Origin of the sequence: Variovorax sp. YR266 (assembly GCF_900107295.1) — a bacterium.
Lineage (GTDB): Bacteria > Pseudomonadota > Gammaproteobacteria > Burkholderiales > Burkholderiaceae_C > Variovorax.
The window spans coordinates 391,087-444,547 of the sequence record NZ_FNPM01000005.1 but is presented as its reverse complement, the minus strand read 5'-3'; the positions used below and the strand labels follow the sequence as shown (position 1 = coordinate 444,547).

Sequence of the window (53,461 nt, the reverse complement as noted above, 5' to 3'; positions counted from 1 at the left end):
CCAGGCCAGCGCGATGATGCCCTTGCTCGGGAACTTGGTCAGGATGTCCTGCCCGATGGGGCCGTCCATGACTTTGCGCGCATGGTCGTAGTCGCGAAACAGGAACGGAATGTCGACGATCTTGACCTCGGGCACGAAGTTGCCCACCGGACCGGTCGAGGTGTTGACCAGGTCCTGCGTGCCGAGCTGGATGGCCTCGATCTGCTCGCGCTCGCCGCCGAGTGCCGAGTTGGCGAAGTGCTGGCACTTGTAGCGGCCTTGGGTGCCTTTCTCGATTTCTTCGCAGAACACCGTGGAGCCCACGCCATAGTGCGACTCCTTGGAGGTCGCGTAGCCGATCTTCAGAACGGTCGGTTGCTGCGCGAAGGCGGAAGTGCCCAGGGCAAGCGAAAGGCAGGCGGCGGCGATGTGGCCGAGTTTCATGATGTCTCCGGGGGTTGGGGTCAGGTGCGCGTCAGGCGCAACGGACTATGCAACACCCGGGAGCTTTACCGCGTCGGGATTTTCACGGACGTACTCGCGAATGACGGCCTCGAAGTTTTCGTCGGACGTGAGCCCCAGCGCCCTCGCGCGCACGGTATCGATGTGGCCCGGCCAGGTCTTCACGATTCGCTGGATCGTCGGGTCGGGTGTGCGGTCCAGCAGGGCGGTGGCGGCCTTGCCGGCCACGCGCTCCAGCGCCGCGGCCATTTCGCCGACCGTGGTGGCGAGAGAGGGCAGGTTGAGCGCGGTGCGCGGGCCCCACTGCGCATCGCTGGCCTCGGCGGCGCGGATGATGCCTTCGATGGTGCGCGCCGGTGACGCAATGGCGACAGGCGTTGCGTCGGGCACGGGGCAGGCGGCGGGCAACCCGGCCAGCGGCTCGCGGATCATGCCGCTGAAGAAGCCCGAGGCCGCGCCGTTGGGCTTGCCCGGGCGCACGCTCACCGTCATGAGCCGCACGCTGCGCCCGCGCACGAAGCCCTTGCGCGTGAAATCGGCCACCAGCTGTTCACCAATGAATTTCTGGATGCCGTAGCTGGTCTGCGGCGTGGGCAGCGTGTGGTCTTCGATCACCTTCGGCAGCGGCTGCTCGGGCGAATCGCCGAACACTGCGAGCGAACTGGCGAACACCAGCATGGGTTTCGTGCCGAGCGTGCGTACTTTTTCGAGCAAGGCATGCGTGGCCGCGAAGTTGCTGCGCATGCCGAGGTCGAAGTCGGCTTCGCATTCACCGCTCACCGCGGCGGCCAGGTGGAAGATGGCATCGGCTTCGCGCCAGACAGTGGCATCTGCGTCAGCGGCAAGCTGTGCGTTCAGGTCGCCCGTCACGGTGGTGATGCGCGCATCGGCCGCGAGGTCGGTGGGAGCGCCCGCGCGGTCGACCAGCGTGATGCGTTCGATGGGCTGGGCCGGTGCGCCGGCCAGCGAAAGCTTGCCTTGCTTCAACAGCGTGCGTGCGAGGCGCGCGCCCAGAAAACCGGCGCCGCCGGTGATGACGATCTGCATGGGTTTTGTCTCCTGTGAGCCGCAAGAATAAGCGAGGCTCACCAGAGCTTGGCGCAGGCGCCGCTCAACACCACGTCGGCGCTGGGGGCCGCGGGCGAGGCGCTGCGCTCGCGCGTCACGACGAGGCGCGAGACCTTCGACAGAAGTTTCTCGGAGGTGTCGGGCAGCGTCAGCGTGCCAGCGCCGCTCGCGGGCACCGCGCCGATGGCGAAGGGCGCTGCATCGGCGGGCAAGGCCCACAGCACGAGCCGTTCACCGCCCGAAACGGGCAGCGCCGTCGCACCCAGCACCTTCAGTGTGACCGTGCGGCCATGCCGCAGCGAGCTGACCAGCAATCGGCCCCGGCCCTCGGTGTCGGTGAGCACGCCTACATAGCTTTGCGGCAGCCGCTCGCCCGTGCGCATCGCGAGTTGGTCGCTCGTGATGAAGGTGCCGGGCACGGCAAGGAACAACGCACTCGCGGCGACGACGCCCGCCACGAGCCCGCCGAAGCTGAAGCCTGCGGGCCGCAGCCAGCTGGTCCAGCGAGAAGGCCGTGCCTGTCGTGCTTGCTGTGCTTGGGCGGGTTGGGTGCGTGCGGCGATCGCGCGCCAGAGATCGGCCGAAGGCTTGCGCTGCGGCACCGACAGGGCCAACTGCCCGAGCCGCTGCTCCCATTGCGCCACCACGTCGCGCACGTCCGCGCGATCGCGCATCAGCCGCTCGAAGCGCCGCCGTGCGCCGCCCTCGAGCGTGCCCAATGCGTAGGCCGATGCCAGTGCATCGAGCAGGCGGGCGTCGGTGTATCTCATGGCGCCACCCCCTGCGCGCTCAGGCAGGCGCGCAGCTTATCGAGCCCGCGCCGTATCCATGCCTTGACCGTGCCGAGCGGCGCATTCATCTGTGCAGCCACCTCGGTGTGCGACAGGCCCTGGTAGTAGGCCAGCGCCAGGCTCTGGCGGAAGCTGCCGTCGAGCGCAGACATGCAGCCATCGATGCGAAGCGCATGCATGGCCTGGTCGAGCAGCTGCGCAGCGCCGGGGGCCGGGTCGGCTGTCGTGTCAGTTCCGGTTTCCGGCTCGCCGTCCGGACCCGTGGCCAGCGGTTGTTCGTGGGTTTTGCGCCGCTTGCGCGCGCGCAGTGCGTCCAGCGCCTTGTTGCGCACGATCGCGATCAGCCAGGTGATGGGCTGGATCTCTTGCCCGTCGACGCTGGAGCGATAGCCGCCCGCGTTTTTCCAGATGCTCACATAGGCCTCTTGCAGCACGTCTTCGGCCGCCTGTTCATTGCCTAACATACGAACCGCGACGCCGAACAGATGCAGGTGCGTGCGTTCGTAGATCTGGGCAAAGCACGCGTGGTCGCCACGGGCCGCGCCGGCGATCAGGTCTTGCAGGCTCATCAGAATATTTCTATTCATGCGGGCGAGTATTGCATCCGTTCCTGCGTGCGTGTCGTTTCTGGAGAAGGGCCGGATGATCCGGTCCGCACTCGTTCGTTTATCTTTTCTTCCTGAACCGGGAAATGCCATGACATTGAAATCGACGCGAATTCTTCCCTCGTGCGCTGCCCTGCTGGGCGCCGCCTTGCTTGCTGCTTGCGCATCGCCAGCCACCGAACTGCCGGCCGCCATCAGGGCATCCGATGGCGAACGCGCCGCCTTCACCTGGCACGCAGTGGGCGTGCAGATCTACGAATGCAAGGCCGGCGACAAGGGCGCGCTGGCCTGGCAGTTCGTGGCGCCCGAGGCGGAGCTTTACGGCCCCGGCGGCGCCAAGGCCGGCACGCACGGCGCGGGGCCCAACTGGACCGCGCTGGACGGCAGCAAGACGCTGGGCACGGTGAAGGCCCGCGCCAACGGCCAGCGTGAGGCCGACATTCCGTGGCTGCTGCTGTCCGCCAAGTCGGCCGGCGGTCCCGGAAAACTGGCCGATGTCACCGGCGTGCAGCGCATCAATACCCTTGGCGGCAATGCGCCGGCAAAGGGGTGCGAGGCGCAGGCCGATGCGGGCAAGCGCATCCGGCAGGACTACAGCGCGGACTACGTCTTCCTGGTCGCCAGGTAGCCGCATGAAGCGGGCCGGCCGGCCCGCCTCAAGCTCAGCTCTTCTTGGCGCCACCGGCCTTGAAGTTCTCGACGGAAGCCTTCAGGTCCTTGTACTCCGGGCAAGCCATGTTGCAGGCCTGGCCCAGCGCGGCAAGGCGCTGCTCGGCCTTGGGCAGATCGCCCATCGAGATGTACAGCTCGCCCGAATATTCGAGCGCACCGACGTGCTTCGGATCGATCTTCAGCGCGGCGTCGTAGTACTTCTCCGAGGCGGCCCACTTGCCGGCGCCGGACTTGCGTAGGGTGTAGCCCATGAGGTTGTTCCAGTCGGCATTGCCGGTGTCGTTGACGCGTTCGAGTTCGCTGATGGCTGCAGTCCACTTGCTGTCGGCGATCAGCGCGCGGGCGGCGGACAACTTGTTGGCAGGCGCGGCCTTGGCGGGTGGTGCGGGGGCGGGGGCTGGGTCGGCGGCGAGCGCGTGGCCGGCGGTGACGGTCAGAGCGGCGGCGATGGCGATGCGGTGGAGCAGGGTGTTCATGGCGAAAGATCCTCTTCGATGAGTTGAATGGGTTGGCGGACTGCGACGTGCATCGCCATCCTGATTCCATTTACGCCACGGGTTTCCGAACGGACGCATCGCCGCGAAAAAACGGACGAGAGGTTCCTGTCGTGCTCCTGCCTCGTAAAAGTTCGCGCTTAAAGTACCCGCTGGAGCGGAGGACCAACCATGAACAGCAGATTTGAAGTGCCAGATGTGGGGCCCGGTGCGCACCAAGCCAATCCTTACGCGCCGCCCGAGGCCCCAGTGGATCGGGCACCGCCACAGCGGCCTGAAGTAAGGAAGCCGATCGCGGCCTGGCTTCTGCAACTTCTTGCGGTGGTTGTCGGTGGGCTGTCGGCGCTCGGTATCTGGCGTCTCATGGCCTACCTGGTGCAGAACCCGCAGATTGAAGCGGGCGGCATGCTGTTGTTCTTCGACTTCGCATGGCGCTTGGGACTCGTCGCGAGCGCCGTTGGCGCACTGATCGGCACGCAACGGCGCACCGCCTATGGACGGTGGCTGGGCTTGCTGTTGCTCGCTGCGGCGGTCGTGTTGCTTGCATATCTGAAGCTCGGCCTGCCTTTCATGTCGACGCGCAACTCGTATTGGCGCCTCGCTCCTTCGAGCACAAGCGTGGACAACTCGGCGGAGGCAGCGGGCATCGTGCTGCTGTTCGGCCTCATGGCGTGGTGGGTGTACGCCTTCGGCTTCTCGGCCAAGGCCCGCAAGTTCTTCCGGGTCACGCCCCGTGTGGAGTCCACTGGTCCCCGCTAAAGGTCGGGGCCAGCAGCACCCGGTGGCCTTCGCATGCACCCCCGAACGCAAACAGCACCGAAACGAAAAAGCCCTCCGAAGAGGGCTTTGCCACACAAGCGCAGAGCGCCTTACATCCCCACGTAGTTCGGCCCGCCACCGCCCTCAGGCGTAACCCACACGATGTTCTGCGTCGGATCCTTGATGTCGCAGGTCTTGCAGTGCACGCAGTTCTGCGCGTTGATCTGCAGGCGCTGCTTGCCGTCTTCCGTGCCGACGAACTCGTACACGCCGGCTGGGCAGTAGCGGCTCTCGGGGCCCGCGAACTTGGCGAGATTGACGTTGACGGGCACCGTCGCGTCCTTCAGCGTCAGGTGGGCCGGCTGCTGCTCTTCATGGTTCGTGTTGCTGATGAACACGCTGGAGAGACGGTCGAAGGTGAGCTTGCCGTCGGGCTTCGGATAGACGATGGGCTTGCACTCCGCCGCGGGCTTCAGGTACTGGTGGTCGGGCTTGTTGCGGTGCAGCGTCCATGGAATATGGCCCTTGAGCAGCCATTGCTCGATGCCGTTCATGAAAGTTGCAATGCCCAGGCCCTTCTTGAACCAGGCCTTGAAGTTGCGCGCCTTGTTCAGCTCGGCGTGCAGCCAGCTCTTCTCGAAGGCAGCCGGGTAGGCCGTGAGCTCGTCGTGCTGGCGGCCGGCTGTGACCGCGTCGAAGGCGGCCTCAGCGCACAGCATGCCGGTCTTGATGGCGGCGTGGCTGCCCTTGATGCGGCTCACGTTGAGGTAGCCGGCCTCGCAGCCGACCAGTGCGCCGCCCGGGAACACCGTCTTGGGCAGCGACATCAGGCCGCCGGCCGTGATGGCGCGCGCGCCGTAGCCGATGCGCTTGGCCGGCTTGATGCCCTTGGCCTCGTCGCCTTCGAGGTACCAGCGGATGTTGGGGTGCAGCTTCCAGCGCTGCATTTCCTCGAACGGGCTCAGGTAGGGGTTGCTGTAGTCCAGTCCCGTGATGAAGCCCATGGTGACCTTGTTGTCCTCCATGTGATAGAGGAAGGCGCCGCCGTAGGTGTTGTTGTCCATCGGCCAGCCGGCGGTGTGCAGCACGAAGCCGGGCTGGTGGCGCTTGGGGTCGATTTCCCAGACTTCCTTCACGCCGAGGCCGTAGGTCTGCGGGTCTTTGCCCGCGTCGAGCTTGTACTTTGCAATCAGCTGGCGGCCCAGGTGGCCGCGCGCGCCTTCGGCGAACACGGTGTACTTGCCCAGCAGCTCCATGCCGAGCTGGAAGTTCTCGGTCGGTTCGCCGTCCTTGCCGACACCCATGTTGCCGGTGGCCACGCCGCGCACCGAACCGTCTTCGTTGTAGAGCACTTCAGCGGCCGGAAAGCCCGGGAAGATCTCGACGCCGAGATTTTCGGCCTGCTGCGCCAGCCACTTGGTGAAGGCGCCCAGGCTGATGATGTAGTTGCCGTGGTTCTGGAAGCAGGCCGGCAGGAAGAGGTTGGGAGTGCGCAGGCTCGACTTCTCGCCCAGGAACACCATCGCATCGTCTGTCACCGGCTGGTTCAGCGGGGCGCCGAGTTCCTTCCAGTCGGGCAGCAGTTCGTTGAGCGCGCGCGGGTCCATGATGGCGCCCGAGAGGATGTGCGCGCCGGGCTCCGAGCCCTTTTCGAGCACCACGACCGAGATCTCTTTTTCGTGTTGCGCGGCGAGTTGCTTGAGCCGGATCGCGGTCGAGAGGCCGGCCGGGCCGCCACCGACCACGACCACGTCGTATTCCATGGCTTCGCGAGGGCCGAACTGGGCGAGGATTTCGTCGTGGGTCATGTGGGTTGGGTCGATAATGATTTTTCGAGGCGCGGGGCTTCCCGGGTTGCGGGGCATTTTATGCGGCGTCCACGGGCGGTCCGTGTCACTCGTGGGCGGGGCGCTTGGGCGTCACCTGCGCGACTCCACAGGATTCAGTTCATGGCTTACAGCATCGATCTTTCCGGCCGCGTGGCCTTCGTCACCGGCGCCTCCAGCGGGCTCGGCGCCCAGTTCGCGAAAACCCTGGCTCGTGCGGGCGCCGCGGTGGTGCTGGCCAGCCGCCGCGTCGAGAAGCTCAAGGAGCTGCGCGCACGCATCGAAGGCGAGGGCGGCGACGCCCACGTGGTCGAGCTCGACGTGACCGACATCGGCAGCATCAAGGCGGCGGTCGCGCGTGCCGAGACCGAGGTGGGCGCCATCGACATCCTGGTCAACAACTCGGGCGTGAGCACCACACAGCGCCTGCAGGATGTGACTCCCGACGACTACGACTACATCTTCGACACCAACGTGAAGGGCTCCTTCTTCGTGGCGCAAGAGGTCGGCAAGCGCATGCTGGCGCGCGCCCAGGGCACGGCGCCTGGCACCTACATCGGTGGGCGCATCATCAACATTGCGTCGGCGGCGGCGCTCAAGGTCATGCCGCAGATCGGCACGTACTGCATGAGCAAGATCGCCGTGGTGCAGATGACCAAGGCCATGGCGCTCGAATGGGGTCGCTTCGGCATCAACGTGAACGCGCTGTGCCCGGGCTACATCACGACCGAGCTCAACGAGGAACACTGGAGCACCGAAGGCGGCGCCAAGCTGGTCAACATGCTGCCGCGCAAGCGCGTGGGCAAGCCCGAAGACCTGGACGGCCTGATCGTGCTGCTGGCCAGCGGCCAGAGCCACTTCGTGAACGGCGCCGTCATCGCGGCCGACGACGGGTTCTCGCTCTGAGTCCGCGGGCTTGGGTCGGCATTGCGGCCGGGCTGGCCGCGGGTGCGCTCTGGGGCTTGACCTTCGTGGCACCGCGCATGGTGGGCCATTTCGGCATGGTGGACATCACGGCCTCGCGCTTCGCGGTGTTCGGAGCGGTCTCGGCGCTTGCCGTGTTTGCGCGGCCTGCCGCCGTGCGCTGGCCGAACGGGCGGCAGGCGCTCGCGGCGCTGGGGCTCAGCGTGCTGGGCTTTACCGGCTACTACCTGCTGCTGGCCTTCGGCATCGAGGCGGCGGGCACCGAGGTACCCAGCCTCATCATCGGCACGATCCCTGTCTGGATGATGCTGCTGGGCCGGCCCGTCGGCCTGCGGATGCGCGCGCTGCTGCCGGGGCTGCTGCTCACGGGCGCGGGCATCGCGCTGATGATCTATGGCGCATGGTCCGCGCAGCACGGCGCAGGCAGTGGCGGTGCCCGCTTCGGCTGGGGCATCGCGCTGGCGCTGGCCGCAATGGCAAGCTGGACGGTGTACGGCCTGCTCAATGCCGCCTGGCTGCAGCGCCACACCGAGCTCAACGCAACCGACTGGGCCAACTGGCTCGGCGTGGCGACCGGCCTGGGCGCCTTGCTGCTGTGGGGCGTTGCGGGCAGCGACGTGGCGACGCTGCAGGCGCAGCCCGACGGCATGCTGTTCGTGTGGATCGCGCTGGCGAGCGGCTTCGGCTCGTCGTGGCTGGCCACTATCCTCTGGAACGTCGCGAGCCAGCGCCTGTCCGCCAGCCTGTGCGGCCAGCTGATCGTCAGCGAGACGCTGTTCGCGCTGTTCTATTCCTTCGTCTGGGACGGCCGCTGGCCGCAGGCCGCCGAGTGGGCGGCGGCGCTGCTGTTCGTGCTGGGCATCCTCGCATCCATCAAGGCGCACCGATGAGAATCGAAATCCCTGAAAAGAAAAAGCTCGTGTATGAAACGTCGATCCCGATCCGATGGGGCGACATGGATGCAATGGGCCATCTGAACAACGGCACCTACTTTCGCTACCTCGAAACCGCGCGCATCGACTGGATGCACTCCATCGGCTTCGAGCCCGAGCCTGGCGGCGAGGGCATGGTGATCGTCAACGCCTTCTGCAATTTCTACCGGCAGATCGAATACCCGGGCAACGTGCTGCTCAAGATGTACGTGAGCGACCCCGGCCGCACTACCTTCGAGAGCTGGGGCACCATGGCCCGCGAGGAAGAGCCCGACGTGATCTGCGCGGCCGGCGGCGCGACCACCATCTGGGTCGACTTCCCGAAGCAGAAGGCGCTGGCGCTGCCCGATTGGCTGCGCGCGCTGGTGAGCGAGTGAACGGCGGTCCGATGAAGCGGAAGCTCCTGGCGTTAACGCTCCTGGCATTGCTTGTCACCGGCAGCCGCGCCCAGATAGGCCTACCCGGCAAGAACGAATGCGCAGCCAATGCGCCGTACGCGAGCGCCGAGGCGCTGAAGAAGGCAGGGCTTGAACTCCCCGCATTCAAGCGCTATTGCTACACCGACAAGTCGGGCAGCTACGTCTTGCTGCTCGGCGAGAAGCAGGACGAGCCATACGCCGGGGAACTGCTGTCCTCGGCCATCCAGGCCTCGCTCTACAAGGTGGGCGGCGACAACACTTTGACCCGTGAATGGTCGATCCGCGACTTCGCCAACAAGGACGAGGCCGGCGTCAACTTTCGCTCGAAGCTCATCGAACTCGCGGACATCGACGGCGACGGGCTGGTCGACCCGATCCTCGTGTATCGCTTCTTCAACCCCGTTGACGCCGATCACATCGACAACGACGACTACGTGGGGCGCATCAAGATCGTCGCTTTCCATCTGGGCCGCAAGGCGACGATCCACGCCATCACCGGTCATCTGGACGGCGATCGCAAGACCACCGCCAATGACAACTACTTTGCGTTGCCCAAGCCGGTGCAGCGGCATCTCGTGAAGAAGATGAAGGCGATGTACGACGCCGGGCAGTTCGGCTTCGACAACTCCTATGGCTTTGTGCCGAAGAAGGAAGCTGCCCGGCGCTGAAGAGGCTCAGGCCGGCCGCAGCACGATGCGCGCCTCGAAGCCGTGCGCCGCGCCCAGGGGCGGTGACGAGAGTTCGAGCTTCGCGCCGTGCTTCTCGACGATGGTGCCCACGATCGAAATGCCCAGGCCATAGCCCGCGCGGTCGGAGCTGTGGCGCACGTGGCGCTCGCGCAGGGTTTCGAGCTGCGCGGGGGTAACGCCGTGGCCGGTGTCGCGCACGGCCAGGGTGCAAGGCGACATCACCTCGATGACGACGCGGCCGCCGCCGTAGCGCAGCGCGTTCTCCACCAGGTTGCGCAGGGCAATTGCGAGAGCATCGACGTCGCCGAGGGCCAGTGGCACGACGCTGTCGGGTACCTTGAGCATGAGCCGCTCGGCATTCTGCGGGTCTTGCCAGAACTCCTGCGCCACGGTGCCGGCAAGCTGCACCAGGTCGACCCGCGTGCGCGCGAGCGAGGCGCCCGATTCCGCGCGCGACAGCTGCAGCAGCTTTTCGGTGCGATGGCTGAGGGTGCGCAGCGCATCGAGCGCGGCCTGCACGTCGTTGCGCTGCAGGTCGTGCTCCAGCGCGGTCTGCAGCCGCAGGCGGGCGGCGGCGAGCGGCGTGCGCAGCTCGTGCGCGGCATTGGCCGCCAGGGCGCGCTCCACGTCGAGCGAGTGAGACAGCCGCTCCAGCAGCCTGTTGACGTGATCGCCGACGGTGCGCAGCTCCTTGGGCAACCCGCCGGGCAGGGCGATCGGGCTCAGGTCGGCGCCGCTGCGCTTCTCGATCTCGCCGGCCAGATCCTGCAGCACCCGCAGCTCGGTGCGCGCCACGTTGCGCAACACCAGCGCGAGCAGCGGCAGCACTGCGCCGAGCGGAATGATCAGGCCGAAGAGCGTGCGGTTGAGGGCGTGGCGGCGTTCGTCGAGCGGGTCTGCCACCTGGAAGAACAGGCCCAGCGTCGGGTGTCGCACGGTGTAGATGCGCCAGGTCGGGTTGTTCGCGAAGCCGGCGGCCAGCGGCACGTCGAAGGTGTCCGCGGGCGCCTCGGCGGAGCGCAGCATCACATGCTCGTGCAGATCGACGATCTGGTAGATCACCGCGTCTTCCGAGAACAGCTGCTTGGGCGCGATCAGCGGTTCGCGCGGCGGCTCCTGGCCCGGGTGCTGCAGCTTTTCCAGTTCCTGCACCGCCATCGCGAACATGCGGTGCGAGACCTCGACCAGTTCGTTGTCGAAGTTGTGGTTGATCTCGCGGTCCACATACCAGACCACGGCGAACACGCACAACAGCCACACGCCGCCGACCCAGATGATCAGGGTGCGGGTCAGCCGGCCGGCGAGCGAGTCGCGGCCGGCCGCGAAGCTGGAGGCACTCATTCGTCGTCGTCCGCGGAGAACGACAGCCGGTAGCCGAGGCCGCGCAGTGTCTGGATGTGGCTGCGTCCGAGCTTGCGCCGCAGGCGGCTGATGAAGACCTCTAGCGTGTTGCTGTCGGCCTCGTCGCCGAAGCCGTACAGCGCATCGGCGAGGTTCTCGCGCGTGTGGATGCGCTCGGGCCGCGTGGCCATGACGCGCAGCAGCGCCCATTCCTTCTGCGTCAGCGTGATCGGCGAGCCGTCCTTGCGCACCATGTCGTGCGCCAGGTCGATCTCGAGCGTGCCGAGGTGTAGCACCGGCGAACTGCTGGAGCTGCGGCGCCGCTCGACCGCACGCAGGCGTGCAAGCAGTTCGGCAGGGTCGTAGGGCTTGATGAGGTAGTCGTCGGCGCCGGCGTCCAGGCCGCGGATGCGGTCTGTTACCTGGTCGCGGGCCGTCAGCACGATGACGATGGGGCGCTCGGGCAGGGCGCGGATCTGCGGCAGCAGCGAGAGGCCGTCTCCGTCGCCCAGGTGCAGGTCGAGCAGCACGGCTGCGTACTGCACCGAGAGCAGGGCGCCGCGCGCGTCGGCCAGGCTGGGCGCCACGTCGACCACGAAAGCCTTGGCCAACAGATAGCTGCAGACGGCATCTGCCAATGCACTGTCATCTTCGACCAGCAATATGCGCACGCATGTCTTTCCAAGAAAAATTGCAGTCTAGCGTCACCGAGTTGCACCGGGCCTTTCAGTCAGGTTCGGTTCATCTTGCTTCAGGCTCGGTTCATTCCGCAAACGTAGGCTCGCGACTGTTTTTCAGTCCTGCCTTCGTCCATGACTCGTTTTCCCAATTTTCGTCTGGGGGTTCTGACCCTTATCGCACTGGTTGCACTGATGGCGTGGGACGCGACGGGCGGGGATCTGATGCTGGCGCGCATGGCAGGGTCCCACATCGGGTTTCCCCTGCGCGACAGCCCCTTCATGGTTCATGTGATGCATGAGGGCGCCCGCGACCTCAGCTGGGTGCTCGTGATCACGCTGTTCGCCGCGATCCGCTGGCCCTTCGGCCTGCTGCGCCGCCTGAGCACCGGTAGCCGCGTGCAGTTGGCCCTGACCGTGCTGCTCTCGGTGATTGCGGTCAGCGTGCTCAAGCACGCCAGCCACACCAGTTGCCCTTGGGATCTGCAGGAGTTCGGCGGCATGGCGCGCTACGTGTCGCACTGGTCGTGGGGCGTCGACGACGGCGGGCCAGGCGGGTGCTTCCCGGCCGGCCATGCTTCGGCGGCCTTTGCCTACGTGGGCGGGTATTTCGTGCTGCGCCGGGTGTCGTCCCGCGCTGCAGCAATCTGGCTAGGGGTGGCGATGGTTGCAGGGCTCGTGCTGGGTGTGTCGCAGCAGCTGCGCGGCGCCCACTACATGAGCCACACGCTCTGGACGGCCTGGGTCTGCTGGGTTGTGGGCTTTGCCATCGAGGTGGCGGTAACGCGCTTCGGTTCGCGCGCATTGAGGCCGGCGGTGCCCGCACATGCAGGACCTTGATTTCGCGCTGTTCAGGCTGATCAACGCGGGCATGTCGGTACCGGCATGGAGCCTGGGCTTCGCAGAGTTCTCCTCCAACCTGCTGCCTGCTCTGTTGACGCTCGCCATCGGGGTCTGCGCATTGTTCAGCCGGCGCTGGCGCTATGCGCTGTTCACGGTGCTGATGAGCGTGCTGGCCGTGTGGCTGATCGTGAACATGATCCGTGCGGTGGCGCCGATTCCCCGGCCTGCGTTCTATGGCCTGGGCATCCAGTGGGTGCCGCAGGGCGTGCGGCCCGGTTTCCCGAGCCTGCATGCGGCCGGCACCTTTGCCGCGGCCTTTGCGCTCTGGTGCCTGCCTTCTCGCTGGCCCATGCTGGCGGCGCTGCTGGTGGCCGCCGTGGTGGCGTGGAGCCGGGTGTACCTGGGCCTGCATTTCCCCTCCGACATCGTGGCGGCGGCGATGCTGGGTGCGCTGGTGTCGATCGTGGTGGAACGCGGCGTGAGCCGGCCGCTGAGCCTGGCCGTTTCCAGCGGTGCTTTCGTGACGCGGCAGCGGGCGAGGATGAGGATGCTGAGGATGCGCAGGGCCAGCCTGAACACTGACTGAATAGTCAGTTCAGGCTCCCTTCAGGCGGCTTCGTTACATTCGCCGCATGTCTGTTTCGCGAATCGCTCCCGCCCCATTGCAGCGGGTGGGTACTTCTGACTCCAAAACGCCACACTCGCCTGCCTCCGGCAGCCCGTGGGTGCGCTTCAATCTCTGGCTGGAGCGGCCGCGTTCGGCCGCCGTGGTCGTCCTGTGGCTCAGCCTCTACCTCGTCCTGACCACCAACTGGCCGCTGTGGAACGAGTTGGCCCGCATCGGTGGTGCGCCGAGCACCTACATGTCGACCATCGTGGTCATGAGCCTGCTCACGCTGTGCGGCTCGGCGGCCATGTTGTCGCTTACCGCCTGGTCGCGCTGGATGAAGCCGCTGTGGCTCGCCGTGGTCGTGCTGGCCGCGGTGGTGCAGCACTACATGCTCGAGTACCGCGTGGTGATGGACCCGACCATGATCGCCAACGCGCTGCAGACCGACCCGAACGAGGCGCGCGACCTGCTGAGCTGGCGCATGGCCTTCAACGTGGGGGTGGTGGTGCTGCCCGCGGCCTGGTTGCTCTGGCGGGTGCGCGTCGCGCCGATGGGCATTCTGTCGAAGCTATGGCGCAACGTGGCGCTGCTGCTGCTGTCGGTGGTCGTGGCGCTCGGCGCGGCGGTGTCCATGAACCGCGAGCTGGCGCCGCTGATGCGCAACAACGTTCATCTGCGCTACATGATGAACCCCATCGCAACCCTCTATTCCACGGGTTCGCTGCTCATCAAGCCGCTGTTCAAGCGCAGCGGCAAGCTGATTCCGATCACCGCCGGCACGGCGCTGGGCGCGAGCTATGCGGCCCAGACCAAGCCGCCGCTGTTCGTGGTGGTGGTGGGCGAGACGGCCCGCGCCGACCACTTCGCCCTCAACGGCTATGCGCGCGACACCACGCCCGAGCTGGCCAAGCGCGGCGTGCTGAGCTACCGCGACGTGCATTCCTGCGGCACCAATACGCTGGCCTCGGTACCGTGCATGTTCTCGCCGCTGGGCAAGCAGGGCTACGAATCGCGCAAGGACGACTACGAGAACCTGGTCGACGTGCTGCAGGCCGCCGGGCTGGCCGTGTTCTGGCTCGACAACCAGGCTGGCTGCAAGGACGTCTGCACCCGCGTGCCGAATGCCTCGGCCTTCGACGGCCTCGACGCAGCAACGAAGAAGGCTCTGTGCGACGGCGACGAATGCCTCGACGACGTGATGCTCAAGGGCCTGGACGAGCGCATCGCCGCATTGCCGGCCGAGCGCCGCGCCAAGGGCATCGTGCTGGTGATGCACCAGATGGGCAGCCACGGCCCGGCCTACTACAAGCGCTCGGCGGCCGATGTGAAGCGCTTCCTGCCCGAGTGCAAGACCAATGCGCTGGCCGAGTGCGGCCACGCCGAGTTGATGAACGTGTACGACAACTCGATCGTGCAGACCGATCGCTTCCTCGGCCAGACCATCGACTGGCTCAAGGCGCAATCGAAGCAGTACGACCCGGCCATGTTGTACGTGAGCGACCACGGCGAATCGCTCGGCGAATACGGCCTGTTCCTGCACGGTGTGCCCTACAGCTTCGCGCCCGAGGCGCAGAAGCACGTGCCCATGGTCACGTGGTTCAGCGAAGGCATGAGCGAGCGGCGCAAGCTCTCGCGCTCGTGCATGGAGGCGGGGCTCGATGCGCCGCTCACGCACGACAACCTGTACCACACGGTGCTCGGCGTGATGGACGTGACCACGCCCACCTACAAGCCGGCACTGGACGCGCTCGCGTCCTGCCGCAACAAGGCCTGAACGGGTTCGGCTACTTCTTCTCGCGGGGCAGCCGCCCCATGAGGAAGAACTCGATGTTCGGCTGCATGCCGCTGAAGCTGGCCAGGCGGTTGCTCAGGCCGAAGAAGGCGGTGATGGCCGCGATGTCCCAGATGTCCTCGTCGTCGAAGCCGTGGGCGTGCAGCGGCGGAAAGTCGCTGTCGTCGATCTCGTGCGAGCGGTCGCAGACCTTCATCGCAAAGTCGAGCATCGCGCGCTGGCGCGGCGTAATGTCGGCCTTGCGGTAGTTCACTGCCACCTGGTCGGCCACCAGCGGCTTCTTCTCGTAGATGCGCAGCAGCGCGCCGTGCGCCACCACGCAGTACAGGCACTGGTTGGCCGCGCTGGTGGTGGTGACGATCATCTCGCGGTCGCCCTTGGTGAGCGAGCCTTCTTCCTTGAGCATGAGCGCGTCGTGATACGCGAAGAACGCGCGCCACTCGGCGGGGCGGCGCGCCAGGCCGAGGAACACATTGGGCACGAAGCCGGCCTTTTCCTGCACGGCGAGGATCGCGGTGCGGATGTCCTCGGGCAGGTCTTTCAGTTCGGCAAGGGGGTAGCGGGCCGTTGTCATGTTGTCTCCTGGTGTTCGATGCCAGGATCATAGGCAACCGCCCGCGGTGCGCCGCGTTTACTTCAGCGCCTTGCCCTGTGCTGCACCCAGCGGCGTGTGCAGCTGCGAGGGTACCCAGGCGCCCGTATTGTCGTCGCGCCCCTGCAGCAGGTAGCGCGTGTCGGCCTTGCCGTAGTTCTGCACTGCCATGGCCGAGAACTTGCCGATGTCGGTCTTCGGGTCGCGCAGGCGATTGACGATCAGCACCTTCTTCGTGTCTGCAAAGTCGGCCATCATGTTCTGGTCGCCTTCGCTGTCGCCGGCCACGAAGCTCGGGCCGTAGCCGTACTTGCTGACCAGGAAGCGCTGGATGTTCTTCGTCTTGCCCGGGCCCTGCGTCTGGTCGTAGCCGCGGCGGAACTCGGGCTGGATCACGCCGCTGGCATCGCGCTCCAGCTCCATCGCGAGCACGCGCTCGGGCGGATTGTTGTAGCCGAAGGCGGGGTTCGACGAGATCTCCTTGATCACATCGACGAACGATGCCGAGCACACCCACACGTCGAAGCCCGCGTTGCGGAAGGCGGCGTACAGCTCCTGCATTTCGGGCTGCAGGCGCAGGCCGTTCTTCCAGCTCACCGAGACCACGCCCGCGCGGCCCGGCAGCGCGGTGGGCGAAGTCCACTTGACCTTGGCGACCGGCTCCTTCAGCTGCCATGCCACCGTGTCGGCCGTGAGCTTGCGCACCTGCGCCTCGGTCATGCCGGCAAAGAGGTACGTGACCCACGGGTAGGCCGTGTCGTGATCGAAGGTGTCGCCGATGGCTTCGTACAGGTAGCGCACCTTGGTGGTGAATGCCCCGTAATGCGGGCTCAGTGCCACCACGGCCAGCGACTGGTCGCCTTTCAGGCCCTTGTAGTTCTGGTAAAGCCAGGTGTAGCTCGCGACGATGTCGGGCACCACGCGGTCGATGTTCACCGGTTGGCCGGCCGCGTTGTTGTACGCGGGCAGGAAGTCTTTCTTCGGGATGTTCTTGCGCAGCGCCACTTCGAGCTGCGCGGGCGTGGCACCGAAGACGAGGTTCTCGAGCTGGTAGATGAGCGAGGCCTCTTCGATGTCGAGGAAGACGCTGGTGTTGTCCCAGTCGAACACCACGTACGGCCGCTTCGCGGCGTTGTAGCCCGGGCTGCCCTTGCCGAGGCTGGCGATCAGGCCCTCGATCTGCGCGCGGTTGAAGGCGTCCCAGTGGCCGGGCGAAAGGGCCGGCCCCGCGGAGGACGACAGGCTGGCGCAGCCGGCCGCAGCCATCGCTGCGGCAATTGGCGAGAGAAGAAGGAGGCGACGTTGCATTGCTTTTTTCCTGTTTGAGTGCATGCGTTGGACAAAAAAAGACGATGACGAGCGTACGAAGCGCTCGTGACAGTTCTGGCGTTGCCGCTTGTGGGTTGTGCTCAGCGCGCGAGCGATGGCGCCTGGCGCTGTTCGAGCACCGCGAGATCGCTCTCGTCCTTGAGCCCGATGCCGGTCAGCCCCCTGCGCAGGGACTCTCGCATCAGCCATGCCAGCTTGAACGCGGCCACTTCGTAGGGCAGGCCTTCGGGGCGCACGTTCGAGATGCAGTTGCGCTCGGCGTCGTGCCGGCCGCGCTTTGGCGAATGGGTAAGGTAGATGCCGAGGCTGTCGGGCGAGCTGAGGCCCGGGCGCTCGCCGATCAGCATGACCGAGAGCGCCGCGCCGAACAGTTCGCCCACCTCGTCGGCCAGCGCCACGCGCGCCTGCGTGGCGATGACCACGGGGGCAAAGCTCGTGTCGGGCGGCAGGTGCGATCGCAATGCCGCGAGCAGTGGCACCGTATGACGGGCTGCCGCGAGCGAGGAGAGCCCGTCGCCGACCACCACGCAGACATCGCAGCCGTAGCGCCGGTCGCCGAGCAGGCGCGTGGCGGCGTCTTCATCGAGCTGGCGCCCGAGGTCGGGCCTGCGCAGGTATTCGGTACGGTCCGCGGCGCGGCTGCGTGCGCGTGCGACTTCCCAGCGCTGCGCGGTCAAGGCGGCTTCGAGCGCATCGACGTCGAGCGCAGCATGGATCGCGTCGCGCGCCATCGCGTGCGCCCATCCGAAGCGCAGTGTCTCGTCGGTCGGCATGCCGGCGCCGGCGCGGCCCAGTGCCAGCCGCGCGGGCGTGGCCGAGCGCCATTGCGCCCAGGGGTTGGGGGTGACCGGTGAATCGCTCATGACGCGAGTGCGGACAGTCCGCTCATGTCGGCCAGCAGCCGGTTGGAAGAGGGCGGTGCCAGCTGGCCGGCCGCATTGGTGATCTGCATGCGCTGCAGCCACGCTTCGAACTCCGGCGCACGCTTCAGGCCCAGTGTTTCGCGCAGGAACAGTGCGTCGTGGAAGGAGGTGCTCTGGTAGTTGAGCATCACGTCGTCCGCGCCCGGGATGCCCATGATGAAGTTGATGCCCGCCGTGCCCAGCAGCACGAGCAGCGTGTCCATGTCGTCCTGGTCGGCCTCGGCGTGGTTGGTGTAGCAGATGTCGCAGCCGATGGGCAGGCCCAGCAGCTTGCCGCAGAAGTGGTCCTCGAGCCCGGCGCGGATGATCTGCTTGCCGTCGTACAGATACTCCGGCCCGATGAAGCCGACGACAGTGTTGATGAGAAAGGGCTTGTAGCGCCGCGCCAGCGCATAGGCGCGCGCCTCGCAGGTCTGCTGGTCGACGCCGAAGTTGGCGTTGGCCGAGAGCGCGCTGCCCTGGCCGGTCTCGAAGTACATGACGTTGTCGCCAATGGTGCCGCGCTTGAGCGACAGCGCCGCTGCATAGGCCTCGTCGAGCAGCTCGGGCGTCACGCCGAAGGAGAGGTTCGCCTTCTCGGTGCCCGCGATCGACTGGAACACCAGGTCCACCGGTGCGCCGGCTTCGGCCAGCTTGAGCGTGTTGGTCACGTGCGTGAGCACGCAGCTCTGCGTGGGAATCTCGAAGCGCTGGATCACCTCGTCGAGCATGCGCAGCAACTGGCCAAGCACCGGCATGCTGTCGGAGGCCGGGTTGAGGCCGATCACCGCATCGCCCGCGCCGTAGAGCAGGCCGTCGAGCGTGGAGGCGGCCACGCCGCGCAGGTCGTCGGTCGGGTGGTTGGGCTGCAAGCGCACGGCCAGGTGGCCGGGCAGGCCGACGGTGTCGCGAAAGCGCGTGACCACGCTGCACTTCTTCGCGACCGACACCAGGTCCTGGTTGCGCATGATCTTGGACACGGCCGCCACCATCTCGGGCGTGAGGCCCGGCGCAAGCGCGGTGAGCGTGGCGGTGGTGGCAGCCTCGGACAGCAGCCAGTTGCGGAAGTCGCCGACAGTGAGGTGCGACACCGGCGCGAAGGCCTGCGCGTCGTGGCTGTCGATGATGAGGCGCGTGATGTTGTCGCTCTCGTACGGAATCAGCGCTTCAGAGAGGAACTGCTTGAGCGGCGTGTCGGCCAGCACGTGGCGCGCGGCCATGCGCTGCTGCGCGGTGGCCGCGCCGATGCCCGCGAGGTAGTCGCCCGAGCGCGCGGGGCTTGCGAAGGCCATGACCTGCCGCAAGTCTTCGAAGGCGAAGACCTGGTCGGCGATGGTGGTGCGATACAGCATCGTTCTTCAGGTGTCAGGCGGAGGTCGTTGAAGAAGACAGCATCTCGTCGGGCGCGGCCGCTTTGCGCTGCGCCGATGTCAGCAGGAAGTAGCCGTACGCCGCGGCCATCAGCACGATGAACAGCAGCGTGAGCATGCCGTTGAACCACACCATCGCACCCAGGCACACCACGCCGAGCCCGAGCGCGATGGCCGGGAACACCGGGTAGAAGGGCGCGCGGTAGGTGCGCAGCAGGTTCGGCTCGGTGCGGCGCAGCTTGAACAGCGCGGCCATCGAGATCAGGTACATCACGATGGCGCCGAGCACCGCCATGGTCACGATGTTGGCAGTGAGCGTCTGGCCGCCGAACTGCACCCATTCATCGCTGAAGATGGCAATGACGCCGATCACGCCGCCGGCCAGCAGTGCGCGGTGCGGCGTGTCGAAGCGCGGGCTCAGGCCGGCGAAGTAGCGCGGCAGGTACCCGGCGCGCGCCAGCGCGAAGATCTGGCGCGAGTAGCCCATGATGATTCCGTGGAACGAAGCGATCAGCCCGAAGAGGCCGATCCACACCAGCATGTGCAGCCAGCCACTGTTATCGCCCACCACCGCCTTCATGGCCTGTGGCAGCGGGTCGTTGATGTTGGCGAGCTTGCGCCAGTCGCCCACGCCGCCCGCGAAGATCATCACGCCGAAGGCCAGCACCACCAGTGTGACGATGCCCGTGGTGTAGGCGATGGGAATGGTGCGGTGCGGGTCGCGCGCCTCTTCGGCGGCCATGGCCGCGCCCTCGATGGCGAGGAAGAACCAGATCGCGAACGGTATGGAGGCGAAGATGCCCGAGATGGCCGCGCCGTTCAGCACGCTGCCACCAGCCCAGCCGTTGGCCACGAAGTTGGCCATGGTCCAGCCCGGCGTGACCACGCCCATGAACACCAGCAGCTCGACGATGGCCAGCACCGTCACGAACAACTCGAAGGCCGCCGCTATGCCCACGCCGACCCAGTTGAGCGCGATGAAGATCACGTACGCGCCCAGGGCGAACCACTTCGGGTTGATGCCCGGGAACTGCACGTTGAGGTACGCGCCGATGGCCAGCGCGATGGCCGGCGGCGCGAAGACGAATTCGATCAGCGTCGCAAAGCCCGCGACAAAACCGCCGTTGGGTCCGAAGGCGCGCCGCGCATAAGCAAAAGGACCACCCGCATGCGGAATGGCTGTGGAGAGCTCGGTGAAGCTGAAGATGAAGGTGGTGTACATCGTGGCCACCAGCACCGTGGCAACCAGGAAGCCGAGCGTGCCGGCCGTGTTCCAGCCGTAGCTCCAACCAAAGTACTCACCCGAGATGACGAGGCCCACCGCAATGCCCCAGAGTTGCACGGGGCCGAGCACTTTCTTGAGATGGCCGGTGCCTGTGTGGGCCGGCGCTGCTGCGCCTGTGCTGGCTTCGGTGGAGTTCATGCGGCTTCCTCTCTGCGTGAATGTTGACAGTGCACATTCAGCAAAGCAAGGGCCGTTCCAACGAGGCCGGCATGGGCCGATATGGGCCGATATGGGCCGCTGGCCATAATCGGGGCCTCTCAACCTTCGAGGTGTTTTGTGAAGTCTCTTTTCTGTGCCGCTCTCGTGTCCGTCTTTGCAATGCCCGCCGCGTTCGCGCAATCTGCGCCCGTGACCACGCCAAGCGGACTGATCTACCAGTCGATCAAGGAAGGCACCGGCGCTTCGCCCGCGGCCACCGACGTGGTCAAGGTTCACTACCGCGGCACCTTCCCCGACACGGGCAAGGAATTCGACAGCTCCTACAAGCGCGGCGAACCCACCGAGTTCCCGCTCAACGGCGTGATCCCGTGCTGGACCGAAGGCGTGCAGAAGATGAAGCCCGGCGGCAAGGCCAAGCTGACCTGCCCACCGTCGATTGCCTACGGTTCGCGCGGCGCCGGCGGCGTGATTCCGCCGAACGCCACGCTGAATTTCGAAGTGGAGCTGGTGTCCGTCACCAAGCGCTGATCGTCAGATCTGCGCCATGCCGCCGTCGACGAATAACTCGACGCCGTTGACGAAGCTGCTGTCGTCGGAGGCCAGGAACACCACGGCCTTGGCGATTTCGTCAGGCGTGCCGACCCGGCCCAGCGGGATGTTCTGGGTTTGTCCCTCGACGAAGCCCTGCACCTGCTCCGCCGTGAGGCCCAGCAGGTCGTAGGCGGGGGTCGGCACCACGCCCGGGCTCACGGCGTTCACGCGGATGCCGGCGTCCTTCAGGTCCACCGTCCAGCTGCGCGCAAAGCTGCGCACCGCCGCCTTGGTCGCGCTGTAGACGCTGAAGGCCGGGTTGCCCTTGATGCTGGTGATCGATGCGTTGAGCACGATCGACGAGCCCTTGGGCATCAGCGGCAGCGCCTTCTGCACCGTGAAGAGCAGGCCGCGCACGTTGGTGCCGAAGATCTTGTCGAAGTGTTCCTCGGTGATCTGCCCCAGCGGCAGCAGGCTGCCGCCGCCCGCGTTGGCGAACAGCACGTCGAGGCGGCCTTTCTCCTGCTTGATGGCGGCGTAGAGCCGGTCGAGGTCTTCGAGCTTCGACACGTCGCCGAGCACGCCGGTCACGTTGCGCCCGATGGCCTTCACGGCCGCGTCGAGTTCGGCCTTGCGGCGGCCGGTGATGAACACGTGCGCGCCTTCGGCCACGAAGCGTTGCGCGGTGGCCAGGCCGATGCCGCTGGTGCCGCCGGTGACGAGGGCGATCTTGTCGTCGAGCTTGAGGGTCATGGTTTCTTCCTTGGTGGTTGCTGCAATGCAGCGTTGTCGATGGAAGGAAGTTTGGGCGCGACCCCCACGCGGACCAAGACGGCGCGCGGGATTTGTTTATTTCCGGATCACTAATAATCCGGCGATGGACCAGATCACCGCCATGCGCGTGTTTGCCCGCGTGGTCGAGGCAGGCACCTTCACGCGCGCTGCCGACTCGCTGCAGATGCCCAAGCCCACCGTGACGAAGATGGTGCAGCAACTCGAAACGCACCTGCGCGTGAAGCTGCTGCAGCGCACCACGCGGCGCGTGACGGTCACGCCCGAGGGCGCGGCCTACTACGAGCGCACCGCGCGCGTGCTGGCCGAACTGGAAGACATCGAGTCCGACCTCACCAACGCGCAGGCCAATCCGCGTGGGCGGCTGAGGGTGGACGTCGGCTCCTCGCTGGCCAACATGATCCTGATTCCGCAACTGCCGACGTTCCATGCGCGCTATCCCGAGATCGAACTCGAGATCGGCGTGAGCGACAGGCCGGTGAACCTGATCGGCGATGCGGTCGATTGCGTGATCCGTGCCGGCGAACTGACCGACCAGTCGCTCGTGGCGCGCCGCATCGCGACCTTGCCCTTCGTGACCTGCGCCACGCCGGCCTATCTGGAGCGCCACGGCGTGCCGAAGACGCCTGCGGACCTCGGCGACGGCACGCACCGCGTGGTGGGCTATTTCTCGTCGCTGAGCAACCGGCCGATTCCGCTGCGCTATGGGCGCGGCGAGGAGCGCATCGAGATCCACGGCCACACCGTGGTGGGCGTGAACGAGAGCACGGCGCACCTGAGCGCGATGCTCACCGGCATGGGCGTGGCGCAGACCTTCGATGTGATGGCCGCGCCCTACCTGGCCAGCGGCGCGCTGGTCGAGGTGCTGCAGGGCTGGGCGCCCGAGCCGTATCCCCTGCACGTGGTGTACCCGACCAACCGGCACCTGAGCGCCAAGCTGCGCGTGTTCGTGGATTGGGCGGTGGAACTCTTCGCGCCCTACAACAAGGCCGGCAAGCGCTGAAGCGCCCGCGATTTCAGCCCGGCTGGTACTGGTACAGCCAGGTCTCGGTCAACGTCTGGTCACCGTTCTTCATGTACATGCGCATGTCGATCGGCTCGTTGCCTTCGGGCGTGAAGTCGAACTGTGCGCGCCAGTGGCCCGGCACGCCGTTGGGCACGGCCTCGGCGAAGACGTACGAGAACTTGCCGCGCGCCGCCGTCAGCATCACCTCGGGCTTCACGCCGAAGGGCACGGCCTGCAGCGGCTGTCCGATGAACTCGACCATGAACTTGCGCACGCCCTGCGGACGCGGCTGGCCCGGCTGCCCGCCGCGCCCGATGCGCGTGGCCACGCAGCGCGCGAGCGGCGACGGAAAGGGTTCCTGGTCGGTCCAGTGCAACCGGTATTGCAGGCTGTAGCTGGCCCCGGCCTTCGCATCGGCCTTGGGCACCCAGAAGGCGACGATGTTGTCGTGGATCTCGTCGTCGGTCGGAATCTCGATGAGCTGCACCGAACCCTCGCCCCAGTCGCCCAGCGGCTCGATCCACAGGCTCGGGCGCTTCTCGTAGTTCACGCCGTCCTGGTAGTGGTCGAAGGCGCGATCGCGCTGCAGCAGGCCGAAGCCGCGCGGCTTGGTGTCGGCGAAGGCCGAGGCGCGCGTCTGCGTGGGGTTGTTGAGCGGGCGCCAGATGCGCTCGCCCGCGCCGTTCCAGATTGCGAGGCCGTCGGAGTCGTGCACCTCGGGGCGCCAGTCGATGGCGGTGGGCTTGATGGTTTCCGAGTACCAGTACATCGACGTGAGCGGCACCAGGCCCAGGCGCGACACGTCGCGGCGCAGGAACATGCGCGCGTCGATGTCCATGATGACGGCCTTGCCGCGCTGCATGATGAACTTGAACACGCCCGTGACGCTCGGCCCTTCGAGCAGCGCGTAGACCGTCATCGACGTGGTGTTGTTGGCGGCCGGTGTCTCGAAGTAGAAGCGCGTGAAGGTCGGAAACTCCTCGGGCTTGTCGGGCACCGCCACGTCGAGCGCAAGGCCGCGCGCCGACAGGCCGTACTGGTAGAGCTCGCCGATCGCGCGAAAGTACGAGGCGCCGAGGAACGCGACCCAGTCGTTCTTCTGCCAGTCGAGCTTGCTCTGGTCGCCCAGGCGGCTTTCCTGCAGGCGAAAGCCCGCAAAGCCTGCGCCCGGCGGTAGCGCGCGCGCGGGGCTGTCGGGCGGCATCGAGAAGTAGGAGGGGCTGTAGAGCACCTCGCGGGAAAATGCGTCGCCGTCGGTGTTCTCGAGCACGTGCATGCGCACGGGCGTCTGGAAGAAGCGCCCGAGGTGGAAGAAGGTAACGGGGAAGGCGCCGGGCCCGTCGCGGAAGAGGGCGTTGGCGGGGTCGAACTTGATCTTGCCGTGCGCGTCGTAGTCGATGCGGTCGAGCACCTCGGGCGCCAGTGGCGCGGCGGCTGCATAGGGCTTGGCGGCGAGCGACTTCGCCTGTGCGATCAACGCGTCGAAGGAAAAGGGCGTGGGCTGGCTCAGTTGCAGCCCGTTGGCGGCCAGTGCCTCCTGGGGCAGTCCGAGGGCGGCGAGTGCGGCAGCGGCACCACCGGCGGCAAGGAAGGATCGGCGATCAAGCATGTGGTTCTTGAGGGTTGCGAATCTTGAGGGGGAAGAAAGAAAAGCAGCGAAGACGATAGAGCATTCTCCGCGACCGGGAACAGCTGATAGCTTGACCTGGCCCGGGGCCGCACCGCGTCAGCCATTCCGCGCAGCGCGGGCCGGACAAAGCCGGCACTTCACAAAATTGTGCGTTTATGTATCGGCGACGTCCGTCGCCTTCAGCGCGTAGAGCGCATACAGCGGCACCCCGAGAAACAGCATGACCATCGGCGCGAACAAGGTGTAGGGCAGGCCGATGCCTTCCAGCACGCGGTAAGTGTCGGTCAGCTGCAGGCGCGGATGGGGCTGCGTCAGTTCGGTAGAGCGACGGATGCCCCAGAGGAACTCTGCACCGGTCGTGCGCACCGACGGATGCTGCCTTCCGCGCCCCACCGCAAGCCAGCACATGGCGTCGAAAGCCAGCATCGAGCCGGCGGGCGCGCGTTCGCCGAAGGTGGCGAGCACCGCCTGCACCTGCTCGGGCTTCAGGTACATCAGCACGCCCTCGGTGAACAGGAATACCGGCGCAGCGTTGCGCTTGCGCGGCAGGCCCAGCTGTTCCCACCAGTCGGGCGCGGTCAGGTCGAGCTCGCGCAGGTCGTGGCGTTCATTCGTCTCGGGGATCAGCTCGCGGCGCATTTCGAGCACCTCGGGCAGGTCGGCGTCGGTCATGTGGGACTTGCCGTCGTCCAGCCACTGGAAGTAATGGCTAAGGCCGCAACCCATGTTCACCACGCGCCCGCCGGGGTGCTGCTTGAGGAAGTCCTGGGCCAGGCTGCGGAAGCGACGGGTGCGCGAGAGGATGCTGTAGATGGTCGCCCGGTCTTCCGGCAACGCGTGGCCATCGTCGCGGATCTGCTCCAGGATGCCCGCGGCGTATGCGTCCCGCACGGCCACTTGCGGAAACATCGCGTCGCCCGAAGCCCGGGCGGCCAGGGGAATCCGCAAGGTCGAAGGAACGGCCGACAGGCGCCGTGCGCGTCTGCCGGTGGTCATGGATGCGGAAGAGAGGCCATGCACAAAGTCTGGCCGCTCCGGCATTGCGGGGCAAGTCAGTCTTTGGTTATGCCGGCGGGTGAGAAGCGCATGTCTGCGCAGGCCCGCGCCTTCAGCCTGCGGACTGTCCAGTCAATGTGCCTCGGGCTTGCCGCGCTGGCGCGCAAGATGGCGATAGATGGTGCTGCGGTGAACATCCAGCCGGCGGGCGGCCTTCGCCACGTCGTGATCGCAGGCCTTGAGTGCCTCGTCGATGGCGTGGCGTGTGATGCTCATCAGCGGTTCGGTGTGTGGCAGGGCATGGGGCGTCGCGTCGTCGGGCGGCGAAGTCCACGCGCCGACCAGATGCGCGGGAAGCATGGCCGCCGTCACCGAATCGCCCGCATCGGCAAGCGCCACGACCGCACGCAGCGTGCTGCGCAGCTCCCGCACATTGCCCGGCCAGCGGTAGGCGGCCAGCGCTTCGAGCGCATCGCTCTCCAGCCGCAGGTGCTTGGCCGCGCCGCCCGCTTCGAGGAACAGCCGTGAGATCAGCGCGTGCCGGTCGCCGCGCTGGTGCAGCGGCGGCAGGGCGACTGTGAACCCCGCCACGCGATACATCAGGTCGGCGCGAAAGCGCCCGGCCTCCACCAGTGCCGGCAGGTGGCCGTGCGTGGCGCAGACCAGGTCGAAGTCCACCGCCACGCCCTGGCCCCCGCCCAGCGGCGTGACCACGCGTTCTTCGAGCACGCGCAGCAGGCGCGTCTGCAGGGGCAGCGGTATCTCCGCGATCTCGTCGAGGAACAGCACCCCGCCGTGGGCCTCGCGGATGCGGCCCGCCATGCCCTTTCGCTTGGCACCGGTGAAAGCGCCTTCCTCGTAGCCGAACAGCTCGGACTCGATCAGTGTTTCTGGCAGCGAGGCGCAGTCCACTGCCACGAAGGGCCCCGCACTGCGCCGGCTCGCGGCATGCAGCCGGCGCGAGAACACTTCCTTGCCGCTGCCGGTCTCGCCGTTGACCAGCACGGAGACGCCTTCGTTCAGCACCCGCACAGCCTTGTGCAGCAGCGGTTGTATGTCGTCGGCTTCAGTGGTCATGCCCGGGGACGACGTGGCGTGCCGAGTGGTGGTACGCGCTGTGTCCGGCGTGTTCGAACGCTCCATCACCATCGCGATCTGCCGCCCGCCCGGCAGCGTCAGCAGGTTGCGCCGGTGCTCCATGCGCGGCCAGTTCGCGCCGAGAAAAGCTTCGGCGTCCAGGTCGAGCAGGCCGTCCCACGAGCGGCTGAACAGTTCGAGCGCTACACGGTTGGCTGCGACGATGCGCCCGCCCTCGATCACCATCAGCCCCTCGCGCGCGGTGCCAATCAGTGCCGGCCGCGCGTGGAAGCGCAGCACGTGGCCGCCGGCCTCGGCCAGCATCATGCGATGCTCGACCTGCTGCGCCGCCATGCGCACCAGCCCCAGAGCATGCGTGTTCACGCGCACCGTCTCGCCCGAGATGTCGAGCGCGCCCGCCAGTTCGCCGCGCCCGGTGAAGATGGGTGCTGCCGCACAGCCGAGCGCGCCGTTCTGCGCCAGGTAGTGCTCGCCGCCCAGCACCATCAGCGCTTCTCGCTCTGCCAGCGCCGTGCCGATGGCATTGGTGCCCCGGTTGTGCTCCGACCATTCCACGCCGGGCTGCAGCGCAATGCGCTCGGCCTTGGGCAGGAAGTCGGCGCTGCCGACCTCTTCGAGGATCAGCCCGCTGGCGTCCGACAGGATCACCACGCAGCCATTGCCGACTGCATGCTCGGCAAGGCCGTCGAGCTCGGGCTGCGCGCAGTTCAGCAGCCGCATGGCCTGCTCGCGCCGTTCGCTCAGCAATGCCAGCGCCATCGGCTCGGGGTCGATCACATGGTGGTCGACCGGGCGGCTGCGCTGCCAGGAACGCGAGATGTGCGGTGCGATCCACGGCGCAGGGTCGCGGCCCTGCGCGAAGAACAGCTCGCGGGCCTGATCCACTCCGATCGATGGCAAATGCGCTTCACCACTCATGCGTGTCTCCGATAGGTTTTCGCCTTGTGCGACATCCTAGTCGCCATATTCGCGCGAACATGTCGCAGATTGCGAATGAAAACCCGCTCCGGCATCGGTTTGCAGTGCGCAGGTGCCTAGGGAATGTCCCGATCCGGCCGGGTATGTGGCTTGCGGTAGTCCATGCAGGCCGCCGCATGTCGTGGCGCCACTACCTTGCATATGGAGACAAAGTCATGGACATGCTCGAACCGGGCAAATTCGGTACCGCGGTGCCGTTCAAGAAGCGCTACGGCAATTACATCGGCGGCGAATGGGTCGCGCCGGTGGACAACCAGTACTTCGAGAACATCACACCCGTCACCGGCAAGGTCTTCTGCGAGGTGCCGCGCTCCACGGCGGCCGACATCGACCGCGCGCTCGACGCCGCCCACAAGGCCAAGGGCGCCTGGGGCCGCACCTCGACCACCGAGCGCGCCAACATCCTGAACAGGATCGCCGACCGCATGCAGGAAAACCTGGCAGTTCTGGCGGCCGCCGAAACCTGGGACAACGGCAAGCCCATCCGCGAAACCACGGCAGCCGACCTGCCGCTGGCCATCGACCACTTCCGCTACTTCGCCTCGTGCATCCGCTCGCAGGAAGGCGGCATCAGCGAGATCGACCATGAAACCTTCGCGTACCACTTCCACGAGCCCATCGGCGTGGTCGGCCAGATCATTCCCTGGAACTTCCCGATCCTGATGGCCGTGTGGAAGCTGGCGCCCGCATTGGCGGCCGGCAACTGCGTGGTGCTGAAGCCGGCCGAGCAGACGCCGGTGTCGATCCTGGTGCTGATGGAAATCATCGGCGACCTGCTGCCGCCGGGCGTGCTGAACGTCGTCAACGGCTTCGGCGTGGAGGCGGGCAAGCCGCTTGCGTCGAGCAACCGCATCGGCAAGATTGCCTTCACCGGCGAGACCACCACCGGCCGGCTGATCTCGCAGTACGCGAGCCAGAACCTGATTCCGGTCACGCTGGAGCTGGGCGGCAAGTCGCCCAACATCTTCTTCGCCGACGTGATGGACAAGGACGACGGCTTCTTCGACAAGGCGCTCGAAGGCTTCACCATGTTCGCGCTGAACCAGGGCGAGGTGTGCACCTGCCCGTCGCGCGCGCTGATACAGGAGTCGATCTACGACCGCTTCATGGAACGCGCGCTGAAACGCGTGGCCGCCATCAAGCAGGGCAGCCCGCTCGACATGGCAACGATGATCGGCGCGCAGGCTTCCAGCGAGCAGCTCGAGAAGATCCTGTCGTACCTCGACATCGGCAAGCAGGAAGGCGCGAAAGTGCTGATCGGCGGCGAGCGCCAGAAGCTCGAAGGCGATCTGGCCGACGGCTACTACGTGAAGCCGACCGTGTTCAGGGGCCACAACAAGATGCGCATCTTCCAGGAGGAAATCTTCGGCCCCGTGGTGTCCGTCACCACCTTCAAGGACGAGGAAGAAGCGCTCGCCATTGCCAACGACACGCTCTACGGGCTGGGCGCCGGCGTGTGGAGCCGCGACATGAACCGCGCCTTCCGCATGGGCAAGGGCATCCAGGCCGGCCGCGTGTGGACCAACTGCTATCACCACTATCCGGCGCATGCGGCCTTCGGTGGCTACAAGCAGTCGGGCATCGGTCGCGAAAACCACAAGATGATGCTCGACCACTACCAGCAGACCAAGAACCTGCTGGTGAGCTACAGCGAGAACAAGCTGGGCTTCTTCTGATGACCGGCGAAGTCCTGCGCGTCACCGCGACCGATGCCGCGCTCGCGTTGACCGACAGGCTCGCCGCAAAGCACGGCCCGCTGATGTTCCATCAGTCGGGCGGCTGCTGCGACGGCAGTGCGCCCATGTGCTACGGGCGTGACGAGTTCATCGTGGGCGACTACGACCGGCTGCTCGGCCACATCGGCGGCATGCCGTTCTACATCAGCGGGCCGCAGTTCGAGTACTGGCAGCACACGCAGCTGATCATCGACGTGGTGCCGGGGCGCGGCGGCATGTTCTCGCTGGAGGGGCCGGAAGGCTTGCGCTTCCTGACGCGCTCGCGGCTCTTCACCGACGAGGAGTGGGCAGTGCTGGAGGCCGAAGAGGCGAAGTAGCAAGGGGAAGGCAGGAGGGCGTTGCGCAGATAGACTGGGGCGTTTTTCGATCAATCTCCAAGGAGCACCCCGTGAAGATCAGCGCGCCCTCGAGTCCGGCTGCGCGCCGGACTTTTCCGTTTGAAGGAAATGTGGTTTCCGCGAAAACCACTTTCCCGGTGACCTGGCCGACGCCATAGTTGCCGACCACCAACCCCAGCACAAGAACAGGAAACCGAATGAGCACCCTCGACATCGTCGGCCTCTGCGGCAGTCTTCGCACCGGCTCCATCAACCGGGCCGCCCTGAACCTCGCAGGCTCGCTGATGCCCGAGCCGATGGCCATGGAGGTCGTCGAATGGCGCGAGGTGCCGGTGTTCGACGCAGACGTGTTCGCCAAGGGCTACCCGGCATCGGTGCAGGCGCTGCGCGACCGCATCCGCCGCGCCGACGGCGTGGTGATTGCCACGCCCGAATACAACTTCTCGATTCCGGGCGGGTTCAAGAACATGATCGACTGGCTCAGCCGCGGCGAAGACCAGCCCTTCGCGCACAAGCCGGTGGCCATCCTGTCGGCATCGCCGGGGCCGGTTGGCGGCGCGCGCGTTCAGTACGACCTGCGCCGCGTGCTGTTGTTCGTGAACGCGATGGTGCTGGCGAAGCCCGAGGTCTTCATCGGCGGCGCGGGCGGCAAGTTCGACGCGGACGGCAACTGCACCGACGAGACGACGCGCAAGTTCGTCGGCGACCAGATGAAGGCGTTCGAGAAGTGGATCGCGGCGGTCAAGCGGATGGCGGCTGGCTGAGTCTTCGCCCGCTAGGTCGATGAGGCGAGTAGCTGACGCACCAACAGCTGTACAGCGGGCGAGAGCGTGGCCCCCATCTTCGTCGCCATCAGCAACCGCCGCGTGGCCCACGCATCCTTCAGCCGCACGACCTTCAGATCGAGCGCCGCAACCTGCGCCTTGCACGCGGCCAGCGGCACCACGCCGATGCCGAGATTGGCTGCGATCATGTGGCACATCGCATCGAAGCTGCGCACCTGTACGCGCAGGCGCATCGGGATGCCGGCCTGCTCTGCCGCGCGCGACGTGAGCTCCAGCAGCGAACTGCTGCGGTTCAGGCCGACGAATTCGTGCGCGAGGCAGGTCTTGAAGTCGACCTGCTTCACGCGGCTGCGCGCCAGCGGATGCTGCTTTGCGCACAGCACCACGAGTTCGTCGGTCTGGAAGGGCGCGACGTCGAGCCCATAGGCGGGTGTGTTCTCCGCGAACACGCCGACGTCGGCGAGCCCGTCGACCAGTGCGCGCACGATGTCGCCGCTCAATTGCTCTTCGACCTCCACTCGGATGTCGGGATGCTGCGCGAGAAAAGTCGCGAGCGTCGTGGGCAGGAACTCGGTCAGCGCCGACATGTTGGCCCACAGCCGCACGTGGCCGCGCACGCCGCTTGAGTAGTCGTTGATCTCGTTGCTGAACTGCTCGAAGCCCTGGAACAACCGCATCGCATGCTGCATCACCACATGGCCGGCGGGCGTGAGCGCGATGCCTTGCGCGCTGCGTTCGAGCAGCTTCGATCCCGTTGCTGCCTCGAAGTCCGAAAGCCGGCGGCTTGCCGCCGACAGCGCGAGGTGGCACGCCTCCGCGCCCTTGGTGATGCTGCCCGACTGCGCGACCGCGCAGAACAGGCGCAGCGTCACGAAGTCGACGCGGGCGGGGTTGATCGGGCTGGGCATCGGCGGATTCTAGAGAGGCGCGGCCACCCCTTCGCGTTTTGCGAAGAGGTACTGCCATCACAGCAATTCCGCTCCTCGCGATCTGTTCCTAGAGTTGAGGCCAACCCAACAAGGAGACGGACGCGGACATGAATGCACTCGAAGGCCTGAAAGTGCTGGAGCTCGGCCAGCTCATTGCCGGCCCCTTCGCCGGGAAGACACTGGCGGAGTTCGGCGCTGACGTGATCAAGGTCGAGCCGGCCGGTGTCGGCGACCCGCTGCGCAAGTGGCGGCTGCTGCGCGATGGCACTTCGGCATGGTGGGAGGTGCAGTCGCGCAACAAGCGTTCGGTGTGTCTCGACTTGCGCAGCGCCGAAGGCCAGGAGGCGGCGCGCGCGCTGGCGCTCGAGGCTGACGTGCTGATTGAGAACTTCAAGCCCGGCACGCTCGAAGGTTGGGGCCTGGGGTGGGAGCAGCTGCACGCGTTGAACCCGCGGCTGATCATGCTGCGCATCTCGGGCTACGGGCAGACCGGGCCTTATCGCGACAAGCCCGGCTTCGGCGTGCTCGGCGAATCGATGGGTGGGCTGCGCTATCTGAGCGGCGAGCCGGGGCGGGTGCCGGTGCGCGTGGGGGTGTCGCTGGGCGACACGTTGGCGGCGCTGCATGGCGTGATCGGCGTGCTGACCGCGCTGCACCACCGAACGGCCCATGGCGGGGAAGGGCAGTTCATCGACGTGGCGCTGTACGAGTCGGTGTTCAACGTGATGGAAAGCCTGCTGCCCGAGTACGACGCCTTCGGCGCGGTGCGCGAGCGCGCCGGCAGCGCGTTGCCTGGCATTGCGCCGACCAACGCCTACCGGTGCAACGACGGCCACTACGTGCTGGTGGCCGGCAACGGCGACAGCATCTTCCGCCGGCTGATGCGGGCCATCGGGCGCGCGGACCTGGAGAACGACGCGGAGCTCGTGCACAACGATGGGCGCGTGCGGCGCGTGGCGGAGATCGACGCCGCCATCGAGGCATGGACGCTGCAACGCAGCCGCGATGAAGTGCTGGCCGCACTCGACGCTGCTGGCGTGCCGGTCGGGCGCATCTACACCGTGGCCGACATCGCGAGCGACCCGCAGTACCTGGCGCGCGAGATGATCGTTGAGGCGCCCACATCGGACGGCGCCACGCTGAAGGTGCCCGGCGTGGTGCCCAAGCTCAGTGCCACGCCGGGCCGCATCGCGCACCCCGCGCCGCGCCTTGGCGAGCACACCGGCGATTTGCAGGGCGCTGGCTGGCCAGCGCGCCGCGCGGAAAGCGGGCTTCTCGTATGAAGACGGGCAACGGCATGCGGCTATTCATCAATGAGGTCGCCACCCGCGACGGCTTCCAGATGGAGAGCCGCTTCATTCCCACCGACGACAAGGTCGCGCTGATCGACCGGCTCAGCGGGCTGGGCTACGCCAAGATCGAAGTCACGTCGTTCACTTCGGCAAAAGCGATTCCGGCATTGCGCGACGGCGAGGAGGTGATGCACCGCATCGCCCGGCGCCCCGGCGTGGTCTATACCGCGCTGGTGCCGAACGTACGTGGCGCCGAGCGTGCGCTGGAAAGCCGCATCGACGAATTCAACATCGTCATGTCGGTGAGCGAGACGCACAACCTCGCCAACCTGCGCATGACGCGTGAGCAGTCGTTCGCGCAGCTGGCCGGGGTCGTTGCGCTGGCGAAGCAAGCCGGGGTGCCGGTGAACGTGTCGCTCTCGTGTGTGTTCGGCTGCCCGATGGAGGGCGAGGTGCCGCTGGCAGCGGTGCAAGGCTGGATCGACCGTTTCGCCGCGCTGGAGGTGCAGGGCATCACGCTGTGCGATACGACTGGGATGGCCTATCCCACGCAGGTGCAGGCCCTCTGCGAGAACGTCATCGCGGTTCATCCCCAGATGGACTGGACCGCCCACTTCCACAACACACGCGGCATGGGCCTTGTAAACACAGTGGCCGCCGTCGAGGCCGGCATCCACCGGCTGGACATGTCGCTCGGCGGCGTCGGCGGTTGCCCCTATGCCCCGGGTGCGACCGGCAATGTGGCGACCGAAGACGTAGTGCACATGCTGCAGTGCATGGGCTACGACACCGGCATGGACCTGGGCGGCCTGATCGCCGCCGCGGCCGAGCTGGAATCGCTCGTACAGCACGAGCTGTCGAGCCAGGTCTCGCGCGCGGGCCATCGGCTGACGCGGCATGCACCGCCCGCGGATTTCAACGACATCGTTACTCGTGCCAAGGAGCGCGGGCAGAAGGAGCTCCACCCGTGATCGACCATCTTGACCACCTCGTGCTGACGACTGCGCACGAAGAAGCCTGCATCCGTTTCTACGTCGATGTAATGGGCATGGCGCTCGAAAGCTTCGGCGCCGGCCGCAAGGCTTTTCGCTTCGGCAACCAGAAGATCAACCTGCACATCAAGGACCACGAGTTCGAGCCCAAGGCGCAGCTGCCGACGCCGGGGTCGCTCGACCTGTGCTTCATTGCCAGCGTGCCGCTCGAGGAAGTCATCGCGCGGCTGAAGGAGCACGACGTGCCGATCCTCGAAGGCCCGGTGATGCGTACGGGCGCTACATCGCGCATCCGCTCGGTCTATGTGCGCGACCCCGACCTGAACCTGATCGAGATATCGGAGCTGGCGCCCTGACGGTGCGGGCCCGAAGACAGCAAGCCAAATACAAAACCACCGGAGACAAACCATGAAACCCATCCACCGCCTTCTCGCGGTCGTCCTTGCGTTGGCTGCCTCGGCTGCAACTGCCGATACATGGCCCTCGAAGCCGATCACCATGATCGTGCCCACGTCGCCGGCCGGCTCCACCGACATCATGGCGCGCATGGTCGGCGATCCGTTGCAGCGCGCGCTGGGCCAGCCCGTGGTCATCGACAACAAGCCTGGCGCCAGCGGCAACATCGGCACCGAGTTCGTGGCGCGCGCCGCGCCGGACGGCTACACACTGCTGATGCAGTACTCGGGCTTCCACGTCGGCAACCCCTCGCTCTACCCGAACATCAGGTGGAGCCCGACGAAAGACTTCGTGCCGGTGGCGATGGTGATGCGCGCGCCGCACGTCGTCGCGGTGAGCGGCAAGCTCCCGGTGAACTCGATGAAGGAACTCATCGAATACGGCAAGAAGAAGGAGGGCGGCCTGTTCTACGCCTCGTCGGGCAACGGCTCGATCCAGCACATCGCGGGCGAGTTGCTGTCGCGGCAGTCGAAGCAGGCGATGACGCATGTGCCCTACAAGGGCTCGGGCCCGGCCATCAACGACCTGATCTCGGGCAACGTCGACATGTTCATCACCACGCCGCCCTCGGTCATCGGCCACTTCGCGGGCGGACGCATCAAGGCGCTGGCCTATACGGGCACAAAGCGCCATCCGTCGATGCCCAATGTGCCGACATCGGCCGAGGCGGGCCTGCCGGGCTACGAGGTCGAGTCGTGGTTCGCGGTGTTCGCGCCGGCGAAGACGCCGCCCGAGGTCGTCGCCAGGCTCAGCGCGGAGCTGAAGAAAATCGTGGAGAGCGAAGCCTTCCGCAAGAAGGTCGACGAGCAGGGCGCCTTCGCGACCTACATGGACTCGCCAACGCTCGCGAAGTTCGTCGACCAGGAGCTGGCGACCTGGTCGAAGGTGATCAAGTCGGCGGACATCAAGCCGGATTGAAGGGGGGCGGGGCCCTCAGTCTTCCTGGTAGACGACCTCGAAGGTCTCGCACAGCACCGGCATGCGCAGGTCGGGCTTCCTGCCGAGACACTCGCATTCGCCGCTGAAGTACTTCCAGTGGCCTTCGCGCCAGTAGCGCAGCGAGCAATCGCCTTCGGCCTCGACGGCCACGAAGTCTTCACCGACCTCATCGAAGGGCATGACCACCACGCTGAGGGTTTCGATCACGCACAGGGGCTTGCCATGCCAGTCGGTCACCACGCTCAGGTCACCGGGCTTGGGCCGTGGCCTGCCGGTCGATTCGAAGGACCATTCGAGGCTCGCGGTGCCGCGCTTGCGCCCGTCCAGGACGAGCTTTGCCAGTTCGGTGGCGCCGGCCTCGTTGTCGTCAAAGTAGAAGGCCTCGCCAAAGCGGGCGGACACGTCGGCGCCGACGGTGGCCTGGAATCGCTCCCAGAAGGGAAGAATGCTGGATGGAACGGTCATGTCGGGCGGCCTGGAGTCGAGCCCAAGCCTGCCACAGCATGAACGGCTACAGCTTGACGTTGATGATCGACAGGATGATTGCCGAGAGCGTCAGTGCGACGGGCACCTTCTGCACAGCGAGCGCGTGGGCCCGTGCGAACGAGGCCTGCGTTTGCAGCAAGAGGCTGGTTTCGGAATGGATACGTGTGGACATTTCAGACTCCTGAGTGGTTGCGGGCTTCCTGCCCTGCATGGCCTCAACGATAGGCCTCGCCGAGCGCAACGGAGCAGGCGTTTCGACGACACGGCGTTTCCGTTTTCGCAACGATCAGGTGGCTTGTGGCCGGAACTTCCGGCGGGCCCCGGCAATCGTCGGGCTTAACCCGCGATCAGCTTCTGCACCAGCTCGGCCGTGGTCGCAGCCGCGTATTTGCGCATCAACCGCGCCCGGTGCAGCTCCACCGTGCGGTGGCTGATGCCCAGCGCCTTGCCGATTTCCTTGGAGGTCAGCCCGCGCATCACCTGCGCCGCCACCTCTCGCTCGCGCGGTGTGAGTTCGGCCTTTACTGCGCGGCGCGAGCCCAGGTCTTCGAAAGTCCAGATGCCGGCCTCGTGCGGGGCGGCGCGATTCATCGCATGGCCCGTGACGTGGCACCAGAAGGTTTCGCCTGCAATGGCGCCGTGCAGGCCACCCAGGCGCCTCATCATGCGGTTGTCGGCGTAGTGCCCGCTGGCGTTCAGAAAGGGCTCCATGCGCTTGCCGATGCGCTCGAACTCGGCCACGCTGGGGTACAGGATGCTGAACGAATGCCCGACCAGCGCGGAGGGCGTTGCGCCAAAAATCTCGCACACGCGCACGTTGCAGGCCACGATGGTGCGGTTGCTCGAAACCACCATGCCGACGGGTGCATGCTCAAAAGCCAGCCGGTAATCGATCTCGGGCATCGGGGGTCACCATTACGAAATACTACGTATGCGAGTAGGTAGTATCGTTCAGGGCTTTCCCACCCACTCTCCATTCATCCATCAAGGAGCCCGAGTGAACAAGATTTATCCCTCCGCAGACGCGGCACTCAAGGGGGTCGTGGCCGACGGGCAGATGCTCGCGGTCGGCGGCTTCGGCCTGTGCGGTATTCCCGAAGCGCTGATCGAAGCGCTCAAGGATTCCGGCGTGCAGAACCTCACCGTTGTCTCGAACAACGCGGGCGTCGACGGCTTCGGCCTCGGCAAGCTGCTGGAAACGCGCCAGATCAAGAAGATGGTCGCCTCCTACGTGGGCGAAAACAAGGAGTTCGAGCGCCAGTACCTGGCCGGCGAACTCGAGCTCGAATTCACGCCCCAGGGCACGCTGGCCGAGAAGCTGCGCGCCGGCGGCGCGGGCATTCCGGCCTTCTTCACCAAGACCGGCGTGGGCACGCAAGTGGCCGAAGGCAAGGAACTGCGCGAATTCGACGGCGAAACCTACGTGATGGAACGTTCGCTTGTGCCCGACGTGGCACTGGTCAAGGCCGACGTGGCCGACAAGTCGGGCAACCTGCGCTTTCGCCTGACGGCACGTAACTTCAACCCGGCCGCCGCCATGGCCGGCAAGATCTGCATCGTCGAGGTCGAGAAGATCGTCGAAGTGGGCGAGCTGGCCCCCGACGACATCCACCTGCCGGGCATCTACGTGCACCGCATCGTGCTCAACGCCAGCCCCGAGAAGCGCATCGAGAAGCGCACTGTGAGCGCCTCGGTCGATGCCGCCGCCGCCAAGGTCGAGGCCCAGACCGCCATCGCCCAGGCCGCCGCCACCAGCGAAGTGCCGGTGCCCACCGTGCCCGCCAACAAGAAAGAAGGAGCCTGAGATGCCCTGGACCCAAGACCAGATGGCGGCCCGCGCCGCGCAAGAACTCGAAGACGGCTTCTACGTCAACCTCGGCATCGGCATTCCGACGCTGGTGGCCAACCACACCGGCACGAAAGAAGTGTGGCTGCAGAGCGAGAACGGCATGCTCGGCATCGGCCCCTTCCCGACCGAAGACCAGGTCGACGCCGACCTGATCAACGCCGGCAAGCAGACCGTGACCACGCTGCCCGGCTCGGCCATCTTCGGCAGCCATGACAGCTTCGCGATGATTCGCGGCGGCAAGATCAACCTGTCGATCCTGGGCGCGATGCAGGTCAGCACCAAGGGCGACCTCGCCAACTGGATGATCCCCGGCAAGATGGTCAAGGGCATGGGCGGTGCGATGGACCTGGTGGCTGGCGTGAAGCGCGTGATCGTGCTGATGGAACACGTGGCCAAGAAGAAGGACGGCACCGAGGACCTGAAGATCCTCGAGAAGTGCACCCTGCCGCTGACGGGCGTGGGCGTGGTCGACCGCATCATCACCGACCTGGCCGTGATGGACGTGGTGCCCGAGGGCCTGAAGGTCGTCGAGCTGGCGCCGGGCGTCAGCTTCGACACGCTGCAGTCCAAGACCGGCGCCAAGCTGATCCAGTAACAGGGCAGCGAACGCAACGACAACGAAGGCAGGGCCGCGAGAGCGGGCCCTGCCTTTTTCTTTGGAGCACACAGGAATGAATGTGAACGAAGTTCTGGGCGGCATCTGGCGGCAGGCGGGCTTGCCTGCGGAGGCCTTGCCGTTTGCACGGCTCACGGGTGCCGACCCGGTGCTGCCGTCGTCTTTCGCTGTCGGCGTGGCGGCACAGAGCACCATCGCTGCGGCGGCACTGGCTGCCTGCGAGCTCGGGCACCTGCGAGGTCCGGCGCGCCAGCAGGTCGGCGTCGACATGCAGCATGCGGCGCTCGACTGCACCGGCTGGTTCAGCCTCGACGGGCGCGTGCCCGATCCGTGGGACACCTTCTCGGGGCTGTACCGCTGCGCCGACGGCTGGGTGCGCATTCACGCGAACTTTGCGCATCACCGCGATGGGGCGTTGAGGCTCATGAAGCTGGACCCGGCCACTGCCACGCGTGCCGAGGCCGAGACGGTGATGGCGACCTGGCGCGCGCATGAATTCGAGGATGCCACCGCTGCGCAAGGGTTGGTGGCAACCGCGCTGCGCCGCTTCGACGAGTGGGACGCCACGCCGCAAGGGCAGGCCATTGCGGCGCAACCGCTGTTCACCATCGAACGGATCGGCGACGCACCGCCGCTCGCGCTGACGCCGCTGCGCGAAGATCAACGGCCACTCACCGGCGTGCGCGTGCTGGATCTGACGCGGATCCTCGCGGGTCCGGTCGGTGGTCGCGCGCTGGCGGCGTATGGCGCTGACGTGATGCTCGTCAATTCGCCGAACCTGCCGAACATCGAATCCATCGCCGACACCAGCCGCGGCAAGCTCTCGACGCATGTGGACCTGCGCACCGACGAGGGCCGAGCCGTGCTGCGGCAGCTCGCCACGCAGGCGCATGTCTTCGTGCAGGGCTACCGGCCCGGCGGCGTCGCATCGCTGGGCTTCGGGCCGGCGGAGCTGGCGCGGTTGCGGCCGGGCATCGTGTGCGTGTCGCTGACGGCCTATGGCACACAAGGTCCGTGGGCCAATCGCCGCGGTTTCGATTCGCTCGTGCAGACCGCAATGGGCTTCAACCACGCCGAAGGCGAGGCCGCCGGCGATGGCAAGCCGAAGCCGCTGCCGATGCAGATCCTCGACGAAGCGACCGGCTACCTGATCGCATTCGGTGCCGCCGCTGCGCTGTGGCGACAGCAGCAGGAGGGCGGCAGCTGGCACGTGCAGGTGTCGCTGGCGCAGACGGGACAGTGGCTGCGCAGCCTTGGTCGCGTGCCCGGCGGCTTGTCGATTGCAAGGCCCGACCTCAAGCCGTACGTCGAGACCTCGGCCTCCGGCTTTGGTGAACTTGCCGCACTGCGCCACAGCGCGCAGCTGTCGCGAACGCCCGCCGCGTGGCCGCGCCCTTCGATGCCGCCGGGCAGCCATCCGCCGGTGTGGCCGGCCGACACAGCGAAGTGAGAAACTGGGCCGATGCCCTACCTCGACATCGACAACCTCCAGGCCGTTTTCCTCGACGACGATGCGCTCCGCGCGCGGCATCTGGCGCGGCTGCCCTGCGGCCCGGTGCAGATCACGAGCGGGCGCGTTGTGGCCTGCGACCCGCTGGTGCAGCCCGAGCGGCAACCCTTTGCGCGCGAGCTGCAGGCGCGCGGCGCCTTCCCCGTCGAAGTGCTGCACGACAAGGGGCGGCATGCGCTGGCGGTGCTGTGGCTGCGTGACCGCGGCAGCGTGCGCGCAGCCGATCTGAACTGGCAGATGGCGCTGATGGAAGGGGAGTCACTCGAAGCGTTGGGCGACGACGAGTTCTACGGCTACCCGGTCGACGCAGGCGTCGGCTGCTTCATGGACCCCGACGCCGCAGCCGCCATGGCCGAGCGCGACAAGCGCGAAGCCGCCGACCCCGATTTCATCAGCTACTACGACGACGTGCTCGCGGGCGAGATGGGCGACGCCAACGTCGTCGACCACTACCCGCTCGGGCCGGGCTCGGCGAGCAACATGGTGATCTTCCGCTCGGGCTGGGGCGACGGCAGCTACCCCAGCTTCTGGGCGCTCGACGCTGCGGGCGAACCCGTGGCGCTGGTGACCGACTTCATGATCATGGAAGGCGGCGACGCGCGCGACGAGGACGACAAGCGCAGCGATGCCTACAAGGCCAGTCTCTCGCCCGAAAAGTCGGCGGCGCTCGATGCGTTGGGCGCGGCGGCAGTCGAAGGCGATGTGGCGGCAATCAAGGCCCTGCTCGGTGCGGGCCTCGCGCAGTCCAACGAGATCATTCCGTCGTTCGGCGAGTCCGCGATCACGAGTGCCATCCGCATGAACCAGCTCGACGCGCTGCGCGTGTTGCTGGGCGCGGTGCAAGGCCTGCCGATGCCGCCGCGGCTCTACAGGATGGACAAGGAAGAGAGCTACATCGACTACGCGCGCCGGCTCAAGAAGCCGCGCGTGGAGGGGCTGATCGAACTGCTGGAGAAGGCTGCAGCGCCCGCGGCAAAGCCTGGATTTCTGAAGCGCCTTTTTTCCTGAGCTTGTCCTGAGCGCTCAGGCGCCCAGCGCAGCCCGCACCTTGTCTCCCAATCCGCGCAGCCGCTCGACCGGCTCGTTGGAAAACACAAAGCGCAGATATTGCGCGCCATGCGTCTCGCCCCAGCCTTGCATTGCCGTGGCGCAGACGCGATGCGACAGCAGGCGCTGCGACAGCGTCTGCCCGTCGATGCCGAAGTCGCTCGTGCGCAGCAGCAGCGACCAGCCGCCGCCCGGCACACCGACAGGCAGGCCGCGAAGTTCGTCCAGCACCGTGTCACGCCGCCGCTCCAGCTCGCCCACGTACGGCGCGAGCGTGCGCACCGATTGTTCCAGCGCCGTTGCCACTGCATCCTGCGCGATGCCCACCGGCACCACCACATTGGCCAGCGACACGGCCACGAGATCAGGCATGTAGCTTTCCGGCGCCACGGTCCAGCCGACGCGCCAGCCGATCATGCGCAGCTCCTTGGCCGACGAGCCCACGGTGATCGTTCGCTCGGCCATGCCGGGCAATCCTGCCGGGTGGATCACTTGCCGGCCGTCGAACAGCAGACGTTCCATGGCGCTGTCGAGGATCAGCGTCAGGTCGTGCTGCACGCACAGTGCGGCGATGGCGCGCCAGTCGTCTTCATCGAAGCAGCCGCCCGTGGGCATCGAGGGCGACATCAGCAGCATCACGCGCACGCGGGGGCTGATGGCGGCTTGCAGCGCGGCGCGATCGAGCTTCCATTCGCCGCCGGGGCTGAACTGGAACGGCACGTACTTCGGCGTGCCGCCGGCGAGGCGGATGCGGTTGAGCAGCCCCGCGTAGGTCGGATCGGTCACCAGCACTTCGTCGCCCACCTCGACGGTCGCGAGCAGCGCGTTGAGGATGCCCGAGAGCCCGCCTGCCGAGATCACGCAGTTGTGCGCACCGCTGTACGCCACGCCCGACAGCGCCGACACATGCCGCGCCGCCACGTCGCGCAATCGCGACTGGCCGACGAAGGGCAAGTAGCTGTTGTCCGAATCTTCCGAGGCCGCACGCACGGTGCGCGCAATGGCTTCGGGGTCGGGCGGGATGTCGACGTCGAGGTTCTCGAGCCGAAGAAACGGCGGGCCATCGGCATCGTCGGCAATGGCACCCATGCGGTCGACGCCGATGCCTGCGATGTGTTCAAGACGTGCGGGGCGGTGGCGTGGCATGGGGCGGGTCTCCGTGTTTGGGGGCTGGCTACGGGGTTGGCCTGCGCGGGCGGGCCGGGCGTTGCTGCTGTGACGCGCCATTCTCATCGCCGGGCGGGGCCAGAAGCAACAGCGCCTGCCGCGCCTGTGCCGTCTCGCGCAGGAAGTTCCACATCGTCTGCATGCGCCCGAGATGCTTGGTCTCTGCCGGCATCGACATCCAGAACGTGCGCGTGAAGTTCGCTTGCTCGGGCAGCACGGGGCGCAGCGCGTTGTCGTTCTCCGCGATGAAGGCTGGCAGTACCGCGATGCCTGCGCCCGCGACCACTGCACTGTGCTGTGCGAGCACGCTGGTGCTGCGCAGCGCGAAGGCGTCGGGGCGGTGCAGTTCGTCGAGGTACTGCAGTTCCTTGCTGAAAAGCAGGTCGTCGACGTAGCTGATGAAGGTGTGGCCGCGCAGGTCTTCGCGCGTCTTGATGGGCTTGTGCGCGGCCAGGTACTTTTTCGATGCGTAGAGCCGCAGCGTGTAGTCGGTGAGCTTGGTGACCACCACCGGCCCGCGCGCCGGACGCTCGAGCGAGATCACGATGTCGGCCTCGCGCCGCGACAGATGCACGAGGCGCGGCATCGCGAGCAGATCGATGGTGAGCTTCGGATGCCGCACCGCGAACAACGCCAGCTGCGGTGCCAGCACCACCGTGCCGAAGCCCTCGGTCGCGCCGATGCGCACCAGCCCCGACAGGCCTTCCTGCGAAGCCGGCGCTGCGCTTTCCACGGTGCGGAAGGCGCTCTCCATTGCCTCGACCTGCGGCTGCAGCCGCCGGCCCGCCTCGGTGAGCCGGTGGCCGCCCGATTCGCGCGAGAACAGCGGGGCGCCGACTTCCTTTTCAAGTGCCTGGATACGGCGCGCCACGGTGGTGTGGTCGACCTCGAGCCGACGGGCCGCGCTCATCAGCGTGCCCGAGCGCGCCAGCTCCAGAAAGTACCGCAGGTTGTCCCAGTCCATGTGCTCTCGTGTCTCCGGTTTGAGGCTCTGCATTTTTGCAAAGCGGCCGCGCATATTTGTCTATTGTCATGGCAAATCTGCAAAGCTAGGATGCGTGACCGAACCGGCCAGACCGGCACCCGAATTTCACCGGATTCACAGGAGACAAACCCCATGGACGCCACCACCACGCCCTCGACCCAGGTCGCCACCGTCAAATTGCTGATCGGCGGCAAGCTGGTCGAATCGAAGACCACCGAATGGCGCGACGTCGTCAATCCGGCCACGCAGCAGGTGCTGGCCCGCGTGCCCTTCGCGACGCCGGCCGAGCTGGATGCCGCCGTGGCCTCTGCCAAGGAAGCCTTCAAGACCTGGCGCAAGACGCCCATCGGTGCGCGCGCCCGCATCTTCCTGAAGCTGCAGCAGCTCATTCGCGAACACATGGGCGAGCTCGCCGCGATCCTCACGGCCGAGCAGGGCAAGACGCTGCCCGACGCGGAAGGCGATGTGTTCCGCGGCCTCGAGGTGGTGGAGCACGCATCGAACATCGGCAACCTGCAGCTCGGCGAGCTGGCCAACAACGTGGCCAATGGCGTCGATACCTACACGCTGCTGCAGCCGCTGGGCGTGTGCGCCGGCATCACGCCGTTCAACTTCCCGGCCATGATTCCGCTGTGGATGTTCCCGATGGCCATCGTCACCGGCAACACCTTCGTGCTGAAGCCCTCCGAGCAAGACCCGATGGTCACCATGCGCCTGTGCGAACTGGCGCTGGAAGCCGGCATTCCGCCCGGCGTGCTGAACGTGGTGCATGGCGGCGAAGCCATCGTCAACGGCATCTGCGACCACAAGGACATCAAGGCGATCAGCTTCGTGGGTTCGACCAAGGTCGGCACGCATGTCTACAACCGCGCCACGCTGAACGGCAAGCGCGCGCAATGCATGATGGGCGCGAAGAACCACGCCATCGTGATGCCCGACGCCAACAAGGAGCAGACGCTCAATGCGCTGGCCGGCGCGAGCTTCGGCGCCGCCGGTCAACGCTGCATGGCGGTGTCGGTTGCGGTGCTGGTGGGCGAGGCGCGCAACTGGGTGCCCGAGCTCATCGAGAAGGCGAAGACGCTGAAGATCGGCGCCGGCACTGAAAAGGGCGTGGACGTGGGCCCGCTGGTTTCGTGCGCGGCGTACGACCGCGTCAACAGCCTCATCGAACGTGGCGAAGCCGACGGTGCTCAACTGGTGCTCGACGGCCGCAAGCCCACCGTACCCGGCTACGAGAAGGGCAACTTCGTCGGCCCGACGATCTTCACCGGCGTGAAGCCCGGCATGACGATCTATGACCAGGAAATCTTCGGCCCGGTGCTGTGCATTGCCGATGCAGAGAACATCGACGAAGCCATCGAGCTGATCAACAGCAACCCGAACGGCAACGGCACGGCGATCTTCACGCAGTCGGGTGCCGCGGCGCGCCGCTTCCAGGAAGACATCGACGTGGGCCAGGTCGGCATCAACGTGCCGATTCCTGTGCCGGTTCCGATGTTCTCGTTCACCGGCTCGCGTGCGTCGAAGCTGGGCGACCTGGGCCCGTACGGCAAGCAGGTCATCATGTTCTACACGCAGACCAAGACGGTGACGGCACGCTGGTTCGACGACAGCACCGTCTCGCACGGCGTGAACACGACGATCAGCCTCAAGTAAGAAGTCCGCCGGATGGACTTCGAACTTTCCGAAGAGCAGCGCGCCTTCGCACAGACTGCGCGCGACTTTGCACAGGCCGAGTTCGCGCCGCACGCGGCGCAGTGGGATGCGGAAGCCATCTTCCCGAAGGAGGCCATCGCAAAGGCCGGCGAACTGGGCTTCTGCGGCCTCTATGCGCCCGAGCGCGTCGGCGGCCTCGGCCTGCCGCGACTCGACGCAGCGCTGGTGTTCGAGGAGATGGCCGCGGTCGACCCCTCGACCACGGCCTTCATCACGATCCACAACATGGCGACGTGGATGCTCGGCACCTGGGCGACCGATGCGGTGGCGCAGCAGTGGGGCGAAGAGCTGACAAGCGGGCGCAAGCTCGCCTCGTACTGCCTGACCGAGCCCGGCGCCGGTTCGGATGCTGGCTCGCTCAAGACGCGCGCCGAGCTGCAGGGCGCCGACTACGTCATCAACGGCGGCAAGGCCTTCATCTCGGGTGCGGGCTCGACCGACGTGCTGGTGCTGATGGCGCGCACGGGTGGCGCGGGCGCGAGTGGCATCTCGGCCTTCGCGGTGCCGGCCGACGCGCCGGGCATCAGCTACGGCAAGAAGGAGCACAAGATGGGCTGGAACAGCCAGCCCACGCGCACCATCAATTTCGACAACGTGCGCATCCCCGCGCAGAACCTGCTGGGCAAGGAAGGCGAGGGCTTTCGCATCGCCATGAAAGGGCTGGACGGCGGGCGCATCAACATCGCGACCTGCTCGGTGGGTGCTGCGCAGGGCGCGCTGGATGCAGCGCGCCGCTACCTGCACGAGCGCCAGCAGTTCGGCAAGCCGCTGGCGAGCTTCCAGGCGCTGCAGTTCAAGCTAGCCGACATGGCGACCGAACTCGTCGCTGCGCGGCAGATGGTGCGGCTCGCGGCATCGAAGCTCGATGCCGGCCATGCCGATGCGAGCACCTATTGCGCGATGGCCAAGCGCTTCGCGACCGATGCGGGCTTCAACGTCTGCAACGACGCGCTGCAGCTGCACGGGGGCTACGGCTACCTGAGCGAGTTCCCGCTGGAGCGGCTGGTTCGCGATGCGCGGGTTCACCAGATCCTCGAAGGCACCAACGAGATCATGCGCGTGATCGTTGCGCGAAAATTGCTGGAAGGGGACAGCGATATCCGCTGAAGCCTCGCATCCAGAACCCCTCAAGACAATGACCGACTCCGTAGTTCTCTTCGACGAAATCAAGACCGCCGGTGGCCAGCGCTTTGCCGTGGCCACGCTCAACGCACCGGCTTCGCTCAACGCGCTGTCCGTGGACATGGTGCGTCTGCTCACGCCAAAGCTGCGCGAATGGGCGCAGGACGCCGGCATCGTCGGCGTGCTGCTGCAGGCGGCAGGCGAGAAGGCCTTCTGCGCCGGCGGCGACCTGCGCCAGCTCTACCAGACGCTGCTCGACTGTGGCCCCGCGCGCAACACCTATGCCGAAGATTTCTTCCGCGAGGAGTACGAGCTCGACTACCTGATCCACACCTTCCCCAAGCCTTTTCTGTGCTGGGGCCACGGCATCGTGATGGGTGGCGGCGTGGGCCTGCTGGCTGGCGCATCGCACCGCGTGATGACGCTGCAGAGCCGCATCGCGATGCCCGAGATCAACATCGGCCTGTACCCGGACGTGGGCGGCAGCTGGTTCCTGCGCCGCACGCCGGGCCGCACGGGGCTGTTTCTCGCGCTCACGGCCGCCAACGTCAACGCCGCCGACACCATCTTCTGCGGACTGGCCGACGTGCTGGTGCCGCAGGAGCGCAAGGGCGAAGTGCTCGAAGCTATCGGCGCCACGCAGTGGGCAGGCGAGCAGAAGGCCGACCGCGCCACGCTGTCGCGCATCCTCGCCAAGGCGGGCGAGGGCGCGGAGATGCCGGCCTCGAAGGTGCGAGAGCACTACGACACCATCAACGCCCTGATGGCTGGCGACGACCTGCTCGACATCGCGAAGCGCCTGCATGACCTGCAAAGCGACGACGCGTGGCTGCAGACGGCGGCCAAGACCTTCGCCAAGGGCGCGCCGAGTTCGGCTGCGCTGAGCTTCGAGCTGTGGCAGCGCGTGCTGCGCATGTCGCTGGCCGAAGTGTTCCGCCTTGAGTATTGGGCTTCGCTCGGCTTCTGCGCGCACAAGGACTTTGCCGAAGGCATCCGCGCCGTGCTGGTCGACAAGGACCGCAACCCGCGCTGGAGCCCGGCCACGCTCGACGAGATCACGCCCGCCTTCATCGAAGACCACCTGCGCCCGCGCGGCGAAATGCCTGCCGAGCTGGCGTCGCTGGTCTGAGTTTCATCATTTCCCGCACAGAACAACGGAGACAAGACAAATGAAGATCGCATTCATCGGCCTCGGCAACATGGGCGGCCCGATGGCCATGAACCTGCTCAAGGCCGGCCACACGCTCAGCGCCTTCGACCTCTCGGCCGAGGCCTGCAAGAAGTTCGGCGGCGACGGCCTGCCCATTGCCGCTTCGGCTGCAGAAGCGGTGGTCGACGCCGAAGTCGTCATCAGCATGCTGCCGGCCAGCGCGCATGTCGAGGGCCTGTTCCTCGGTGGCGCTGGCAAGCCCGGCCTGCTCGACAGCATTCGCGCCGGCACGCTGGTGATCGACAGCAGCACCATCGCAGCGGCCACGTCGCGCAAGGTGGCTGAAGCGGCCGCCGTCAAGGGCATCGCGATGATCGATGCGCCCGTGTCGGGCGGCACTGGCGGCGCGATTGCCGGCACGCTGACCTTCATGGTCGGTGGCGAAGTGCAAGACTTGGAGCGCGCGCGTCCGGTGCTCGAAAAGATGGGAGCCAACATCTTCCACGCCGGCGCTGCCGGTGCGGGTCAGACAGCGAAGATCTGCAACAACATGCTGCTCGGCATTTTGATGATCGGCACTTCGGAGGCGCTGGCACTGGGCGTGGCCAACGGGCTCGATCCGAAGGTGCTGTCGGAGATCATGCGCCGCAGCTCGGGCGGCAATTGGGCGCTCGAGAAGTACAACCCGATGCCGGGCGTGATGGATACCTCGCCCGCCTCGAAGAACTATGCCGGCGGCTTCGGCACCGACCTGATGCTCAAGGACCTGGGGCTCGCGCAGGAAAACGCGACCGCCGTGCGCGCGGCAACGCCGTTGGGTGGGTTGGCGCGCAGCCTCTATGCGGCACACAGCCTCGCGGGCCATGGCGCGCTCGATTTTTCGAGCGTGCTGAAGCTGGTGCAGAAGGCGTCCTGAGCCGGACGCTGGCGGTGGTCAGCCGTAGTGGGAGTGCAGAGCCCAAAGCAGGCCGATTACCACCACGAACAACACGGTGAAAAGCACCCAGGCGCGCATGATCGCCTGGTTTTCCGTGATTTCGGCAGGTGCAGCCGATGCGGGAGGCGGACTAGGAGCGGCGGGCGGTGCTTGGGTCATGCCCGACTGTACCCCGCGGCGAGGCCGTGCTGGCCAGCTTTGCAGAAGCGTCCATCCGCGACATCGCCCACATGATGCCGGCCGCCACGAGGTTGGCCCCCACGCTGAAAAGAATCGGCAGCAGGTAGCTGCGGCTCACATCGAAGGCAAAGCCCGCGGCCGCCGGGCCGACCAGCGTGCCGAAGGCCACGCTTGTGTAGAGCACGCCGATGATCGCGCCGATGTTGCGTCCGCCGTAGTAGTCCATCACCAGCGCCGGCAACAGCGCGACAAAGCCGCCGTAGAACGCGCCGTAGAAAAACGCGAACACCGCCAGCCCCCAGAAGCCGCTGGACGCTGCCCACACGAGCAGCGACAGCGCCATGCCGGTCGACATCAGCAGCATGGTCTGCGCGCGCCCCATGCGGTCGGCCAGCCCGCCCAGAAAGAAGCGCCCGGCCGTGCTGCCGACGCCGATGGCGCCCAGCAGCAGCACCGCATGCGCATTGGGCACGCCATGGTCCAGCGCGTAGGGCACCAGATGCACGAAGGGCACGAACAGGCCGAAGGAACTGATGAGGCAGGCCACGTACAGGCCGGCGAAGCGCCGCGAGCGCACGGCATTGCGCACCGTGAAGCCCTCGGCCTGGGCCGATGCAGCCTTCGGCTGCGGCGGATCGCCGTCGGGGCCGAGCCCGCGGTCGCGCGGGTCGTTCTCGATCAGCAGCGCCATGCCTACGCCCACCACCACCGCCAGCGCGCCTAGCGCCAAGTAGGCGTTCCGCCAGCCGAGCGTCTCGATGAAGAACGAGGCCAGTGGCGGCATCACCAGCGTGCCCACGCCGATGCCGCTCACGGCCAGCCCCGAGGCAAAGCCGCGCCGCCTGACGAACCAGCGCTGCACAGCGCCCAGCACCGGCACGTACGACGCACCGACCCCGAGGCCGACGCCGAGCCCATAAGCGAGATAGATCTGCGTCAGGCTCCGCGCCTGCCCCGCAAGCGCCAGCCCCAGCCCGACCAGCACCATGCCGGCGACGGCCAGTCGCCGCGAACCCCAGCGGTCGGCCAGCGGCCCGCTGAGCACGCCGAGGCCGAAGTAGAGAAAGCCCGCCAGCGAGAACACCAGCGAGACCGAGCCGCGCGAGGCGCCGAAGTCTTTCTGCAGCGATTCGAGAAAGGCGCTGAAGGTGTAGGCGCTGCCGAAGCCGACAAAGGTCACGGCAAAGGCGCCCGCGACCACCAGCCAGCCGCGGAAGAGGCCGCCGGCTTGCGATGGGGATGGCATGTGGCTCAAGGGAATAGACCTTTAAAGATCAGAATATCTGAATTGATTGATTTCGGGTGTGCGAATACTCCCGCTTATCAGTCTGAGCCGAAAACCAGAATTTCTGCTGTTTCTGAATCAGAATTTCTAAATAATGGAACACCAGCTCCCGCCCCTCAACGCACTCCGCGCCTTCGAAGCCACGGCGCGCCATCTCTCGGTGAAGAACGCGGCGGACGAACTGTGCGTGACCCCCGGCGCCGTGAGCCAGCTCGTCAAGACGCTGGAGCTGCATCTCGGCGTGCAGCTGTTCCGCCGCGTCAATCGCGGCGTCTTCCTGACCGACGCGGGCCAGGCCTATCTGCCGCCCGTGCGCAATGCCTTCAGGCAGATCAGCGATGCCACGCAGAAGGTGGCCGTGCCTGCGGAGACCGGCCTGCTCACCGTGAGCGCCACGCCGTTCTTTGCTTCCGCCTGGCTCGTGCCGCGCCTGAAGTCCTTCCAGGACGCACATCCCGACATCGACCTGCAGGTGCTGACCAGCAATGCGCTGGCCGATTTCTCGCGCGACGGCGTAGACGTCGCCATCCGTCACGGCATGGGCCAGTACCCCGGGCTTGCCAGCCAGCGCGTGCTCACGGTCGAGATGGTTCCCGTCGCCGCTCCCGCGCTGATCGTCGAATACGGCAAGCCGAAAAAGCCGGCCGACCTGCTGCGGTGGCCGCGCGTGAACGATGCCGATCGCAAGGGCTGGCGCCTGTGGTTCGAGGCGCAGGGCATCGAAGATGCCGGCCCGGCGCGCGGGCCTTCTTTCGACGACGCTAGCCTGTTGCTGCAGGCGGTGCTCGCAGGGCAGGGCGCGGCGCTGCTGCCCGCGGCCATGATGGCTCCCGAGATCGCGCAGGGCCGGCTCGTGCAGCTCTCGAAAGTGACGTGGCTCGAAGACTTCGCGTACTACCTCGTGTGCCCCGAGGGCAGCCGCGACCGGCCGAAAGTCGCGGCTTTTCGTGACTGGCTGCTCGGTGCGGTGCGCCAGAAAGGCGCTTCGTCAGGTAGCCGCAAGAGAGCATCGTCGACAGTCGCAGGTCAGGCCGTAGCGCCGCCACCCCGGCGGCGTGCCGTGCCCAAGCCTTGATGAAACTCCAGCGACACAGATTCCTCCGCCCGATGGCCGCCCGGCCGCGACTCTTCATTGCCACGGCCATCGCCATTGCGACCGGCGTGCTCATACCCTCGGCTGTCGAAGCCCACCTGGTCACGCGCCTGCTGATCGCGTGGAACACGGGAGCCTGCCTGTACGTGCTGCTGGCCGCGGTCATGATGACCCGGTCGTCGCAGCAGCACATGCGCTATCGCGCGCAGATGCAGGACGATGGGCAGATCGTCATCCTCGTGCTGGTGGTGGTGTCGGCCATTGCGAGCCTGGCGGCCATCGGCGGCGAACTCGCGGTGGTGAAGGACATGCATGGCCTGGAGAAGATCGCGCACATCACGCTGGCCGGGCTCACGGTGATGTCGTCGTGGGCCTTCACGCAGATCATGTTCACGCTGCACTACGCGCATGACTACTACGCCGGGGCGGGCCAGGGGCGAAAACCCGGCCTTCAGTTTCCGGACGACGAACCGCCGACCTACGGCGACTTCTTCTACTTCTCCGCGGTGATCGGCACCTCGGGGCAGACAGCGGATGTGTCCTTCGTGTCCAAGCCTCTGCGGCGTATCGGCTCGGTGCATTGCATCCTGGCCTACCTCTTCAACACGACTGTGCTCGCGTTGCTCATCAACATCGGTGCGAGCATGTTTTGAGCACGCCGGCACGCCATCGAAGATTCGTCGCCGCCACGGCCCTGCTGTGCCTCGCGCCGGCCGCGCGGGCCGACGACGAACCGGCCGAACTGCCATTCAAGCTCACCGTGGGCGCCTACCGGGTTTCCGGCGGCGGCCTGCCCGCGGGGCCGGGGCTGGACATGAACCTGCGCTACACCTACGGGGACGGCAATGTCTGGATCGGCTGGTTCCGCTCGCCGGTACTCGACTTCGCGCAGCCGCGCGTGGGGTGGGACCACACCTTCACGCTGGGGCCGGTGCGGGTGCTGCCGTCGTTGCAGGCCGCCTCGGGTGGGTTCGTGGGCAGCAGCCTGGCGGTGGAAACTGGCGACAGCTGGTTCGTCGGCACGGGGCTGGGCCGCACCAACCTTCGCAACTACGCGAACCTGAACTTCGACCCGAACGATTCGTACACGGTGTATGGCGGCTACAAGTGGACGGACGGCACGGCGCTGTCACTCTCGCTGATCCGCGACAACCGGCTGAACCCCGACCAGCAGGACGTGCATCTAATCTACCGCATGCCGTTGCCCGAGCGGCAACGCCTGACTGTCGACCTGCTGGCCAAGCAGGGCACTGTCGATGGCCGGTTCATTCGCCGCGCGGGCCTGACAGTCACCTACGACTGGCCGCGCTGGTTCATTCGCGCAGCCTACGACCCGAAGGTGAACTTCACCGCGCAGGACATGGTGCGGCTGTCGGTGGGCACGCGGTTCTGAAGAGAAAAACGCTCAGAGCAGTTCGATTCCCGGCAGGCTCTTGAAGCAGTTCTCTCGCGTGATGCGCACGAAGTCCGCCAGCCACGGCTGCTCCGACGTGCCCGGCGTGCACGCCATGTAGAGCCGCCCCGTCAGCCCCTTGCTGCCCACGCGCCGGGCAGTGACGTAGCCGCGGTCCAGGTAGTTCTGCACCGCCCACAGCGGCAGCGTTGCCACGCCACGCCCGCTGGCTACCAACTGCAGCATTGCCACCGTGAACTCGGTCGTGCGCCGGTGCGCAGGCTCCGCGCCCGCAGGCGCCAGCACCTGCCGCAAGACGTCGATCACTTCATCGGGCACGGGGTAGGTGATGAGCGTCTGGTCGGTGAAGTGGCGCGCCGTGAGGTAGGCCTTGGCCGTCAGTGGATGGTCGTTGGCCAGCAGGGCCATGATTTCGAAGCGGAACAGCGCGTGATAGTCCACCGCTTCGTCGGAGCCTTCCCTGGACACGATCGCCACTTCGGCGCGGTTCTGCGTCACCAGCGCGATCGGGTCGGAGTGAAAGCCCGAGACGATGTCGAGCTCGATCTCGGGCCAGCGCTGGCGGAACGCATCCATTGCCGGCATCAACCAGTCGAAGCAGGCGTGGCACTCGACCACGATGCGCAGCTGGCCGCTGCGCCCCAGCGCGAGCCGCGCCACGTCGCGCTCGGCTTCTTCGATGAGCGGCAGCGCCGTGTCGGCCAACTGCAGCAGACGCAGGCCGGTGGTGCTGAACTGCGGCGGCACCGATTTGCGCTCGAACAGCTGTGCGTCGTAGCGGTCTTCGAGCAACTTGATCTGGTGTGACAGCGCCGATTGCGTAAGGTTGAGCAATTGTGCCGCGCGCACCAGGCTGCCGGTGTCGCGAAGCGCGATGAGCGTGCGTAGATGACGTATTTCGAGGATCGACTGGAGCATGAAAAATATTCAATCGAATTTGCGAAATATCTCGGTTGAATCATATGCCTCGCGGCCGGTCACATCCAGTTGCTTGGCTGCAAGCCGGCACGTTTTGATTCCATGGCGACGAGCCTGAACTTTTGCGTTACTTCACAAGATGGCGCGACGTGGGGAGCGGGCAGGTGTGCCAATAATGGCACCATGCTCTCTCCGAACCGTCTTTCGCCGTTCCGTTTCTCCCTGTTGCTTTTGCTGTTTCTGGCCCCGTTGATGGGCTGGGCGCAGAACCGTGCGGAAGCACTCCTGCAGTTCGAAGGCGTGCAGGCGCGCTACCAGGCGTCTTATGCACCCGGTGCCGTCGCGCGCGGAGCGAAGGAGCTGCTTGACCCCGATGACCAAGCCATCGCCGACAAGGCGCTCAAGGCGCTGGACACGGCTGCCACGCGCGCGTTCAACACCGCTGCCTCGGTGTCCGCTATCCAGCAGGAAGTGGCATCGGCAGGCAACGGCGGTGCCGCACTCAGCCCGCAAGTGCAGGCCGCCGTGGCCCGCTTCGTGAAGCTGCGCACCGACTACACCGCCATGAGCGAGGCCGGCAGGGCCGAGTTCTTCAACCGCGAGCGCGCCAAGCCGGCCGACCCCGTGCGCACCGAACTGCTCGAACGCATGGCCGTGGCCGATGTTCGCGAGATCGACTTTTCAAGCCAGCTGCTGATGAGCGCGGTGGTCAAGCAACTGGCGCGCGGCAACGGCGGACAACTCAGCTCGCTGCCGGACCGCACGCTCGACATGGCTCTCGACACGCTGTGGTCGCGTGGTGTGACGTCGACGCGCCCGCGCAACCTGATGCTGGTGGCGCGCGAGTTCGAAAAGCAGATAACGCAGGCACTGCTCGCCGCGCTGCCCGATGCCGATGTGGCGGCCTTGCTGGCCTGGCGCAACGACCCGCAGGCCGCGGCCGAGCGCGAGGCCCTGGTGGGCACCTA

General features: G+C 66.6%; 55 protein-coding genes (2 of these 55 running past the window's edge). 30 read left to right on the top strand and 25 right to left on the bottom strand.

Going from position 1 to position 53,461, the window contains the following annotated elements; translation table 11 throughout:
• The 4 genes in view from BLW48_RS16475 to BLW48_RS16460 are tightly spaced (at most 45 nt apart) and all read right to left on the bottom strand, a layout consistent with a single transcriptional unit that may run on beyond the window.
• Positions 1–423 carry the 5' end (the start) of a TRAP transporter substrate-binding protein gene (locus BLW48_RS16475; RefSeq protein ID WP_093055567.1) on the bottom strand. Its footprint begins 552 nt before the window's first position, so the window shows 423 of its 975 coding nt (coding positions 1–423); the start codon lies at positions 421–423; the stop codon falls past the left edge of the window.
• A gap of 45 nt (positions 424–468) precedes the next feature.
• The gene (gene denD, locus BLW48_RS16470; RefSeq protein WP_093176294.1) at positions 469–1,488 is read right to left on the bottom strand and encodes a D-erythronate dehydrogenase; all 1,020 of its coding nucleotides are present in this window, start codon (positions 1,486–1,488) and stop codon (positions 469–471) included.
• 38 nt (positions 1,489–1,526) lie between these two features.
• On the bottom strand, positions 1,527–2,279 hold the full coding sequence (locus tag BLW48_RS16465) for an anti-sigma factor (RefSeq protein WP_093176291.1): 753 nt from the start codon (positions 2,277–2,279) through the stop codon (positions 1,527–1,529).
• A complete protein-coding gene (locus tag BLW48_RS16460; protein ID WP_256330788.1) occupies positions 2,276–2,869 on the bottom strand; it encodes an RNA polymerase sigma factor in 594 nt (197 codons plus the stop codon). The genes BLW48_RS16465 and BLW48_RS16460 overlap by 4 nt, the downstream gene beginning before the upstream one ends.
• A 127-nt stretch (positions 2,870–2,996) precedes the next feature.
• On the opposite strand from BLW48_RS16460, the gene BLW48_RS16455 reads away from it, so the two are divergent.
• Complete coding sequence (locus BLW48_RS16455; protein ID WP_093176286.1) at positions 2,997–3,533, top strand: DUF3455 domain-containing protein; 537 nt, start codon at positions 2,997–2,999, stop codon at positions 3,531–3,533.
• Positions 3,534–3,567: 34 nt separating this feature from the next.
• Here the strand turns inward: BLW48_RS16455 and BLW48_RS16450 are convergent, their stop codons facing one another.
• Positions 3,568–4,053, bottom strand: coding sequence for a tetratricopeptide repeat protein (locus BLW48_RS16450; protein ID WP_093176283.1), 486 nt, complete (start codon positions 4,051–4,053; stop codon positions 3,568–3,570).
• A 189-nt stretch (positions 4,054–4,242) separates the two neighbouring features.
• Between BLW48_RS16450 and BLW48_RS16445 the strand changes: the two genes are divergently transcribed.
• Positions 4,243–4,830, top strand: coding sequence for a hypothetical protein (locus tag BLW48_RS16445; protein ID WP_143047750.1), 588 nt, complete (start codon positions 4,243–4,245; stop codon positions 4,828–4,830).
• Positions 4,831–4,940: 110 nt separating this feature from the next.
• On the opposite strand, the gene BLW48_RS16440 is transcribed toward BLW48_RS16445, so the two are convergent.
• On the bottom strand, positions 4,941–6,638 hold the full coding sequence (locus BLW48_RS16440; protein ID WP_093073270.1) for an electron transfer flavoprotein-ubiquinone oxidoreductase: 1,698 nt from the start codon (positions 6,636–6,638) through the stop codon (positions 4,941–4,943).
• Between the two features lie 141 nt (positions 6,639–6,779).
• Between BLW48_RS16440 and BLW48_RS16435 the strand changes: the two genes are divergently transcribed.
• Genes BLW48_RS16435 through BLW48_RS16420 form a run of 4 tightly spaced genes read left to right on the top strand, consistent with a single transcriptional unit; the run spans position 6,780 to position 9,599 of the window.
• Positions 6,780–7,562, top strand: coding sequence for an SDR family oxidoreductase (locus BLW48_RS16435; protein WP_093055581.1), 783 nt, complete (start codon positions 6,780–6,782; stop codon positions 7,560–7,562).
• Positions 7,563–7,582: 20 nt separating this feature from the next.
• Complete coding sequence (locus BLW48_RS16430) at positions 7,583–8,470, top strand: DMT family transporter (protein ID WP_256330792.1); 888 nt, start codon at positions 7,583–7,585, stop codon at positions 8,468–8,470.
• Positions 8,467–8,889 carry an acyl-CoA thioesterase gene (locus BLW48_RS16425; protein WP_093073272.1) on the top strand — a complete coding sequence of 141 codons (423 nt, stop codon included), beginning with the start codon at positions 8,467–8,469 and terminating at the stop codon, positions 8,887–8,889. Before BLW48_RS16430 ends, BLW48_RS16425 begins: the two co-directional genes overlap by 4 nt.
• An 11-nt stretch (positions 8,890–8,900) precedes the next feature.
• Complete coding sequence (locus tag BLW48_RS16420; protein ID WP_143047749.1) at positions 8,901–9,599, top strand: M949_RS01915 family surface polysaccharide biosynthesis protein; 699 nt, start codon at positions 8,901–8,903, stop codon at positions 9,597–9,599.
• Between the two features lie 6 nt (positions 9,600–9,605).
• Here the strand turns inward: BLW48_RS16420 and BLW48_RS16415 are convergent, their stop codons facing one another.
• Positions 9,606–10,961 carry a sensor histidine kinase gene (locus tag BLW48_RS16415; RefSeq protein ID WP_093176275.1) on the bottom strand — a complete coding sequence of 452 codons (1,356 nt, stop codon included), beginning with the start codon at positions 10,959–10,961 and terminating at the stop codon, positions 9,606–9,608.
• Complete coding sequence (locus BLW48_RS16410; RefSeq protein WP_093073278.1) at positions 10,958–11,632, bottom strand: response regulator transcription factor; 675 nt, start codon at positions 11,630–11,632, stop codon at positions 10,958–10,960. The genes BLW48_RS16415 and BLW48_RS16410 overlap by 4 nt, the downstream gene beginning before the upstream one ends.
• Before the next feature lie 141 nt (positions 11,633–11,773).
• On the opposite strand from BLW48_RS16410, the gene BLW48_RS16405 reads away from it, so the two are divergent.
• Genes BLW48_RS16405 through BLW48_RS16395 form a run of 3 tightly spaced genes read left to right on the top strand, consistent with a single transcriptional unit; the run spans position 11,774 to position 14,865 of the window.
• Positions 11,774–12,478, top strand: a complete 705-nt coding sequence (locus BLW48_RS16405; RefSeq protein ID WP_093073280.1) for a phosphatase PAP2 family protein — start codon at positions 11,774–11,776, stop codon at positions 12,476–12,478.
• A complete protein-coding gene (locus BLW48_RS16400) occupies positions 12,465–13,067 on the top strand; it encodes a phosphatase PAP2 family protein (protein ID WP_093176273.1) in 603 nt (200 codons plus the stop codon). Before BLW48_RS16405 ends, BLW48_RS16400 begins: the two co-directional genes overlap by 14 nt.
• A gap of 46 nt (positions 13,068–13,113) precedes the next feature.
• Complete coding sequence (locus BLW48_RS16395; RefSeq protein ID WP_093176270.1) at positions 13,114–14,865, top strand: phosphoethanolamine transferase; 1,752 nt, start codon at positions 13,114–13,116, stop codon at positions 14,863–14,865.
• 10 nt (positions 14,866–14,875) lie between these two features.
• Here BLW48_RS16395 and BLW48_RS16390 read toward each other — a convergent pair whose 3' ends face one another.
• The 5 genes from BLW48_RS16390 to eat form a co-directional block, all read right to left on the bottom strand.
• Complete coding sequence (locus BLW48_RS16390) at positions 14,876–15,457, bottom strand: peroxidase-related enzyme (RefSeq protein ID WP_093176267.1); 582 nt, start codon at positions 15,455–15,457, stop codon at positions 14,876–14,878.
• A gap of 57 nt (positions 15,458–15,514) precedes the next feature.
• Positions 15,515–16,783, bottom strand: a complete 1,269-nt coding sequence (locus BLW48_RS16385) for an HAD family hydrolase (protein ID WP_093176265.1) — start codon at positions 16,781–16,783, stop codon at positions 15,515–15,517.
• Between the two features lie 101 nt (positions 16,784–16,884).
• Complete coding sequence (eutC, locus tag BLW48_RS16380) at positions 16,885–17,667, bottom strand: ethanolamine ammonia-lyase subunit EutC (protein WP_093055602.1); 783 nt, start codon at positions 17,665–17,667, stop codon at positions 16,885–16,887.
• Positions 17,664–19,058 carry an ethanolamine ammonia-lyase subunit EutB gene (locus tag BLW48_RS16375; protein ID WP_093176262.1) on the bottom strand — a complete coding sequence of 465 codons (1,395 nt, stop codon included), beginning with the start codon at positions 19,056–19,058 and terminating at the stop codon, positions 17,664–17,666. The genes eutC and BLW48_RS16375 overlap by 4 nt, the downstream gene beginning before the upstream one ends.
• 13 nt (positions 19,059–19,071) lie before the next feature.
• On the bottom strand, positions 19,072–20,499 hold the full coding sequence (gene eat / locus BLW48_RS16370; RefSeq protein WP_093055605.1) for an ethanolamine permease: 1,428 nt from the start codon (positions 20,497–20,499) through the stop codon (positions 19,072–19,074).
• Positions 20,500–20,679: 180 nt separating this feature from the next.
• On the opposite strand from eat, the gene BLW48_RS16365 reads away from it, so the two are divergent.
• Positions 20,680–21,048, top strand: coding sequence for an FKBP-type peptidyl-prolyl cis-trans isomerase (locus tag BLW48_RS16365; RefSeq protein ID WP_176928807.1), 369 nt, complete (start codon positions 20,680–20,682; stop codon positions 21,046–21,048).
• Positions 21,049–21,051: 3 nt separating this feature from the next.
• Here BLW48_RS16365 and BLW48_RS16360 read toward each other — a convergent pair whose 3' ends face one another.
• Positions 21,052–21,804: a glucose 1-dehydrogenase gene (locus BLW48_RS16360; protein ID WP_093176259.1), complete on the bottom strand. Its 753-nt coding sequence runs from the start codon at positions 21,802–21,804 to the stop codon at positions 21,052–21,054.
• A 124-nt stretch (positions 21,805–21,928) separates the two neighbouring features.
• On the opposite strand from BLW48_RS16360, the gene BLW48_RS16355 reads away from it, so the two are divergent.
• A complete protein-coding gene (locus BLW48_RS16355) occupies positions 21,929–22,846 on the top strand; it encodes a LysR family transcriptional regulator (protein WP_093055611.1) in 918 nt (305 codons plus the stop codon).
• A gap of 13 nt (positions 22,847–22,859) precedes the next feature.
• Here the strand turns inward: BLW48_RS16355 and BLW48_RS16350 are convergent, their stop codons facing one another.
• The 3 genes from BLW48_RS16350 to BLW48_RS16340 form a co-directional block, all read right to left on the bottom strand.
• On the bottom strand, positions 22,860–24,458 hold the full coding sequence (locus tag BLW48_RS16350) for an OpgD/OpgG family glucan biosynthesis protein (RefSeq protein ID WP_093176257.1): 1,599 nt from the start codon (positions 24,456–24,458) through the stop codon (positions 22,860–22,862).
• 174 nt (positions 24,459–24,632) lie between these two features.
• Positions 24,633–25,475: a class I SAM-dependent methyltransferase gene (locus BLW48_RS16345; RefSeq protein ID WP_093176254.1), complete on the bottom strand. Its 843-nt coding sequence runs from the start codon at positions 25,473–25,475 to the stop codon at positions 24,633–24,635.
• Between the two features lie 132 nt (positions 25,476–25,607).
• On the bottom strand, positions 25,608–27,491 hold the full coding sequence (locus tag BLW48_RS16340) for a sigma-54-dependent Fis family transcriptional regulator (RefSeq protein ID WP_093176251.1): 1,884 nt from the start codon (positions 27,489–27,491) through the stop codon (positions 25,608–25,610).
• A 215-nt stretch (positions 27,492–27,706) separates the two neighbouring features.
• Between BLW48_RS16340 and adh the strand changes: the two genes are divergently transcribed.
• From adh to BLW48_RS16325, 3 genes are all read left to right on the top strand, one after another.
• Positions 27,707–29,227, top strand: a complete 1,521-nt coding sequence (gene adh / locus BLW48_RS16335; RefSeq protein ID WP_093055619.1) for an aldehyde dehydrogenase — start codon at positions 27,707–27,709, stop codon at positions 29,225–29,227.
• Entirely contained in the window at positions 29,227–29,604 is a 378-nt protein-coding gene (locus BLW48_RS16330) for a DUF779 domain-containing protein (protein ID WP_093176248.1), read from the top strand. The genes adh and BLW48_RS16330 overlap by 1 nt, the downstream gene beginning before the upstream one ends.
• Positions 29,605–29,822: 218 nt before the next feature.
• Positions 29,823–30,389 (top strand): NADPH-dependent FMN reductase, encoded by a 567-nt coding sequence (locus tag BLW48_RS16325; RefSeq protein WP_093055623.1) that lies wholly within the window; start codon positions 29,823–29,825, stop codon positions 30,387–30,389.
• A gap of 11 nt (positions 30,390–30,400) precedes the next feature.
• On the opposite strand, the gene BLW48_RS16320 is transcribed toward BLW48_RS16325, so the two are convergent.
• Complete coding sequence (locus BLW48_RS16320; RefSeq protein WP_093176246.1) at positions 30,401–31,318, bottom strand: LysR family transcriptional regulator; 918 nt, start codon at positions 31,316–31,318, stop codon at positions 30,401–30,403.
• Between the two features lie 128 nt (positions 31,319–31,446).
• Between BLW48_RS16320 and BLW48_RS16315 the strand changes: the two genes are divergently transcribed.
• Genes BLW48_RS16315 through BLW48_RS16300 form a run of 4 tightly spaced genes read left to right on the top strand, consistent with a single transcriptional unit; the run spans position 31,447 to position 34,997 of the window.
• Positions 31,447–32,622, top strand: a complete 1,176-nt coding sequence (locus BLW48_RS16315; RefSeq protein ID WP_093176243.1) for a CaiB/BaiF CoA transferase family protein — start codon at positions 31,447–31,449, stop codon at positions 32,620–32,622.
• On the top strand, positions 32,619–33,602 hold the full coding sequence (locus tag BLW48_RS16310; RefSeq protein WP_093176241.1) for a hydroxymethylglutaryl-CoA lyase: 984 nt from the start codon (positions 32,619–32,621) through the stop codon (positions 33,600–33,602). Before BLW48_RS16315 ends, BLW48_RS16310 begins: the two co-directional genes overlap by 4 nt.
• The gene (locus BLW48_RS16305) at positions 33,599–33,979 is read left to right on the top strand and encodes a VOC family protein (RefSeq protein WP_093176238.1); all 381 of its coding nucleotides are present in this window, start codon (positions 33,599–33,601) and stop codon (positions 33,977–33,979) included. Before BLW48_RS16310 ends, BLW48_RS16305 begins: the two co-directional genes overlap by 4 nt.
• 52 nt (positions 33,980–34,031) lie before the next feature.
• Entirely contained in the window at positions 34,032–34,997 is a 966-nt protein-coding gene (locus BLW48_RS16300) for a Bug family tripartite tricarboxylate transporter substrate binding protein (RefSeq protein WP_093055631.1), read from the top strand.
• A 15-nt stretch (positions 34,998–35,012) separates the two neighbouring features.
• Here BLW48_RS16300 and BLW48_RS16295 read toward each other — a convergent pair whose 3' ends face one another.
• The 3 genes from BLW48_RS16295 to BLW48_RS16290 all read right to left on the bottom strand — a co-directional run bounded on the left by BLW48_RS16295 (position 35,013) and on the right by BLW48_RS16290 (position 36,407).
• The gene (locus tag BLW48_RS16295) at positions 35,013–35,483 is read right to left on the bottom strand and encodes an ASCH domain-containing protein (RefSeq protein ID WP_093176235.1); all 471 of its coding nucleotides are present in this window, start codon (positions 35,481–35,483) and stop codon (positions 35,013–35,015) included.
• A 46-nt stretch (positions 35,484–35,529) separates the two neighbouring features.
• Complete coding sequence (locus BLW48_RS35410) at positions 35,530–35,676, bottom strand: hypothetical protein (protein WP_176928800.1); 147 nt, start codon at positions 35,674–35,676, stop codon at positions 35,530–35,532.
• A 164-nt stretch (positions 35,677–35,840) separates the two neighbouring features.
• Entirely contained in the window at positions 35,841–36,407 is a 567-nt protein-coding gene (locus BLW48_RS16290; RefSeq protein WP_093055635.1) for a LuxR C-terminal-related transcriptional regulator, read from the bottom strand.
• 94 nt (positions 36,408–36,501) lie between these two features.
• Here BLW48_RS16290 and BLW48_RS16285 point away from each other — a divergent pair, with 94 nt between their 5' ends.
• The 4 genes from BLW48_RS16285 (at position 36,502) to BLW48_RS16270 (ending at position 40,487) form a co-directional block, all read left to right on the top strand.
• The gene (locus BLW48_RS16285; RefSeq protein ID WP_093055637.1) at positions 36,502–37,308 is read left to right on the top strand and encodes a CoA transferase subunit A; all 807 of its coding nucleotides are present in this window, start codon (positions 36,502–36,504) and stop codon (positions 37,306–37,308) included.
• Position 37,309: 1 nt separating this feature from the next.
• Positions 37,310–37,948: a 3-oxoacid CoA-transferase subunit B gene (locus BLW48_RS16280; RefSeq protein WP_093055639.1), complete on the top strand. Its 639-nt coding sequence runs from the start codon at positions 37,310–37,312 to the stop codon at positions 37,946–37,948.
• Between the two features lie 76 nt (positions 37,949–38,024).
• Entirely contained in the window at positions 38,025–39,419 is a 1,395-nt protein-coding gene (locus BLW48_RS16275) for a CoA transferase (RefSeq protein WP_093176233.1), read from the top strand.
• A gap of 12 nt (positions 39,420–39,431) precedes the next feature.
• Positions 39,432–40,487 carry a DUF4241 domain-containing protein gene (locus tag BLW48_RS16270; RefSeq protein WP_093176230.1) on the top strand — a complete coding sequence of 352 codons (1,056 nt, stop codon included), beginning with the start codon at positions 39,432–39,434 and terminating at the stop codon, positions 40,485–40,487.
• Between the two features lie 15 nt (positions 40,488–40,502).
• On the opposite strand, the gene BLW48_RS16265 is transcribed toward BLW48_RS16270, so the two are convergent.
• Positions 40,503–41,672 (bottom strand): pyridoxal phosphate-dependent aminotransferase, encoded by a 1,170-nt coding sequence (locus tag BLW48_RS16265; protein ID WP_093176228.1) that lies wholly within the window; start codon positions 41,670–41,672, stop codon positions 40,503–40,505.
• Between the two features lie 28 nt (positions 41,673–41,700).
• The gene (locus BLW48_RS16260; protein WP_093176225.1) at positions 41,701–42,657 is read right to left on the bottom strand and encodes a LysR family transcriptional regulator; all 957 of its coding nucleotides are present in this window, start codon (positions 42,655–42,657) and stop codon (positions 41,701–41,703) included.
• A 153-nt stretch (positions 42,658–42,810) separates the two neighbouring features.
• On the opposite strand from BLW48_RS16260, the gene BLW48_RS16255 reads away from it, so the two are divergent.
• From BLW48_RS16255 to mmsB, 4 genes are read left to right on the top strand one after another with little or no spacing between them, the layout of a single operon-like run.
• On the top strand, positions 42,811–44,334 hold the full coding sequence (locus BLW48_RS16255; RefSeq protein ID WP_093073314.1) for a CoA-acylating methylmalonate-semialdehyde dehydrogenase: 1,524 nt from the start codon (positions 42,811–42,813) through the stop codon (positions 44,332–44,334).
• 12 nt (positions 44,335–44,346) lie between these two features.
• On the top strand, positions 44,347–45,501 hold the full coding sequence (locus tag BLW48_RS16250; RefSeq protein ID WP_093055649.1) for an acyl-CoA dehydrogenase family protein: 1,155 nt from the start codon (positions 44,347–44,349) through the stop codon (positions 45,499–45,501).
• A gap of 28 nt (positions 45,502–45,529) precedes the next feature.
• On the top strand, positions 45,530–46,645 hold the full coding sequence (locus tag BLW48_RS16245) for an enoyl-CoA hydratase/isomerase family protein (protein WP_093176223.1): 1,116 nt from the start codon (positions 45,530–45,532) through the stop codon (positions 46,643–46,645).
• 40 nt (positions 46,646–46,685) lie between these two features.
• Complete coding sequence (gene mmsB, locus BLW48_RS16240) at positions 46,686–47,582, top strand: 3-hydroxyisobutyrate dehydrogenase (RefSeq protein WP_093176219.1); 897 nt, start codon at positions 46,686–46,688, stop codon at positions 47,580–47,582.
• Between the two features lie 151 nt (positions 47,583–47,733).
• Here mmsB and BLW48_RS16235 read toward each other — a convergent pair whose 3' ends face one another.
• On the bottom strand, positions 47,734–49,029 hold the full coding sequence (locus tag BLW48_RS16235; RefSeq protein WP_093176216.1) for an MFS transporter: 1,296 nt from the start codon (positions 49,027–49,029) through the stop codon (positions 47,734–47,736).
• 133 nt (positions 49,030–49,162) lie between these two features.
• Here BLW48_RS16235 and gcvA point away from each other — a divergent pair, with 133 nt between their 5' ends.
• The 3 genes from gcvA to BLW48_RS16220 are packed head-to-tail and all read left to right on the top strand — an operon-like array spanning position 49,163 to position 51,554.
• Entirely contained in the window at positions 49,163–50,143 is a 981-nt protein-coding gene (gene gcvA, locus BLW48_RS16230; RefSeq protein WP_093176214.1) for a transcriptional regulator GcvA, read from the top strand.
• A gap of 32 nt (positions 50,144–50,175) precedes the next feature.
• A complete protein-coding gene (locus BLW48_RS16225; protein WP_093176211.1) occupies positions 50,176–50,814 on the top strand; it encodes a DUF1345 domain-containing protein in 639 nt (212 codons plus the stop codon).
• Entirely contained in the window at positions 50,811–51,554 is a 744-nt protein-coding gene (locus BLW48_RS16220; RefSeq protein WP_256330787.1) for a hypothetical protein, read from the top strand. Before BLW48_RS16225 ends, BLW48_RS16220 begins: the two co-directional genes overlap by 4 nt.
• A gap of 12 nt (positions 51,555–51,566) precedes the next feature.
• Here the strand turns inward: BLW48_RS16220 and BLW48_RS16215 are convergent, their stop codons facing one another.
• On the bottom strand, positions 51,567–52,493 hold the full coding sequence (locus BLW48_RS16215; protein ID WP_093176207.1) for a LysR family transcriptional regulator: 927 nt from the start codon (positions 52,491–52,493) through the stop codon (positions 51,567–51,569).
• 183 nt (positions 52,494–52,676) lie between these two features.
• Here BLW48_RS16215 and BLW48_RS16210 point away from each other — a divergent pair, with 183 nt between their 5' ends.
• Positions 52,677–53,461: the 5' portion of a hypothetical protein gene (locus BLW48_RS16210; protein ID WP_093176204.1), read on the top strand. It continues 70 nt past the right edge of the window; 785 of the gene's 855 nt are visible here — the first part of the coding sequence; it begins with the start codon at positions 52,677–52,679; the stop codon falls past the right edge of the window.

What these genes read in the sequence shown, in the direction of transcription:
- denD (WP_093176294.1), bottom strand. Translation starts at nt 1,488, where the DNA reads ATGCAGATCGTCATCACCGGCGGCGCCGGTTTTCTGGGCGCGCGCCTC.
- BLW48_RS16465 (WP_093176291.1), bottom strand. Translation starts at nt 2,279, where the DNA reads ATGAGATACACCGACGCCCGCCTGCTCGATGCACTGGCATCGGCCTAC.
- BLW48_RS16460 (WP_256330788.1), bottom strand. Translation starts at nt 2,869, where the DNA reads ATGAGCCTGCAAGACCTGATCGCCGGCGCGGCCCGTGGCGACCACGCG.
- BLW48_RS16455 (WP_093176286.1), top strand. Translation starts at nt 2,997, where the DNA reads ATGACATTGAAATCGACGCGAATTCTTCCCTCGTGCGCTGCCCTGCTG.
- BLW48_RS16450 (WP_093176283.1), bottom strand. Translation starts at nt 4,053, where the DNA reads ATGAACACCCTGCTCCACCGCATCGCCATCGCCGCCGCTCTGACCGTC.
- BLW48_RS16445 (WP_143047750.1), top strand. Translation starts at nt 4,243, where the DNA reads ATGAACAGCAGATTTGAAGTGCCAGATGTGGGGCCCGGTGCGCACCAA.
- BLW48_RS16440 (WP_093073270.1), bottom strand. Translation starts at nt 6,638, where the DNA reads ATGACCCACGACGAAATCCTCGCCCAGTTCGGCCCTCGCGAAGCCATG.
- BLW48_RS16435 (WP_093055581.1), top strand. Translation starts at nt 6,780, where the DNA reads ATGGCTTACAGCATCGATCTTTCCGGCCGCGTGGCCTTCGTCACCGGC.
- BLW48_RS16425 (WP_093073272.1), top strand. Translation starts at nt 8,467, where the DNA reads ATGAGAATCGAAATCCCTGAAAAGAAAAAGCTCGTGTATGAAACGTCG.
- BLW48_RS16420 (WP_143047749.1), top strand. Translation starts at nt 8,901, where the DNA reads ATGAAGCGGAAGCTCCTGGCGTTAACGCTCCTGGCATTGCTTGTCACC.
- BLW48_RS16415 (WP_093176275.1), bottom strand. Translation starts at nt 10,961, where the DNA reads ATGAGTGCCTCCAGCTTCGCGGCCGGCCGCGACTCGCTCGCCGGCCGG.
- BLW48_RS16405 (WP_093073280.1), top strand. Translation starts at nt 11,774, where the DNA reads ATGACTCGTTTTCCCAATTTTCGTCTGGGGGTTCTGACCCTTATCGCA.
- BLW48_RS16400 (WP_093176273.1), top strand. Translation starts at nt 12,465, where the DNA reads ATGCAGGACCTTGATTTCGCGCTGTTCAGGCTGATCAACGCGGGCATG.
- BLW48_RS16395 (WP_093176270.1), top strand. Translation starts at nt 13,114, where the DNA reads ATGTCTGTTTCGCGAATCGCTCCCGCCCCATTGCAGCGGGTGGGTACT.
- BLW48_RS16390 (WP_093176267.1), bottom strand. Translation starts at nt 15,457, where the DNA reads ATGACAACGGCCCGCTACCCCCTTGCCGAACTGAAAGACCTGCCCGAG.
- BLW48_RS16385 (WP_093176265.1), bottom strand. Translation starts at nt 16,783, where the DNA reads ATGCAACGTCGCCTCCTTCTTCTCTCGCCAATTGCCGCAGCGATGGCT.
- eutC (WP_093055602.1), bottom strand. Translation starts at nt 17,667, where the DNA reads ATGAGCGATTCACCGGTCACCCCCAACCCCTGGGCGCAATGGCGCTCG.
- BLW48_RS16375 (WP_093176262.1), bottom strand. Translation starts at nt 19,058, where the DNA reads ATGCTGTATCGCACCACCATCGCCGACCAGGTCTTCGCCTTCGAAGAC.
- eat (WP_093055605.1), bottom strand. Translation starts at nt 20,499, where the DNA reads ATGAACTCCACCGAAGCCAGCACAGGCGCAGCAGCGCCGGCCCACACA.
- BLW48_RS16365 (WP_176928807.1), top strand. Translation starts at nt 20,680, where the DNA reads ATGCCCGCCGCGTTCGCGCAATCTGCGCCCGTGACCACGCCAAGCGGA.
- BLW48_RS16360 (WP_093176259.1), bottom strand. Translation starts at nt 21,804, where the DNA reads ATGACCCTCAAGCTCGACGACAAGATCGCCCTCGTCACCGGCGGCACC.
- BLW48_RS16355 (WP_093055611.1), top strand. Translation starts at nt 21,929, where the DNA reads ATGGACCAGATCACCGCCATGCGCGTGTTTGCCCGCGTGGTCGAGGCA.
- BLW48_RS16350 (WP_093176257.1), bottom strand. Translation starts at nt 24,458, where the DNA reads ATGCTTGATCGCCGATCCTTCCTTGCCGCCGGTGGTGCCGCTGCCGCA.
- BLW48_RS16345 (WP_093176254.1), bottom strand. Translation starts at nt 25,475, where the DNA reads ATGACCACCGGCAGACGCGCACGGCGCCTGTCGGCCGTTCCTTCGACC.
- BLW48_RS16340 (WP_093176251.1), bottom strand. Translation starts at nt 27,491, where the DNA reads ATGAGTGGTGAAGCGCATTTGCCATCGATCGGAGTGGATCAGGCCCGC.
- adh (WP_093055619.1), top strand. Translation starts at nt 27,707, where the DNA reads ATGGACATGCTCGAACCGGGCAAATTCGGTACCGCGGTGCCGTTCAAG.
- BLW48_RS16330 (WP_093176248.1), top strand. Translation starts at nt 29,227, where the DNA reads ATGACCGGCGAAGTCCTGCGCGTCACCGCGACCGATGCCGCGCTCGCG.
- BLW48_RS16325 (WP_093055623.1), top strand. Translation starts at nt 29,823, where the DNA reads ATGAGCACCCTCGACATCGTCGGCCTCTGCGGCAGTCTTCGCACCGGC.
- BLW48_RS16320 (WP_093176246.1), bottom strand. Translation starts at nt 31,318, where the DNA reads ATGCCCAGCCCGATCAACCCCGCCCGCGTCGACTTCGTGACGCTGCGC.
- BLW48_RS16315 (WP_093176243.1), top strand. Translation starts at nt 31,447, where the DNA reads ATGAATGCACTCGAAGGCCTGAAAGTGCTGGAGCTCGGCCAGCTCATT.
- BLW48_RS16310 (WP_093176241.1), top strand. Translation starts at nt 32,619, where the DNA reads ATGAAGACGGGCAACGGCATGCGGCTATTCATCAATGAGGTCGCCACC.
- BLW48_RS16300 (WP_093055631.1), top strand. Translation starts at nt 34,032, where the DNA reads ATGAAACCCATCCACCGCCTTCTCGCGGTCGTCCTTGCGTTGGCTGCC.
- BLW48_RS16295 (WP_093176235.1), bottom strand. Translation starts at nt 35,483, where the DNA reads ATGACCGTTCCATCCAGCATTCTTCCCTTCTGGGAGCGATTCCAGGCC.
- BLW48_RS35410 (WP_176928800.1), bottom strand. Translation starts at nt 35,676, where the DNA reads ATGTCCACACGTATCCATTCCGAAACCAGCCTCTTGCTGCAAACGCAG.
- BLW48_RS16290 (WP_093055635.1), bottom strand. Translation starts at nt 36,407, where the DNA reads ATGCCCGAGATCGATTACCGGCTGGCTTTTGAGCATGCACCCGTCGGC.
- BLW48_RS16280 (WP_093055639.1), top strand. Translation starts at nt 37,310, where the DNA reads ATGCCCTGGACCCAAGACCAGATGGCGGCCCGCGCCGCGCAAGAACTC.
- BLW48_RS16275 (WP_093176233.1), top strand. Translation starts at nt 38,025, where the DNA reads ATGAATGTGAACGAAGTTCTGGGCGGCATCTGGCGGCAGGCGGGCTTG.
- BLW48_RS16270 (WP_093176230.1), top strand. Translation starts at nt 39,432, where the DNA reads ATGCCCTACCTCGACATCGACAACCTCCAGGCCGTTTTCCTCGACGAC.
- BLW48_RS16265 (WP_093176228.1), bottom strand. Translation starts at nt 41,672, where the DNA reads ATGCCACGCCACCGCCCCGCACGTCTTGAACACATCGCAGGCATCGGC.
- BLW48_RS16260 (WP_093176225.1), bottom strand. Translation starts at nt 42,657, where the DNA reads ATGGACTGGGACAACCTGCGGTACTTTCTGGAGCTGGCGCGCTCGGGC.
- BLW48_RS16255 (WP_093073314.1), top strand. Translation starts at nt 42,811, where the DNA reads ATGGACGCCACCACCACGCCCTCGACCCAGGTCGCCACCGTCAAATTG.
- BLW48_RS16250 (WP_093055649.1), top strand. Translation starts at nt 44,347, where the DNA reads ATGGACTTCGAACTTTCCGAAGAGCAGCGCGCCTTCGCACAGACTGCG.
- BLW48_RS16245 (WP_093176223.1), top strand. Translation starts at nt 45,530, where the DNA reads ATGACCGACTCCGTAGTTCTCTTCGACGAAATCAAGACCGCCGGTGGC.
- mmsB (WP_093176219.1), top strand. Translation starts at nt 46,686, where the DNA reads ATGAAGATCGCATTCATCGGCCTCGGCAACATGGGCGGCCCGATGGCC.
- BLW48_RS16235 (WP_093176216.1), bottom strand. Translation starts at nt 49,029, where the DNA reads ATGCCATCCCCATCGCAAGCCGGCGGCCTCTTCCGCGGCTGGCTGGTG.
- gcvA (WP_093176214.1), top strand. Translation starts at nt 49,163, where the DNA reads ATGGAACACCAGCTCCCGCCCCTCAACGCACTCCGCGCCTTCGAAGCC.
- BLW48_RS16225 (WP_093176211.1), top strand. Translation starts at nt 50,176, where the DNA reads ATGGCCGCCCGGCCGCGACTCTTCATTGCCACGGCCATCGCCATTGCG.
- BLW48_RS16215 (WP_093176207.1), bottom strand. Translation starts at nt 52,493, where the DNA reads ATGCTCCAGTCGATCCTCGAAATACGTCATCTACGCACGCTCATCGCG.